At 72.9% G+C, this 56428-nt stretch carries 52 protein-coding genes (1 of these 52 cut by a window edge); 21 read left to right on the forward strand and 31 right to left on the reverse strand.

The window, feature by feature from the left end:
• Positions 1-98: 98 nt before the first annotated feature.
• A complete protein-coding gene (locus tag CHR28_RS07650) occupies positions 99-470 on the reverse strand; it encodes an NTP pyrophosphohydrolase (RefSeq protein ID WP_094052733.1) in 372 nt (123 codons plus the stop codon).
• Between the two features lie 81 nt (positions 471-551).
• Between CHR28_RS07650 and CHR28_RS07655 the strand changes: the two genes are divergently transcribed.
• The 3 genes from CHR28_RS07655 to CHR28_RS07665 all read left to right on the forward strand — a co-directional run bounded on the left by CHR28_RS07655 (position 552) and on the right by CHR28_RS07665 (position 4863).
• The gene (locus CHR28_RS07655) at positions 552-1571 is read left to right on the forward strand and encodes a hypothetical protein (protein ID WP_094052734.1); all 1020 of its coding nucleotides are present in this window, start codon (positions 552-554) and stop codon (positions 1569-1571) included.
• Positions 1572-1813: 242 nt separating this feature from the next.
• Positions 1814-3085: a nucleotide sugar dehydrogenase gene (locus CHR28_RS07660; protein ID WP_094052735.1), complete on the forward strand. Its 1272-nt coding sequence runs from the start codon at positions 1814-1816 to the stop codon at positions 3083-3085.
• Entirely contained in the window at positions 3082-4863 is a 1782-nt protein-coding gene (locus CHR28_RS07665; protein WP_094052736.1) for a glycosyltransferase, read from the forward strand. The genes CHR28_RS07660 and CHR28_RS07665 overlap by 4 nt, the downstream gene beginning before the upstream one ends.
• 77 nt (positions 4864-4940) lie before the next feature.
• On the opposite strand, the gene CHR28_RS07670 is transcribed toward CHR28_RS07665, so the two are convergent.
• The 7 genes from CHR28_RS07670 to CHR28_RS07700 form a co-directional block, all read right to left on the reverse strand.
• Entirely contained in the window at positions 4941-6365 is a 1425-nt protein-coding gene (locus tag CHR28_RS07670; protein WP_256984156.1) for a polysaccharide deacetylase family protein, read from the reverse strand.
• A gap of 59 nt (positions 6366-6424) precedes the next feature.
• A complete protein-coding gene (locus tag CHR28_RS07675; RefSeq protein ID WP_094052738.1) occupies positions 6425-7864 on the reverse strand; it encodes a cellulose binding domain-containing protein in 1440 nt (479 codons plus the stop codon).
• Between the two features lie 161 nt (positions 7865-8025).
• A complete protein-coding gene (locus CHR28_RS07680) occupies positions 8026-10155 on the reverse strand; it encodes a 3-hydroxyacyl-CoA dehydrogenase NAD-binding domain-containing protein (RefSeq protein WP_094052739.1) in 2130 nt (709 codons plus the stop codon).
• Positions 10152-11369, reverse strand: coding sequence for a thiolase family protein (locus CHR28_RS07685; protein WP_094052740.1), 1218 nt, complete (start codon positions 11367-11369; stop codon positions 10152-10154). The genes CHR28_RS07680 and CHR28_RS07685 overlap by 4 nt, the downstream gene beginning before the upstream one ends.
• Before the next feature lie 280 nt (positions 11370-11649).
• The gene (locus tag CHR28_RS07690) at positions 11650-12939 is read right to left on the reverse strand and encodes a ribonuclease D (RefSeq protein ID WP_094052741.1); all 1290 of its coding nucleotides are present in this window, start codon (positions 12937-12939) and stop codon (positions 11650-11652) included.
• Between the two features lie 219 nt (positions 12940-13158).
• Positions 13159-13821: a response regulator transcription factor gene (locus CHR28_RS07695; protein WP_003993737.1), complete on the reverse strand. Its 663-nt coding sequence runs from the start codon at positions 13819-13821 to the stop codon at positions 13159-13161.
• A gap of 348 nt (positions 13822-14169) precedes the next feature.
• Positions 14170-14844 carry a DUF3000 domain-containing protein gene (locus CHR28_RS07700; RefSeq protein ID WP_094052742.1) on the reverse strand — a complete coding sequence of 225 codons (675 nt, stop codon included), beginning with the start codon at positions 14842-14844 and terminating at the stop codon, positions 14170-14172.
• Positions 14845-14945: 101 nt separating this feature from the next.
• Here CHR28_RS07700 and hemE point away from each other — a divergent pair, with 101 nt between their 5' ends.
• Positions 14946-16013: a uroporphyrinogen decarboxylase gene (gene hemE / locus CHR28_RS07705; protein WP_094052743.1), complete on the forward strand. Its 1068-nt coding sequence runs from the start codon at positions 14946-14948 to the stop codon at positions 16011-16013.
• A gap of 18 nt (positions 16014-16031) precedes the next feature.
• On the opposite strand, the gene CHR28_RS07710 is transcribed toward hemE, so the two are convergent.
• On the reverse strand, positions 16032-16850 hold the full coding sequence (locus CHR28_RS07710; RefSeq protein WP_094052744.1) for a rhomboid family intramembrane serine protease: 819 nt from the start codon (positions 16848-16850) through the stop codon (positions 16032-16034).
• Between the two features lie 134 nt (positions 16851-16984).
• Here CHR28_RS07710 and CHR28_RS07715 point away from each other — a divergent pair, with 134 nt between their 5' ends.
• Entirely contained in the window at positions 16985-17317 is a 333-nt protein-coding gene (locus CHR28_RS07715; protein WP_094052745.1) for a hypothetical protein, read from the forward strand.
• A gap of 12 nt (positions 17318-17329) precedes the next feature.
• Here the strand turns inward: CHR28_RS07715 and CHR28_RS07720 are convergent, their stop codons facing one another.
• Positions 17330-18727 (reverse strand): FAD-dependent oxidoreductase, encoded by a 1398-nt coding sequence (locus CHR28_RS07720; RefSeq protein ID WP_094052746.1) that lies wholly within the window; start codon positions 18725-18727, stop codon positions 17330-17332.
• A 27-nt stretch (positions 18728-18754) separates the two neighbouring features.
• On the reverse strand, positions 18755-19741 hold the full coding sequence (locus CHR28_RS07725; RefSeq protein WP_094052747.1) for a DUF4349 domain-containing protein: 987 nt from the start codon (positions 19739-19741) through the stop codon (positions 18755-18757).
• Positions 19742-19899: 158 nt separating this feature from the next.
• Here CHR28_RS07725 and hemG point away from each other — a divergent pair, with 158 nt between their 5' ends.
• Together hemG and hemQ are read left to right on the forward strand one after the other, a co-directional pair.
• Positions 19900-21423 (forward strand): protoporphyrinogen oxidase, encoded by a 1524-nt coding sequence (gene hemG, locus CHR28_RS07730; RefSeq protein WP_094052748.1) that lies wholly within the window; start codon positions 19900-19902, stop codon positions 21421-21423.
• Between the two features lie 5 nt (positions 21424-21428).
• Entirely contained in the window at positions 21429-22172 is a 744-nt protein-coding gene (hemQ, locus tag CHR28_RS07735; RefSeq protein WP_094052749.1) for a hydrogen peroxide-dependent heme synthase, read from the forward strand.
• Here the strand turns inward: hemQ and CHR28_RS07740 are convergent, their stop codons facing one another.
• The 3 genes from CHR28_RS07740 to CHR28_RS07750 form a co-directional block, all read right to left on the reverse strand.
• Complete coding sequence (locus CHR28_RS07740; protein ID WP_094052750.1) at positions 22173-23762, reverse strand: alpha/beta hydrolase; 1590 nt, start codon at positions 23760-23762, stop codon at positions 22173-22175. It lies immediately after the preceding gene.
• Between the two features lie 114 nt (positions 23763-23876).
• Positions 23877-24647: a TIGR04222 domain-containing membrane protein gene (locus CHR28_RS07745; protein WP_094052751.1), complete on the reverse strand. Its 771-nt coding sequence runs from the start codon at positions 24645-24647 to the stop codon at positions 23877-23879.
• Between the two features lie 115 nt (positions 24648-24762).
• Positions 24763-26157, reverse strand: coding sequence for a DUF692 domain-containing protein (locus tag CHR28_RS07750; protein WP_094052752.1), 1395 nt, complete (start codon positions 26155-26157; stop codon positions 24763-24765).
• 178 nt (positions 26158-26335) lie between these two features.
• On the opposite strand from CHR28_RS07750, the gene CHR28_RS07755 reads away from it, so the two are divergent.
• The gene (locus CHR28_RS07755) at positions 26336-26908 is read left to right on the forward strand and encodes a potassium channel family protein (RefSeq protein WP_094052753.1); all 573 of its coding nucleotides are present in this window, start codon (positions 26336-26338) and stop codon (positions 26906-26908) included.
• Between the two features lie 12 nt (positions 26909-26920).
• Here the strand turns inward: CHR28_RS07755 and CHR28_RS07760 are convergent, their stop codons facing one another.
• The 4 genes from CHR28_RS07760 to CHR28_RS07775 form a co-directional block, all read right to left on the reverse strand.
• Positions 26921-27382 carry a DUF7144 family membrane protein gene (locus CHR28_RS07760; RefSeq protein WP_094052754.1) on the reverse strand — a complete coding sequence of 154 codons (462 nt, stop codon included), beginning with the start codon at positions 27380-27382 and terminating at the stop codon, positions 26921-26923.
• 70 nt (positions 27383-27452) lie between these two features.
• Complete coding sequence (locus CHR28_RS07765; protein WP_179272347.1) at positions 27453-28214, reverse strand: aminoacyl-tRNA hydrolase; 762 nt, start codon at positions 28212-28214, stop codon at positions 27453-27455.
• Between the two features lie 82 nt (positions 28215-28296).
• Positions 28297-28476, reverse strand: a complete 180-nt coding sequence (locus CHR28_RS07770) for a hypothetical protein (RefSeq protein ID WP_094052755.1) — start codon at positions 28474-28476, stop codon at positions 28297-28299.
• A 43-nt stretch (positions 28477-28519) separates the two neighbouring features.
• On the reverse strand, positions 28520-30037 hold the full coding sequence (locus CHR28_RS07775; RefSeq protein WP_094052756.1) for an FAD-dependent oxidoreductase: 1518 nt from the start codon (positions 30035-30037) through the stop codon (positions 28520-28522).
• Positions 30038-30122: 85 nt separating this feature from the next.
• On the opposite strand from CHR28_RS07775, the gene CHR28_RS07780 reads away from it, so the two are divergent.
• Complete coding sequence (locus CHR28_RS07780) at positions 30123-30566, forward strand: ArsR/SmtB family transcription factor (protein WP_256984157.1); 444 nt, start codon at positions 30123-30125, stop codon at positions 30564-30566.
• Positions 30563-31048, forward strand: coding sequence for an SRPBCC family protein (locus CHR28_RS07785; RefSeq protein ID WP_094052757.1), 486 nt, complete (start codon positions 30563-30565; stop codon positions 31046-31048). The genes CHR28_RS07780 and CHR28_RS07785 overlap by 4 nt, the downstream gene beginning before the upstream one ends.
• Before the next feature lie 44 nt (positions 31049-31092).
• On the opposite strand, the gene CHR28_RS07790 is transcribed toward CHR28_RS07785, so the two are convergent.
• From CHR28_RS07790 to zapE, 6 genes are all read right to left on the reverse strand, one after another.
• Positions 31093-32475 carry a PhoX family protein gene (locus CHR28_RS07790; protein ID WP_094052758.1) on the reverse strand — a complete coding sequence of 461 codons (1383 nt, stop codon included), beginning with the start codon at positions 32473-32475 and terminating at the stop codon, positions 31093-31095.
• 90 nt (positions 32476-32565) lie between these two features.
• Positions 32566-33531 (reverse strand): slipin family protein, encoded by a 966-nt coding sequence (locus tag CHR28_RS07795; RefSeq protein WP_094052759.1) that lies wholly within the window; start codon positions 33529-33531, stop codon positions 32566-32568.
• A 190-nt stretch (positions 33532-33721) separates the two neighbouring features.
• Complete coding sequence (locus tag CHR28_RS07800) at positions 33722-35215, reverse strand: SulP family inorganic anion transporter (protein ID WP_094052954.1); 1494 nt, start codon at positions 35213-35215, stop codon at positions 33722-33724.
• A gap of 14 nt (positions 35216-35229) precedes the next feature.
• Positions 35230-35811 carry a carbonic anhydrase gene (locus CHR28_RS07805; RefSeq protein WP_094052760.1) on the reverse strand — a complete coding sequence of 194 codons (582 nt, stop codon included), beginning with the start codon at positions 35809-35811 and terminating at the stop codon, positions 35230-35232.
• Between the two features lie 78 nt (positions 35812-35889).
• Positions 35890-36318 (reverse strand): hypothetical protein, encoded by a 429-nt coding sequence (locus CHR28_RS07810; protein WP_094052761.1) that lies wholly within the window; start codon positions 36316-36318, stop codon positions 35890-35892.
• Positions 36319-36516: 198 nt separating this feature from the next.
• Positions 36517-37614 carry a cell division protein ZapE gene (zapE, locus tag CHR28_RS07815; RefSeq protein ID WP_094052762.1) on the reverse strand — a complete coding sequence of 366 codons (1098 nt, stop codon included), beginning with the start codon at positions 37612-37614 and terminating at the stop codon, positions 36517-36519.
• Between the two features lie 37 nt (positions 37615-37651).
• On the opposite strand from zapE, the gene CHR28_RS07820 reads away from it, so the two are divergent.
• The 4 genes from CHR28_RS07820 (at position 37652) to msrB (ending at position 41099) form a co-directional block, all read left to right on the forward strand.
• Positions 37652-38455, forward strand: coding sequence for a pyrimidine reductase family protein (locus tag CHR28_RS07820; RefSeq protein WP_094052763.1), 804 nt, complete (start codon positions 37652-37654; stop codon positions 38453-38455).
• A 275-nt stretch (positions 38456-38730) separates the two neighbouring features.
• Positions 38731-39204 (forward strand): indole-3-glycerol phosphate synthase, encoded by a 474-nt coding sequence (locus CHR28_RS07825; RefSeq protein ID WP_179272348.1) that lies wholly within the window; start codon positions 38731-38733, stop codon positions 39202-39204.
• Between the two features lie 81 nt (positions 39205-39285).
• On the forward strand, positions 39286-40677 hold the full coding sequence (murC, locus tag CHR28_RS07830; protein ID WP_094052765.1) for a UDP-N-acetylmuramate--L-alanine ligase: 1392 nt from the start codon (positions 39286-39288) through the stop codon (positions 40675-40677).
• Positions 40678-40691: 14 nt separating this feature from the next.
• Positions 40692-41099, forward strand: coding sequence for a peptide-methionine (R)-S-oxide reductase MsrB (msrB, locus tag CHR28_RS07835; protein ID WP_094052766.1), 408 nt, complete (start codon positions 40692-40694; stop codon positions 41097-41099).
• Between the two features lie 8 nt (positions 41100-41107).
• On the opposite strand, the gene CHR28_RS07840 is transcribed toward msrB, so the two are convergent.
• The gene (locus CHR28_RS07840) at positions 41108-43966 is read right to left on the reverse strand and encodes an ABC transporter substrate-binding protein (RefSeq protein ID WP_256984160.1); all 2859 of its coding nucleotides are present in this window, start codon (positions 43964-43966) and stop codon (positions 41108-41110) included.
• Between the two features lie 600 nt (positions 43967-44566).
• On the opposite strand from CHR28_RS07840, the gene CHR28_RS07845 reads away from it, so the two are divergent.
• Positions 44567-45505: a Dyp-type peroxidase gene (locus CHR28_RS07845; protein WP_094052768.1), complete on the forward strand. Its 939-nt coding sequence runs from the start codon at positions 44567-44569 to the stop codon at positions 45503-45505.
• A gap of 7 nt (positions 45506-45512) precedes the next feature.
• On the opposite strand, the gene CHR28_RS07850 is transcribed toward CHR28_RS07845, so the two are convergent.
• From CHR28_RS07850 to CHR28_RS07865, 4 genes are all read right to left on the reverse strand, one after another.
• Positions 45513-46526: a lysylphosphatidylglycerol synthase transmembrane domain-containing protein gene (locus CHR28_RS07850; RefSeq protein ID WP_094052769.1), complete on the reverse strand. Its 1014-nt coding sequence runs from the start codon at positions 46524-46526 to the stop codon at positions 45513-45515.
• A gap of 521 nt (positions 46527-47047) precedes the next feature.
• Positions 47048-47764: an FAD:protein FMN transferase gene (locus CHR28_RS07855; RefSeq protein ID WP_094052770.1), complete on the reverse strand. Its 717-nt coding sequence runs from the start codon at positions 47762-47764 to the stop codon at positions 47048-47050.
• A gap of 3 nt (positions 47765-47767) precedes the next feature.
• On the reverse strand, positions 47768-48175 hold the full coding sequence (locus tag CHR28_RS07860; RefSeq protein ID WP_094052771.1) for an FMN-binding protein: 408 nt from the start codon (positions 48173-48175) through the stop codon (positions 47768-47770).
• 13 nt (positions 48176-48188) lie between these two features.
• On the reverse strand, positions 48189-49475 hold the full coding sequence (locus CHR28_RS07865; protein ID WP_094052955.1) for a ferredoxin reductase family protein: 1287 nt from the start codon (positions 49473-49475) through the stop codon (positions 48189-48191).
• Positions 49476-49680: 205 nt separating this feature from the next.
• Between CHR28_RS07865 and CHR28_RS07870 the strand changes: the two genes are divergently transcribed.
• From CHR28_RS07870 to CHR28_RS07895, 6 genes are all read left to right on the forward strand, one after another.
• Positions 49681-50379: a response regulator transcription factor gene (locus CHR28_RS07870; protein WP_094052772.1), complete on the forward strand. Its 699-nt coding sequence runs from the start codon at positions 49681-49683 to the stop codon at positions 50377-50379.
• A complete protein-coding gene (locus tag CHR28_RS07875) occupies positions 50376-51833 on the forward strand; it encodes a sensor histidine kinase (protein ID WP_094052773.1) in 1458 nt (485 codons plus the stop codon). Before CHR28_RS07870 ends, CHR28_RS07875 begins: the two co-directional genes overlap by 4 nt.
• An 82-nt stretch (positions 51834-51915) precedes the next feature.
• Entirely contained in the window at positions 51916-53040 is a 1125-nt protein-coding gene (locus CHR28_RS07880; protein WP_179272350.1) for an ABC transporter ATP-binding protein, read from the forward strand.
• Complete coding sequence (locus CHR28_RS07885; RefSeq protein WP_094052775.1) at positions 53037-53738, forward strand: ABC transporter permease; 702 nt, start codon at positions 53037-53039, stop codon at positions 53736-53738. The genes CHR28_RS07880 and CHR28_RS07885 overlap by 4 nt, the downstream gene beginning before the upstream one ends.
• On the forward strand, positions 53735-54400 hold the full coding sequence (locus CHR28_RS07890; protein WP_094052776.1) for an ABC transporter permease: 666 nt from the start codon (positions 53735-53737) through the stop codon (positions 54398-54400). The genes CHR28_RS07885 and CHR28_RS07890 overlap by 4 nt, the downstream gene beginning before the upstream one ends.
• A gap of 88 nt (positions 54401-54488) precedes the next feature.
• Positions 54489-55445: an ABC transporter substrate-binding protein gene (locus CHR28_RS07895; protein ID WP_094052777.1), complete on the forward strand. Its 957-nt coding sequence runs from the start codon at positions 54489-54491 to the stop codon at positions 55443-55445.
• Positions 55446-55574: 129 nt separating this feature from the next.
• Here the strand turns inward: CHR28_RS07895 and CHR28_RS07900 are convergent, their stop codons facing one another.
• Together CHR28_RS07900 and CHR28_RS07905 are read right to left on the reverse strand one after the other, a co-directional pair.
• A complete protein-coding gene (locus tag CHR28_RS07900) occupies positions 55575-56159 on the reverse strand; it encodes a GTP-binding protein (protein WP_094052778.1) in 585 nt (194 codons plus the stop codon).
• Positions 56146-56428, reverse strand: partial view of a DUF742 domain-containing protein gene (locus CHR28_RS07905; protein WP_094052779.1) — the 3' portion only. Its footprint extends 77 nt past the window's final position; the window shows 283 of its 360 coding nt (coding positions 78-360); its start codon lies beyond the right edge, outside the window — the gene reads right to left on this strand; its stop codon occupies positions 56146-56148. Before CHR28_RS07905 ends, CHR28_RS07900 begins: the two co-directional genes overlap by 14 nt.

Below are 56428 nucleotides of genomic sequence, written 5' to 3' on the forward strand. Positions count from 1 at the left end.
GATCAACGTGCTCTTCGCGATGCTCCGCGACGGCACCTTCTACGAACCCAGAACCCCACACCTCGCTTGACGAAACACATAGAGGCACCCCCCGGGCGCTACGGGCGTACCGTGCGTGGGCCGGCCACCTTTGCGCCCAGGGCCGTGACCCGGTCGCGTAGTTCGCGGTCCGCCGTGATCACCAGGACGGGGCGGTCGCCGGCGGACGCCACCGTTTCGACGATGTGGTCGTCCCCGCTGCCCGGCGCCGACGACACCCGGACCCCGGGTACCGACTCCACTCCCCGGGCCGCTCCTTCCACGACGAGGACGATCTCCACGGGCCCGGACACCCCCGGCACCCCGTGCGTCGCCAGCCGGTCCCGCAGCCGCTCCGCGGCCCCGCGCCGGTCCCGCCACCACCCGTCCGGGACCGATCCGACGACGTTCGCGGCGTCGACCACGACCAGCAGGGGCTCAGGGGCGTTCATACGGCCAGGGTCGCACGACAGGTGCCCCGCCGTGCCAGGGGCGGGCCACGCCGGGCCACCGGGCCCGCATAAAGTGAACTGGTGAACGGCGACTGGCTCCTGCGCGGCCGTGACGGCCGCCTCACCGTCTACCTGCCCTCCGGCGAAGCCGTCCTGTGCCGCGCGGAACGCGGCCCCGGCGGCCCCTGGGAGGACGCCCCGCGCACCGTCGGCGGCACCCAGAAGCTGCACCCGGGCGCGGCGGTCGGACAGGGCGCCGACTCCTATGCCCACCTCGCGGCCTGGCGGCCCACCGTGCCGGGGGAGTCGGGGCTCGTGCACACCACGCACTTCCGGCCCCTGCTGGCGGCCCTGGACTGGGTGCCGATCGGGCACCCCGACAAGAACGGCGACCGGACCGGCCCACCGGCCGTGGCCGTCGACGGGCCGGGCCGCGGCTACGTCTTCGTCCGCAACGCGGGCGGCGGGGTGAGCCTGCGCAACCAGAAGGTGAAGGGCGGCTGGGGCGGCTGGCTGGACCTCGGTGGCCAGGACGTCGCGGAGCAGCTGGCTCCGGTGGCGGCGGAGTCGGGGCGGGTCGAGCTGTACGCCTGCGCGCCCGGCACGCTCCTGCACTGGCACCAGGAGGGCGACGGCAAGAAGCCGGTGCGGGCCGGCGAGGTGGAGGCCGCCGTCCGCCCCGGGACCCTGTGCGCGCTCGCCACGTCCGCGGAGCACACCACCGTCTTCTTCACGGACGACTCGGGGGACGTGTGCGCCTGGCGGCCCGGCGAGAAGCCGGTGCCCCTGCTCGCGGCCGCCGGGCCGGGGCCGGTCTCCGCGGTGCGCTGCGTCATCGAGGGGCACGACTGCACCGTGCTCGCGCAGCGCTCGGCGAGCGGCCGGGTCGCCTTCGCCGCGTATCCCACCGAGCAGGAGTCGGCCGGGGCCTGGTGGACGGAGTCCGGTCCGCAGCTGCCGTCCGACGCCCTGGTCTCGGTGGCGCTGGACGAGCACGAAGAGCTCGTCGCCGCCTCGCTGTCGCCCTCGACCGGGGCCCTGCTCCTCACCCGCCGCAAGGACGAGCCGGGGCTCGCGCTGGAGGCCTGGCGGGAGATCTGACCCTCCCGTCCGGCCCCTCGCGAAACGGAGGGGAGCCGTTCGTTCCGTGACTCTTGTCGCACCAGACACACGAGGTGTGTCAAGGGTTGTATGGATGTGTGCGTGACAAGACCCACCTCGGGTGAACATGGTCAAAAAGTGAAGGTCTTGTTAACCTCCTCAGACTTGTTCGATTTTGCTCGGGGGGCCGGTTGCTGCTGCGTCTGGCCGACGCCGTGGCAACGGGGTTGGGGAATGATGTCGTGAGCAGATCCTCCACGGTGGATCTTGTCGTTGTCGGACTCGGTTACGTGGGGCTGCCGTTGGCCAGATCCGCGGCCGCAGCGGGTCTGAAGGTGGTCGGTCTCGACCGCAGCCGGCGCGTGGTCGACGGACTGAACGCCGGCCGTTCGCACGTCGACGACATCACCGACGCCGAAGTGCGCGCCATGCTGGAGCAGGGCTTCCGGGCCGTCGACGAGGCCCAGGTCATCGCCGACGCCGCCGCGGTGGTCGTCTGCGTCCCGACCCCGCTCACCGACCACGGCGCCCCCGACCTCGGCGCGGTGCACGCCGCCGTGGACGACATCGCCGCCCACCTGAGCGCCGGCACCCTGGTCGTGCTGGAGTCGACGACGTACCCGGGCACGACCGACGAGGTCGTCCGCCCGCGCCTGGAGGCCGGCGGCCTGCGGGTCGGCGTCGACTTCCACCTCGCCTTCTCCCCGGAGCGCATCGACCCGGGCAACCCCACCTTCGGCCTGGAGAACACCCCCAAGGTCGTCGGCGGCATCACGGCCGACTGCACGAAGGCCGCCCGCGCCCTGTACGAGCGGTTCGTCAACCGCGTCGTCGAGGCCAAGGGCACCCGCGAGGCCGAGATGGCCAAGCTGCTGGAGAACACCTACCGGCACGTCAACATCGCCCTCGTCAACGAGATGTCGATGTTCTGCCGCGAGATCGGCGTCGACCTCTGGGACGCCATCCGGTGTGCTTCCACGAAGCCGTTCGGGTTCGCGCCGTTCTACCCCGGCCCCGGCGTCGGCGGGCACTGCATCCCGATCGACCCGAACTACCTGTCGTACAAGGTGCGTTCGCTGGGCATCCCGTTCCGGTTCGTGGAGCTGGCGCAGGAGATCAACCAGCGGATGCCCGTGCACGTCGTCAACCGCGCGGCCGACCTGCTCAACGACCAGGGCAAGGCCGTGCGCGGCTCCCGGGTGCTGCTCCTCGGTGTGACGTACAAGCCGGACATATCCGACCAGCGGGAGAGCCCGGCGCTGGCCGTCGCCGAGAACCTCCTCGCGCGCGGCGCCGAGCTCGTCTACTTCGACCCGCGCGTCGAGGACTGGCAGGTCGGGGGCGCGTCCGTCGAGCGGGCCGGGGACTACCTCGCCGCCGCCGAGGACGCCGACCTCACCATCCTGCTCCAGCCGCACCGCGAGATCGACCTGGACGCGCTCGCGGACCGGGCCCGGGCGCTGTTCGACACCCGGGGCAAGTCCGCCGACCACCCGCGGGTGGTCAAGCTGTGACTGCCGAAGACACGTACATACCGGGAGCCGTCGACTCCGGTGGCCGTCGGGCCCACCGCAAGCGGCGGCACCTGAAAGTCTCGTACTTCGTCTTCCTGGGCCTGGCCGCGCTGATCGCCACCCGGCTCGACGCCGGCTCCCTCCACCTGTACTCCATGGGCGCCATGGGCCTGCTGGCCCTGAAGATGATCGGCGCCCTGTTCTACCGTCCGGCCAAGGCCGGGCGGGAGGAACTGGAGTACCTGGAGAACGCCTGGGTCACCGCGGTCATCCCGATCTACAACGAGGACCCGGTGATGTTCGAGCAGGGCATGCGCAGCCTCCTCGCGCAGAGCCGCCTGCCGAACGAGATCCACATCATCGACGACGCCAGCGCCAACGACTCCGGCATCCGCGCGGCGAAGAAGCTGCGCCGCGAGTTCGAGGCCAAGGGCGTCAAGTACACCGTCAGCGTCCAGCCCGAGAACAAGGGCAAGCGCGAGGCGCTGGCGCTGGGCTTCGAGGCCGCGCCGTACTCCGACATCTTCCTGTGCGTCGACTCGGACACCGTGCTGTCCCGGGACACCGTGCGTGAGCTGCTGCTGCCGCTGGCCGACGAGAAGATCATGGCCTCCACGGGCATGGTGCTGGCGCTCAACCACGACAGCAACATCTTCACGCGCCTGCAGGACCTGCGCTACGGCAACTCGTTCCTCTTCGAGCGGGCCGCCTACTCCCGGCTGAAGTCGGTGCTTTGCTGCTGCGGCGCGCTCTCCGCCTACCGCGGCACGCTGGTGCGCAAGTACCTGCCGGACTTCCTCAACCAGCAGTTCCTGGGCAAGCCGGCCGTCTTCGGCGACGACCGCCGCATGACCAACTACTGCCTGATGGAGGGCCAGGTCGTCTTCCAGGAGACGGCCGTCGGCTACACCGCCGTCCCCGAGAAGCTGCCGCACTTCCTGCGCCAGCAGGTCCGCTGGAACAAGTCCTTCTTCCGCGAGTCCCTCTGGGCGTTCCGCCACCAGAAGAAGTACCGCCCGGCCTTCTGGCTGACCTGCATGGAGCTCGCGCTCTGGCTGGTCTTCGGCTCGGCGATGTTCTACTCGATGGTCGTCCTGCCCATCATCAAGCCGCAGCAGTTCCTGAACCACATCGGGGACTACCTGATCTTCATGGTGCTCATGGGGTACCTGCGCAACGTCCGCTACCTGGACTTCCCGCGCCGCGGCATGGGCTTCATCAAGCGCTTCGGCATGTTCCTGCTCGCGCCGATCTACGGCGTGATCCAGCTGACGCTGCTCACCCCGCTGCGCTTCTACGCCCTGTTCACCCTGCACAAGGGCAGTTGGGGCACCCGCCAGGGCGGCGTCGAGGTGTCCGTGGCCGGTGACCACGAGCACGACGTGACGGAGATCTTCGAGGAAGAGGACCCGTACTCCGACAAGAAGGTCACCGAGACGCTGCAGCTGATGCGTCTGGAGGGCGTCGCCCTGCGCACCCGGCCCCGCCCGGCGGGCAGCATCCCCTCCCAGCCGCAGCCGATCCCCGGCTACGACGAGCAGCACCACGCGGCGGTCCCGCAGCAGCGCGTGTCCTGGGGCGCCCCGGCCCCGGCCGGCCAGCAGCAGTGGCAGGGCGGCGGCCACCCCGGTCACCCCGACCCGTACCAGCAGCAGTACCCGGGCCAGGGCCACGACCCCCAGCAGGGCGGCTACCCGTACCAGGACCCCGCCTGGCAGCAGGGGCAGGGGCAAGGCCAGGGACAGGGCCCGGGCTACGGGCAGGGCGGCGGCTGGTAGCGCCGCGGCGGTACGAAGAGACGAAGAGAGGGGCGGCCGGGGGCCGCCCCTCTCTTGTGTGTCCGTGGGCTCGGGCCTCAGGTGTAGGAGGCCATCGCTTCCTCGACCGTCAGCACCGGGATGTCCCGGTCGTCGATCGCCTTCATCAGGGTCTCCAGGCCGGCCTTGCCGATCTCGGTGCTGGTCGCCGGCGGGCCCTCGGTGACCTTGTGCAGGCAGAGGATCAGCCAGTCACCGCTGTTGACGCACCGGTCGAGCTTGCCGCCCGCGCCCGTGAGCTTCGACAGCGCCGTACCGCCGATGCCCGTGCCGTCGTTGATGCCCGTCAGCGCCTTGAGGCGGTAGGGCATCGCCGGGGCGAACGACTCGATGGTCTCGGAGATGATCGACCGGGCGGTGGTGAAGTGCCGGCTCGCGATCTGGTCCACCGGGACGCCGTCGGAGGTCTTCTGGAACGCGCCGTGCGGATAGGCGAAGTGCTCGCTGGTGAAGCCGTTGGACACCAGCCACTCGCGCAGTTTGCGGAAGTCGTCGTCGGCCTGCTCTGCGGTGAGCTTGGGGTAGCTGGCCGTGTGGACGGCGTTGGCGTACGAGTGGCCCGCCATCTCCCAGCCGGAGAAGTCCTGCATGGACCGCATCTGGCCCAGCGTCAGGAAGCTGCCGGTGCCGATGGCGTCGGCGATGTTGTACACCGTGCCGGGGAAGCCGAAGCGGTCCATGACCGGCCGGGCCAGGTCGTGGATCGACTTGTGGGAGTCGTCGAAGGTGATGGAGACGACGCCCTTGGGGAAGACCGAGACCGTGTCCGGGATCAGCTCCACGGCCTGCAGCCGGTAGGTCACCGGGCCGCCCGCGTTGTCGTACACGGCGAACGACATGTCGGTGAAGCCGGTCTTCGTCGACGGCTTGCCGTCGGCGCCGATGGAGTACGTCCCGGCCGCCGCGTTGACGTCCGCCCACTGCAGGTGGACCGTGACCCACTCGCCGGACTGGACGTAGTTGGCCGAGGTCTTGGAGTGGACGTGGAAGGTCCAGGCGAAGTGGTTCGCGAGCGAGCCGCTGCCCAGGTAGAAGACCATCTTGGCCAGGTTGGTCACGTCGTCGACGCGGAAGACCAGCCGGATCATCTTGCCGCTCAGGCTCATCGCGGTCATGCCGGTCTTGCGGACGTAGGACTGCTTGCCGGTGCCGTTGGTGGTCACCCGGACCGCCTGGGTGCCGCGGACGAACTGGGTCGTGTCGTTCGCCTCGGCCGAGGCCGTGCCCGCGCCGCCGGGCGTCCAGCCGTGCCCCGACTGGAACTGCTGGGTCCAACTGGCCCGGCGATACTTGGGGCGGCGCCCGGAGGGGGCGTAGAGAGGAGGCGTGGTGAGGCCTCCGATGGCACCCTCGGCGGCGGGGGCCGCGGCCGGCTGTGCCATCACCTTGCCCATCCACGCGCCCGCTCCGGCCATCGCGACGCCCCCCGCGCCGCCCATCAGCAGCGCGGAACGCCTGCTCACCACCGGTTTGTTCTCCGTTGCCTCGGCAGTGTGCCTGTGGGCGCCGGACCGCCTGTTCCTCACCGGGTCTCCCGAACCGTGTCGAAGTAGTTCATGCCCTCGTCGGTGAAGCCGGCCACCTGGGACTGGACTTCCTCCGCCGACAGCGTGTCGTTCGCGTTGTAGTAGAGCCAGTCGACCTTCATGTCCCAGGCGCGTTCGCCCTTGAACGGCAGGTCGATGAACCAGTGGTTGAAGTTCACGGACATGTCCGCGCGCGGCGCGTACTTGCCGTTGCTCAGGAACAGCTTCTTGCCGTCGAGCCAGTAGGCGACCACGCCGCCCTTCACCCGGATCAGCACGGTGTGCCAGGCGTCGAGGCTCTTGTTCGTGGTCTCGTAGACCCGGTCGTTGGTCTTGTGGTCGTACCAGGTGACCGTGTCGAGCTTCGGGCCCGGCCGTCCCCAGCCGCCGTTGGGCATGTACTCGTTGTCCAGCTCGCTGTACTTCGAGCCCTTGCCGCCGATGGTGTAGAAGGTCTGGTTGACGTGGTCGCCGGCCTCGCCGGCCGCGGGTCCGTCACTGAAGTGGATACGGGCCGCGTAGGTGCCGTCGCGGAACTTGCTCGCGGCCGTGCCGAGGCTCGCCTGCTTCGTCCCGGCCTTCGTGCCGTCCGTGCTCGCGCGCAGGTTGAGCACCTGGCCGTCCGCGTGGGAGCCCTCGGCGGTGGGGAAGCTGACGCCCTGTGCCGACCAGGTGTTCTCGATGCCCGGGCCGCCCTTGCTGGTGCGCACCAGCCAGCCGTGCTTGAACAGGGCGGGGTCCTTGGGACCCAGGTAGCTGAAGTCGTCGAACAGCACCCCGGCCGGCGGGGCGGGCAGCGCCTCGGGCGCGGTCTTCGCCGCGGCCTTCTTCTCGTCGCTCGCCTTCGTGCCGTCCGGCTCCTCGCCCCAGGCGAGGACGCCCCGCTTGTACGCGGTGACCTCCTCGGCCTCCTTGTAGGACGTCTTCTCGGCGTCGAAGGAGCGGTCGTCGGACTGCTTCAGCTTCTTGTGGTCGGTGCGGAACAACTGGACGTCGATGCCCTTGCTGTTGGCACCGGGCTTCAGGTCGCCGGCGCCCTCGGTGAACCGCAGCTCCAGGTAGTGGTCGGCGGTGTCGGTGGGCTTGTCCATCGCGACGATCCGCCCGGCCACGTTCGAGCAGCCGAAGACGGCGTTCACACAGTTGAAGGCGTAGGAGGCGGAGTCCTCGGCGGTGAACCAGTACCGGAGCGTGACATCGCTCAACGGCAGTGCCGTGCCGGTGTCGTTGAAGACCTCCAGCGACGGCTTGGCCGCCGCGGCCGTGGCGGGGGTGTCGGTGCGGTAGCGGACCTTCAGCTCGGGCGGGTCCGGGTTGGCCGCCTTCCACACCGGGTACAGCGCGGTACCTCCGGCCGCCACCACGGCCACGAGGAGCAGGAGCCTGATCTTGGGCCACACCCGGCGTCCGGGCGGTCGGCGGCGGGAGGACGCCACGAAAGACTCCTTCGAGGACCCCGGCGGCCTTGGGTGGAGACCGTCAGAGCCGGGTAAACAATGGTCGGATTGTGTGAGGATCCTATCCGTGCGGACAAACGCAGAGGGGGGCGGGTGCACGGATTGTTACCGTACGCCCCACCCCCCTCAGGGGTAACGCGTTACGCCGGGACGCTCGCGACGCCCGGAGCCAGGAACTTCTTGCCGTTGACGCGCTCGGAGACGCCCTCGCGGTCGAGGTACGGCGTGATGCCGCCCAGGTGGAACGGCCAGCCGGCGCCCGTGATGAGGCAGAGGTCGATGTCCTGCGCCTCGGCGACGACGCCCTCGTCGAGCATGATGCCGATCTCCTGCGCCACCGCGTCCAGGACGCGGTCGCGGACCTGCTCCTCCGTCAGGACGGTGTCGCCCTGCTTCAGCAGCGCGGCGACCTCGGGGTCCAGCTCCGGCTTGCCGGAGTCGTAGACGTAGAAGCCGCGCTTGCCCGCCTCGACGACCGCCTTGAGGTTCGGGGAGACCGTGAAGCGGTCCGGGAACGCCCGGTTGAGTGTCTCGGAGACGTGCAGACCGATCGCCGGGCCGACCAGCTCCAGCAGGACCAGCGGCGACATCGGCAGACCGAGCGGCTCGACGGCCTTCTCGGCGACCTCGACGGGCGTGCCCTCGTCGATGACGTTCTGGATCTCGCCCATGAAGCGGGTCAGGATGCGGTTCACGACGAACGCCGGGGCGTCCTTGGTGAGGACCGCGGTCTTCTTCAGCTTCTTGGCGACGCCGAACGCCGTGGCCAGGGAGGCGTCGTCGGTCTGCTCGCCGCGGACGATCTCCAGCAGCGGCAGGACGGCGACCGGGTTGAAGAAGTGGAAGCCCACGACCCGCTCGGGGTGCTTCAGCTTCGAGGCCATCTCCGACACCGACAGCGAGGAGGTGTTGGTGGCGAGGATCGCGTGCGCCGGGGCGACCGCCTCGACCTCCGCGAACACCTGCTGCTTGACGCCCATCTCCTCGAAGACCGCTTCGATGATGAAGTCGGCGTCCGAGAAGCCCTCGGCCTTGTCCAGCACACCGGACACCAGCGCCTTGAGGCGGTTGGCCTTGTCCTGGTTGATACGGCCCTTGCCGAGCAGCTTGTCGATCTCGCCGTGGACGTAGCCCACGCCCTTGTCGACGCGCTCCTGGTCGATGTCGGTCAGCACGACCGGCACCTCCAGGCGGCGCAGGAACAGCAGCGCGAGCTGGGAGGCCATCAGACCGGCGCCGACGACACCGACCTTGGTGACCGGGCGGGCCAGGGACTTGTCCGGGGCGCCGGCGGGGCGCTTGCCGCGCTTCTGCACCAGGTTGAAGGCGTAGATGCCGGCGCGCAGTTCACCGCCCATGATGAGGTCGGCGAGGGCCTTGTCCTCGGCGTCGTAGCCCTGCTGCAGGTCGCCGTTCTTGGCGGCGGCGATGATGTCCAGGGCGCGGTAGGCGGCCGGGGCGGCGCCGTGCACCTTGGAGTCCGCGATGAAACGGCCCTTGGCGACGGCCTGGTCCCAGGCCTCGCCGCGGTCGATCACCGGGCGCTCGATCTCCAGCTCGCCCTTGAGGACGGCGGAGGTCCAGATCAGCGACTGCTCCAGGAAGTCCGCGCCCTCGAAGATGGCGTCGGCGATCCCGAGCTCGTAGACCTGCTTGCCCTTGAGCTGCTTGTTCTGGTTGAGGCTGTTCTCGATGATCACCGAGACGGCCTTCTCGGGGCCGATCAGGTTCGGCAGGATCGTGCAGCCGCCCCAGCCCGGGACCAGACCGAGGAAGACCTCGGGCAGGGAGAACGCCGGCACGGCCGCGGAGACGGTGCGGTAGGTGCAGTGCAGACCGACCTCGACACCGCCGCCCATCGCGGCGCCGTTGTAGTACGCGAAGGTCGGCACGGCCAGCTGCGACAGCCGCTTGAAGACCTCGTGGCCGCCCTTGCCGATGGCGAGGGCGTGCTCGTGCTCCTTGAGGATCTCCACGCCCTTGAGGTCGGCGCCGACCGCGAAGATGAACGGCTTGCCGGTGATGCCGACGCCGACGATCTCGCCGTCCGCCGCCTCCTTCTCGACCTGGTCGATGGCGGTGTTCAGGTTCGCCAGCGAGGCCGGGCCGAAGGTGGTCGGCTTGGTGTGGTCGTGCCCGTTGTCCAGGGTGATCAGCGCGAAGCGCCCGGCACCCAGGGGGAGGTCGAAGTGGCGTACGTGCGCACTGGTGACGACCTCGTCCGGGAACAGTTCGGAAGCCTGCTTCAGAAGCTCGGCGGTGGTGCTCACTTGTCCCCCTCGAAGTGCGGGTTCTCCCAGATGACCGTCGCGCCCATGCCGAAGCCGACGCACATGGTCGTCAGGCCGTAGCGGACGTGCGGCTGCTCCTCGAACTGGCGGGCCAGCTGCGTCATCAGACGGACGCCGGAGGAGGCGAGCGGGTGACCGAAGGCGATGGCGCCGCCGTACTGGTTGACGCGCTCGTCGTCGTCGGCGATGCCGTAGTGGTCGAGGAAGGCCAGGACCTGGACGGCGAAGGCCTCGTTGATCTCGAACAGGCCGATGTCGGAGATCGACAGACCGGCCTGGGCCAGCGCCTTCTCCGTCGCCGGGATCGGGCCGTAGCCCATGACCTCCGGCTCCACACCCGCGAAGGAGTAGGAGACCAGGCGCATCTTCACGGGGAGGTCGTTCTCCCGCGCGAACTCCTCGGAAGCGATGAGGGAGGCGGTGGCGCCGTCGTTCAGACCGGCCGCGTTGCCCGCGGTGACCCGGCCGTGGACGCGGAACGGGGTCTTCAGGCCCTGGAGGTTCTCCAGGGTCGTGCCCGGGCGCATCGGCTCGTCGGCGGTGACCAGGCCCCAGCCGGTCTCGCCGGCCTCGGCGTTGGTGCGGCGGACCGAGATCGGCACCAGGTCGGCCTGGATCTTGCCGTTGGCGTACGCCTTGGCGGCCTTCTCCTGGGAGCGCACCGCGTACTCGTCGGCGCGCAGCTTGGTGATCTGCGGGTAGCGGTCGTGCAGGTTCTCCGCGGTCATGCCCATGAAGAGGGCCGACTCGTCGACGAGCTTCTCGGAGACGAACCGCGGGTTGGGGTCGACGCCCTCGCCCATGGGGTGGCGGCCCATGTGCTCGACGCCGCCGGCGATGGCGATGTCGTAGGCGCCGAAGGCGACGGAGCCGGCGACCGTGGTGACGGCGGTCAGGGCGCCGGCGCACATGCGGTCGATGCTGTAGCCCGGGACGGACTGCGGCAGGCCGGCGAGGATGCCCGCGGTGCGGCCGATGGTCAGGCCCTGGTCACCGATCTGCGTGGTCGCGGCGATGGCGACCTCGTCGATCTTCTTGGGGTCCAGGCCGGGGTTGCGGCGCAGCAGCTCCCGGATCGCCTTCACGACGAGGTCGTCGGCACGGGTCTCGTGGTAGATGCCCTTCGGGCCCGCCTTGCCGAACGGGGTGCGGACGCCGTCGACGAAGACGACGTCCCTGACGGTACGAGGCACGATGGCTCTCCTCCAGGGTCAGGATTGCAGTGCTGCTGCGATGCGCTGAGCGCGCGCTCAGTCCCCATGCTACTTATGAGTAACGTAGCTGCACACCCCTGACAGGCGGAGCGGCGAAGGTCACACCTCCGGAGGATCTTGGCGTGATCTCGACGTCCCTGGTCTGCCGCAAAGGCCTCCGGCGCCCCCGAAGGGGCGCGGGGAACTGCGCGAACGGCCACGGACGACCCGCACTCGCCGCCCGAGAAGGCCCCCTACGGCGCCTTGGCGGACGAACCCCTTACGGCGCCTTGGCGGACAAAGCGGTCACCAGTACCGGCGTGACCTGCTCCACCTGCCACGGCCGGGCCCCGTGCCCGGCCAGCGCCGCCGCGACGGACTCCGCGTCCACCACCGCCGGCGGCTCCCAGCACACCCGCCGCACCGTGTCCGGCGTGATCAGGTTCTCCTGCGGCATGTTCAGTTCCTCGGCGAGCGCCGACACCCCGGCCCGCGCGGCGGACAGCCGCGCCGCCGCGGCGGGATCCTTGTCGGCCCAGGCGCGCGGCGGCGGCGGCCCGGCCACCGGCTGCCCCGGCTGCGGCAGCTGCGCCTCGCTCAGCGCCTTCGCCCGGTCCACCGCCGCCTGCCACTGCTCCAGCTGCCGCTTGCCCATCCGGTGCCCGAAGCCGTTCAGCGCGGCCAGCGCGTGCACGTTGGCCGGGAGGGCGAGCGCGGCCTCCACGATGGCCGCGTCCCCGAGCACCTTGCCCGGCGAGACGTCCCGCCGCTGCGCGATGCGGTCCCGGGTCTGCCACAGCTCGCGCACGACGGCCAGCTGCCGCCGCCGGCGCACCTTGTGCATCCCCGATGTGCGCCGCCAGGGGTCCTTGCGGGGCTCGGCCGGCGGGGCCGAGGCGATCGCGTCGAACTCCTGACGGGCCCATTCGAGCTTGCCCTGCCGGTCCAGCTCCTTCTCCAGCGCGTCCCGCAGGTCGACCAGGAGCTCGACGTCCAGCGCCGCGTAGCGCAGCCAGGGCTCGGGCAGCGGCCGGGTGGACCAGTCGACGGCGGAGTGGCCCTTCTCCAGCACGAAGCCCAGCACGCTCTCGACCATCGCGCCGAGGCCGACCCGGGGGAACCCGGCGAGCCGCCCGGCCAGCTCCGTGTCGAACAGCCGCGTCGGCACCATGCCTATCTCGCGCAGGCAGGGCAGGTCCTGGGTGGCCGCGTGCAGCACCCACTCGACGCCGGACAGGGCGTCGCCCAGCGCGGACAGGTCGGGGCAGGCCACGGGGTCGATCAGTGCGGTGCCCGCGCCTTCGCGGCGCAGCTGTACGAGGTAGGCGCGCTGGCCGTAGCGGTAGCCGGAGGCCCGCTCGGCGTCGACGGCGACCGGGCCGGAGCCGGCCTCGAAGGCGGCGATGACCCGGGCCAGGGCGGCTTCGTCCGCCACGACGGGCGGAATGCCCTCACGCGGCTCCAGCAAGGGGATCGGCGCCTCCACAGCAGAAGATCCGCCGTCGTCCGGAGGGGCGCCTCCGGTGGTTCGCAGTGGGCTGTCTGCTGCGGTGTCGTGGGCGTCGGTCACCTGTCAAGAGTATCCATGTATGGACAGCGCCCGCCGACGGAACGTTCCGTCGACGGGCGCCCGAGGGTCGCAAACCAGTCATGTCGGGGAAGTGGCGGGTTCACGAGCCGCGCGTGAGGGGAAGGGGACCGAGCGGCCGGTCCCGTTCACGTGAGTGAATGATCACGAAGGGTCGGGTCGGAGCGGATGCGGTGAGGTGCGGACGGCCGGGGCTCGGGGTCAGTGGATGATGCCGGTCCGCAGCGCCACCGCCACCATCCCGGCACGGTCGCCCGTGCCGAGCTTGCGGGCGATGCGCGCGAGGTGGCTCTTGACGGTCAGTGCGGACAGGCCCATCGAGACGCCGATCGCCTTGTTCGACTGGCCTTCGGCGACCAGCCGCAGCACCTCGACCTCGCGGCCGGACAGTTCGCGGTAGCCGCCCGGGTGGCTCGGGGCACCCGGGGGGCGGCGGTGCAGGCGCGCGGCGGCGGCGCCGATGGGGGCGGCGCCCGGCCGGGTGGGGAGCCCGACGTTGGTGCGCGTGCCGGTGACGACGTAGCCCTTCACTCCGCCGGCGAGGGCGTTGCGCACGGCGCCGATGTCGTCGGCCGCGGAGAGGGCGAGGCCGTTGGGCCAGCCCGCGGCGCGGGTCTCGGACAGCAGAGTGAGGCCGGAGCCATCCGGCAGGTGGACGTCGGCGACGCAGATGTCGCGGGGGTTGCCGATGCGGGGACGAGCCTCCGCGATGGACGAGGCCTCGATGACATCGCGCACACCGAGCGCCCACAGGTGGCGGGTGACGGTGGAGCGGACGCGCGGGTCGGCCACGACCACCATGGCGGTCGGCTTGTTCGGGCGGTAGGCGACCAGGCTTGCGGGCTGCTCGAGGAGAACGGACACCAGGCCTCCTGGGGTGCGGGACGGGGCCGGCTCGTGGGGGTGAAGCCGGGACGAACCGTGCTTTCAAGGTCACAGTCGTCTTCGGCACCAGGCCCGTCCGCCTTTAGAGAATGATCACGATTCGGTGATAACAATCCGCGCAATTCGGACACGCGGTCGATCATTCGAAGGTCGGACGGTTTCGGTCTGCGTCGGTACGCGGTCGAAAGTGGCCGTATCGACAAAGTGATTCGGCCAAGAGGGGGACGCAGGTGTGATCGTCGACAGGGCAGCGTTGACCACCCCGTACAAGTTCGATCAGCACGGGGTGGATCAAGGAGTGGAATACGGGGGTGGAGCGGGGTTCGGTCAGCGGGACTGGGGCCCGCGCCGCTGCGGCAGCGTCACCACGGAGGCGTCGCCCGGCACGGCCGGGGGCAGCCCCGCGACCTGGGCGAGCAGATCGCACCAGGACGCCAGGTGGGCGGCCGTGTCCGGTACGCCGCCCAGGCCCTCGCGCGGCGTCCACGACGCACGGATCTCGATCTGCGAGGCGGCGGGACGGGCGGACAGCCCGCCGAAGTAGTGGGAGCTCGCCCGCGTGACCGTGCCGCTCGGCTCCCCGTAGGTCAGCCCGCGGGCCTGCAGCGCGCCGGTCAGCCAGGACCAGCACACCTCCGGCAGCAGCGGGTCCGCGGCCATCTCCGGCTCCAGCTCCGCGCGCACCAGCGTCACCAGCCGGAACGTACCCCGCCAGGCGTCGTGCCCGGCCGGGTCGTGCAGCAGCACCAGACGGCCGTCGGCCAGGTCCTGGTCGCCGTCGACGACCGCGGCCTCCAGCGCGTAGGAGTACGGGGCGAGCCGCTTGGGCGCCGGTGTCGGCTCGACCTCGATCTGAGGTCGCAGCCGCGCCGCCCTGAGCGCGTCGACTGCGGCCCGGAAGGGCAGCGGGGCGGAGTCCGCCTCCCGCCGGTCGTTCTCGGTGTCCTTCGCTTCGTCCATTCCGCCAGCGCCGTCCGACAGTCGTCCCTGAGCCGCAGCCATGCGGGAAGATTACGGGGACCGGAGCCCGGGTGCGGGGCTAGACACCCCGCGCCTGTCCAGGGGCTGGATCGCGCTGTCCGGCGGCGTGCGAAACTTGGCCCGTGAGTGCCAACGACGCCCCCCGGGCCCCGCAGCCGTCCGCCCCGTACGACTCCGCCTTCCTCAAGGCGTGCCGGCGGGAGCCCGTGCCGCACACGCCGGTGTGGTTCATGCGGCAGGCCGGGCGTTCGCTGCCGGAGTACCGCAAGGTGCGCGAGGGCGTTCCGATGCTGGAGTCCTGCATGCGGCCCGAGCTGGTCACCGAGATCACGCTCCAGCCGGTCCGCCGGCACGGCGTGGACGCGGCGATCTACTTCAGCGACATCGTCGTCCCGCTCAAGGCCATCGGCATCGACCTGGACATCAAGCCCGGCGTCGGCCCGGTCGTGGAGCGCCCGATCCGCACCCGCGAGGACCTCGCGCAACTGCGCGACCTCACGCCCGAGGACGTCTCCTACGTCACCGAGGCCATCGGCCTGCTCACCGGCGAGCTCGGCGCCACGCCCCTGATCGGCTTCGCCGGCGCCCCCTTCACCCTGGCCAGCTACCTCGTCGAGGGCGGCCCCTCGCGCACGTACGAGAACGCCAAGGCGATGATGTACGGCGACCCGGAGCTGTGGGCCGACCTGCTGGACCGCCTCGCGGACATCACGGCCGCGTTCCTGAAGGTGCAGATCGAGGCGGGTGCCTCGGCCGTCCAGCTGTTCGACTCCTGGGCCGGTGCCCTGGCCCCGGTCGACTACCGGCGCTCGGTGCTGCCGGCGTCGGCGAAGGTCTTCGAGGCCGTCGCCGGGTACGGCGTCCCGCGCATCCACTTCGGCGTCGGCACCGGCGAGCTGCTGGGCCTCATGGGCGAGGCCGGCGCGGACGTCGTCGGCGTCGACTGGCGCGTGCCGATGGACGAGGCCGCCCGCCGCGTCGGCCCCGGCAAGGTGCTCCAGGGCAACCTCGACCCCACCGTGCTGTTCGCCCCGGCCGAGGCCGTCGAGGCCAAGACCCGGGAGGTCCTGGAGTCGGCGGCGGGCCTGGAGGGCCACGTCTTCAACCTGGGCCACGGCGTCATGCCGGCCACGGACCCCGACGCGCTGACCCGGCTCGTGGAGTACGTCCACACGCAGACCGCCCGCTGACCCCTTCCGGCCCGGGGCTCACCACCCGGGCCGGGCCCGCCTGCCGAACAGGATGCCGCGCGGCTCCGGAGGGGGCGGTGTCCCGGGACGCAGCGGCAGGGCGATCAGCAGGCCGACGACGAACCCGGCCACGTGCGCCGCGTACGCCACCGTCCCGGCGTCGGAGACCCCCGCGCCGGAGGAGTACACCGCCTGCAGCACGAACCACAGGCCGAGCACGATCCAGGCCGGCAGCCGCAGCGGCAGGAACACCAGGAACGGGACCAGCACCCACACCCGGGCCTTCGGATACAGCACCAGATAGGCGCCGAGCACCCCGGCGATCGCCCCCGAGGCGCCGATCAGCGGGGCGCCGGAACCCGCGTTGAGGAGCGCGAAGGCGTAGGCGGCCGCGATGCCGCAGACGGCGTAGAAGAGCAGGAAGCGCAGGTGGCCCATGCGGTCCTCGATGTTGTTGCCGAAGATCCACAGGAACAGCATGTTGCCCAGCAGGTGCAGCCAGCCGCCGTGCAGGAACATCGCCGTCAGCACGCTGAGTTCGGGCGACTTGTCGTAGGACGGCGGGCCGACCACGCAGCCCGCGCCCTGTGGGCCCGCGCCCACCTCCCCGGTGGGCACCAGACGCGGCATCTGGTGGTGGATCAGCTCCCGCGGCACGGCCGCGTAGTGGTCCAGGAACGCCTGGAGGTGGCACAGCTGCGCCAGGCTGCTCTCGCCCGTGAGGGAGCCGGCCATGCCCGGGATGAGCAGGAACACGACGACGTTGGCGGCCAGCAGGGCGTACGTGACCCAGGGGGTGCGCCGCACCGGGTTCACGTCATGGACGGGGATCACCACACCCCACGTGTGCCCGGAGCGGCGCCGGTGAATCGGTGACGCGCGTGAACGCGGCCGTCCGGGCGTGCGTATGTGTCGGCAACCGCCCGCGGCGCGGGGAAGGCGGGTCGCGGGGCCGACGTGAGGAACAGGCGATGAACGACCGAGTGACTCCTGCGATGCACGCCCTGCCCGACGGCGAGGCCGAGCTGACGCTGGTGGTGAAGCTGCCCTGGGAGGACGTGGCCCGCCTCGGCCAGGACGCGGGGCGGCTGGCCGCGCAGTGGCGCAGGCCGGTGACGCTGGAGGAGGCGGTGAGCCACCGGCTGCGCTCCTCGCGGGCGGCCGCGCACGCCAAGCCGGCCGGGGAGCAGCCGCCGGCGGTGACCGCCGCGTCGGCGTCGGTGTCGTCCCTGCCGGCCCGGCCGCCGGCGGAGCAGGCGCGGCAGGCCATCGACCGGATCAACGGGACGGCCGGGACGGCGTAGCGTTCCGCCCCGTCAGGGCGTGAGCGAACCGCGCACCTTCGCCGCCGCCTTGCGGGCCGCCACCAGGACCGGGTCCCAGACCGGGGAGAACGGCGGGGCGTAGCCCAGGTCCAGCGTTGTCATCTGTTCCGCCGTCATGCCCGCCGTGAGGGCGACCGCCGCGATGTCGACGCGTTTGCCCGCGCCCTCCCTGCCGACGATCTGCACGCCCAGCAGGCGGCCGGTGCGCAGTTCGGCGAGCATCTTGACGGTCATGGGGGAGGCGTTCGGGTAGTAGCCCGCGCGGCTGGTCGACTCGATGGTGACCGCCACGAACCGCAGCCCGACGCGACGGGCGTCCTTCTCACGCAGGCCGGTGCGGGCGATCTCCAGGTCGCAGACCTTGCTGACCGCCGTGCCGACCACGCCCGGGAAGGTGGCGTAACCGCCGCCGACGTTGGTGCCGATGACCTGGCCGTGCTTGTTGGCGTGGGTGCCGAGGGCGATGTGCCGCTCCTGTCCGGAGACCAGGTCGAGGACCTCGACGCAGTCGCCGCCCGCCCACACGTCCTCGCGGCCGCGCACCCGCATCGAACGGTCGGTGAGGAGCCCGCCGTGCGTGCCGAGAGGAAGGCCGGCCGCCCGCGCGAGGGCCGTCTCGGGGCGCACGCCGATGCCGAGCACCACCACGTCCGCCGGGAACTCGCGGTCCTGCGTGGCCACGGCCCGGACCCGGCCGTCGTCCCCGGTCAGGATCTTCGTCACCTCGGCGTCGTTCACCATCGTGATGCCCAGGCCCGTCATGGCCTCGTGCACCAGGCACCCCATGTCGGGGTCGAGGGTCGACATGGGCTCGCTGCCCCGGTTGACGACCGTCACCTCGTAGCCGCGGTTGAGCAGTGCCTCGGCCATCTCCACGCCGATGTAACCCGCCCCGACGACCACCGCCCGCCGGCCGCGCGTGCCCGCCAGCGTGTCCAGCAGGGCCTGGCCGTCGTCCAGCGTCTGCACCCCGTGCACCCCGGGCGCGTCGGCCCCGGGCAGATCGGGCCTGATCGGCCGGGCGCCGGTCGCGATCACGAGCTTGTCGTACGGCGTCCAGGACTCGGCGCCCGAGTCGAGGTCCCGCGCGCGGACCCGCCGCCCGTCCAGGTCCAGCTCCGTGACCTCGGTGCGCAGCCGCACGTCGATGTCCCGGGCGCGGTGCTCCTCGGGCGTGCGGGCGATGAGCCGGTCCCGGTCGGTGACGTCGCCGCCCACCCAGTAGGGGATGCCGCACGCCGAGTACGACGTGAAGTGGCCCCGTTCGAACGCCACGATCTGTAGCTCGTCCGGGCCCCTCAGACGGCGGGCCTGCGACGCCGCGGACATGCCCGCGGCGTCACCGCCGACGACGACCAGTCGCTCCCTGCGCGTACGGCTCATGTTCATGCGAACACGCTACGGGAGCTGGGGATTTCAGTCCCGCTCACCCGGGGCCCGCGGCTGTGTGGCCTCCGGCGCCGGGCGGGCCGTCGGCAGCGGGCCGAGCGCGGTCGCCGCGGGGGCGGGCCGGGAGCGGCGCGGCAGCCGGGGGCGGACGACGCGCAGCCACAGCAGCGCGAGCAGGGCCGCCACCGCCGCGAACGGCAGGACCGCGCCGCACACGACCGCGAGCCAGCGCAGCATCGTCACGAAGGCGTTCCAGCCGCCCGCGAGCGCGTCCACGAACCCCGGGTCGTCGTCCTTCGCCTCCTTCTCCACCGGCGTCTCGGTCAGCGTCAGGGTGATGGTGGCCAGGCTCGTGCGGTCCCGCAGGGACTTCTGCCGGGCGAGCAGCGCCTCCAGGTCGGCCTGCCGGGTGCTCAGTTCGCCCTCCAGGGTCACCACGTCACCGAGCTTGGTGGCCCGGTCCATCAGCTCGCGGATCCGGGCCACGCTGGCCCGCTGCGAGGTGATCCGGCTCTCCACGTCCACGACCTGGTCGGTGACGTCCTCGGCCTTCGCGCTGCGGTCGAGGAGCTTGCCGGCGCCCTCCAGACCGGAAAGGACCGCGTCGTACTTCTCGGCGGGCACGCGCAGCACGACCCGGGTGCGCTCGCGGTCCTCGGCGTCCCGCGTGGTGGTCTCGTCGCCGATGTAGCCGCCCGCGTTCTCGGTGCTCGTCCGCGCCTCGTCCAGGGCCTTCGGAACGTCCTCGACCCGCACGGTCAGCGAGGCGGTACGGATGATGTGCTGCGCGGGGAGCTTCACCGGCGCGGTCGACCGGGACCCGCTGCCGGTGCCGCCGGGCGCGGCCTCCTTCGCACCGGCCGCGCCCTGGTCCTGCGCGAGGCCGCGGTCGGCGGCCTTGCTGCCGGCGGCGTCGTCGCCGGCGCCGCTGCACCCGGTGAGCGCGAGGGCGGCGGCCAGCAGGAGGGCCGCCAGGGCCGGGACGGGGCGGCGGACAGATCGTCGTGTACGCATGCGGGCATCCCCCGAGGGTCGATTCTGCTGACGCTTCTTCGACGCCCGAGCCGCGCCGGACGTTTGGCCCGGGACGGTTCCGATGCGGTCACGGTCGGGACTCGCGACGGACACCGGGGCGCGGCGGCACCGCCCGCGGTGTCTGAGAGGCTGGGGGCATGCGCGAAGTTCAAGGCCGTGGGGGCACGGGGCAGGTCGTCGTCGTCGGAGCGGGCATCGCGGGGCTGGCCGCCGCGCACCGGCTGCTGCAGTGGGGGGCGCGGGTGACCGTCCTGGAGGCCTCCGCCCGGATCGGCGGCAAACTGCTGCCCGGGGAGATCGCCGGCGCCCGGGTGGACCTCGGCGCCGAGTCGATGCTCGCCCGCCGGCCCGAGGCGGTGGCGCTCGCGCGCGAGGTGGGCCTCGCCGACCGCCTGCAGCCGCCCGCGACCGCGACGGCCTCGATCTGGACGCGCGGCGCCCTGCGCCCCATGCCCAAGGGCCATGTGATGGGCGTGCCCGGCACCGCGGCCGCCCTGTCCGGTGTGCTGTCCGAGGAGGGCCTCGCCCGGATCGAACGCGACGCCGGCCTGCCGCGCACGGAGGTCGGGGACGACGTGGCCGTCGGGGAGTACGTGGCCGCGCGCCTCGGCCGCGAGGTCGTCGACCGGCTGGTGGAGCCCCTGCTGGGCGGGGTGTACGCGGGCGACGCCTACCGCATCTCGATGCGCTCGGCCGTGCCGCAGCTGTTCGAGGCCGCCCGCACCCACGCCTCCCTGACCGAGGGCGTCCGCGCGATCCAGGCCAGGGCCGCCGCCGCGCAGCAGACCGGCCCGGTGTTCATGGGCATCCGGGGCGGGGTCGGCAGCCTGCCCCTCGCGGTGGCGGAGTCGGTCCGGGCCCGCGGCGGCGAGATCGTCACCGGCGCCCCGGTGACCGAGCTGCGCCGGGTGGCCCGTCAGGATCCGTCCGGCGGGGCCGGGCCGCGCGAGGCGGGCCCCGGCGACGGCGCGGGCGCGCCCGGGGCCTGGCGGGTGGTCGCCGGCGACCGGGTGCTGGAGGCCGACGCGGTGGTGCTCGCCGTCCCCGCCCCCGCCGCCGCCCGGCTGCTGCGCGCCGAGAGCCCCGGGGCCGCCGCCGGGCTGGACACCGTCGAGTACGCCTCCATGGCCCTGGTCACCCTCGCCTACCGCCGGGCCGGGACCGGCCTGCCCGACGGCAGCGGCTTCCTCGTGCCGCCGGTCGACGGGCGCACCATCAAGGCGTCCACGTTCGCCTCGCACAAGTGGGGCTGGATCGCCGAGGAGAACCCCGACCTGGTCGTCCTGCGCACCTCCGTCGGCCGCTACGGCGAGACGGAGATCCTCCGGCGCGACGACAGCGAGCTGGTCGAGGTCTCCCGGCACGACCTGAAGGCGGCGACCGGCCTGGACGCCACGCCCGTCGCCACCCGCGTCACCCGCTGGGACGACGGACTGCCGCAGTACCCGGTCGGCCACCACGCACGCGTGGCCCGCATCCGCGAGCAGATCGCCCTGCTCCCCGGGCTCGCCGTCTGCGGCGCCCCGTACGACGGCGTCGGCATTCCCGCCTGCATCGCGAGCGCCTACGCCGCCGTCGACCGGATCCACGGTGACCTGCGGGGTGTGCAGGAGCTCACCGCCCACCCGGTGCAGAGTCTGCACGGCGGAGCGGGAGAATGAGGAGCATGAGTGACGACGCCTCCACCACCCCCTCCGGCACCGCGCCCGACCGCATCCCGAACAAGGGCAAGCTGGCCAAGGACCTCAACGAGGTCATCCGCTACACGCTCTGGTCCGTCTTCAAGCTCAAGGACGTGCTCCCCGAGGACCGCGCCGGGTACGCCGACGAGGTCCAGGAGCTGTTCGACCAGCTCGCCGCCAAGGACGTGACCGTCCGCGGCACCTACGACGTCTCCGGTCTGCGCGCCGACGCCGACGTCATGATCTGGTGGCACGCGGAGACCAGCGACGCGCTGCAGGAGGCGTACAACCTCTTCCGCCGCACGAGGCTGGGCCGCGCCCTGGAGCCGGTCTGGTCGAACATGGCGCTGCACCGCCCCGCCGAGTTCAACCGCTCGCACATCCCGGCGTTCCTCGCCGACGAGACGCCCCGCGACTACGTCAGCGTCTACCCGTTCGTGCGCTCTTACGACTGGTACCTGCTGCCCGACGAGGACCGCCGCCGCATGCTCGCCGACCACGGCAAGATGGCCCGCGGCTACCCGGACGTGCGCGCCAACACCGTCGCCTCGTTCTCCCTGGGCGACTACGAGTGGATCCTCGCCTTCGAGGCCGACGAGCTGTACCGCATCGTCGACCTCATGCGTCACCTGCGCGGCTCGGAGGCCCGGATGCACGTGCGCGAGGAGGTCCCGTTCTACACGGGCCGCCGCAAGGACGTCGCCGAGCTGGTCGCCGGTCTGGCCTGATCAGCGGGCGCGCCCGCCGGCCCCGTCGGGGGCCGGCGGCTTCGGCTCGGCGTGCGGCGCGCACTCCGCGCGCAGTCCGGGCAGCCGCCCGTCCAGCAGATACGCCTCCAGGTGCCCGTTGACGCAGGCGTTCGGCCCGCCCGCGAGGCCGTGGGCGCCGGCGTCCCGCTCGGTCACCAGCACCGAGCCCGCCAGACGCCGGTGGAGCCGGAGGGCACCGGGGTAGGGCGTGACCGCGTCCCGCTCGGCGGCCAGGATCAGCGTCGGCGGCAGCTCGCCCGGCCCGGCGCCGACGGCCGGCGGCTGCTGCCGGGGCGCCGGCCAGAAGGCGCACGGCAGGTTCGTCCAGACGTTGTCCCACGTCTCGAAGGGCGCCACCCGCGCGAGCCTGGTGTTGTCCCGGTCCCAGACCTCCCAGTCCGTCGGCCAGGGTGCGTCGTTGCACTCGACGGCCACGTACACCGCCCGGGAGTTCTCCGCCTCCACGGCGGCCTCGGGATGCTGTTCCGCCTGCTCGACCAGGGGCCGCGGGTCGCCCTTGAGGTACGCGGACAGGGCCTGCGCCCGGTGCGGCCACTGGTCGTCGTAGTAGCCGGCCTGCAGGAACGCCCCCTGCAGCTGTCCCGGCCCGACCTTCCCGCCCGCGGGCTCGGCGGCCAGCCGGGCACTGGCCCGTTCGTAGCTGCGCAGCACCTGCCGTGCGGTCCGGCCCAGTCCGTACACACCGTGGTGCCGGGCGATCCACTCCCGGAAGTCACGCCAGCGGTGCTCGAACGCGGCCGACTGGGCGAGGTTGTTGCGGTACCAGACCCCCTCCGGGTCGACCACCGAGTCGAACACCATCCGCCGCACGTGCCCGGGGAACAGCGTCGCGTACAGGGCCCCGAAGTACGTGCCGTACGAGGAGCCGAGGAACGTCAGCCGTTCCTCGCCGAGCGCGGCGCGCAACACGTCGAGGTCGCGGGCGTTGTTCAGCGAGTGGTAGTGCCGCAGCGCGTCACCGGCGCGTTCGGCGCAGCCGCGGGCGTACGCCTCGGCCCGCGCGCGGCGTTCCTTCTTGTACGCCTCGGAGGGGTGCGTCGGCGCCTGCGTGGGCCCCTGGAAGAACTGCTTGGGGTCCTTGCACGACAGGGGAGCCGAGGGGGCGACCCCGCGCGGGGCGTAGCCGACGAGGTCGTAGGCGGCGGCGATCCGCTTCCACTCGGGGAGCAGGCCGATGAGCGGGAAGTACAGGCCGGAGGCGCCGGGCCCGCCGGGGTTGTAGACCAGGCTGCCCTGCCGGAGCACCTCCCGTGCCCCGTGCGGGTCCTTGCGGGTGGCCAGGGCGCGGCTGACGGTGAGTTCGATCTGCCGGCCGTCCGGCCGGGCGTAGTCCAGGGGGACCTTCACGGTGCCGCACCGCATGCTGCCGGGCAGGTCCTCCGCGTCGGCGCACGGGCCGAAGTCGACCCCGGCCGCCCTGGCCCGGGCCGCGGCCACCGCCGTGCCCCGCATCTCGGCGGCCCCGGTGCGGGCCTCGGCGTCCGGGACGGCCGTGAGGGCGCTCAGCAGCAGGGACCCCGCGGCCGAGTAGAGGAGGGCGGCTCGCATCGGGTGTCCCTTCGCTGCACGGTGGCGACGCAAGGGATGTTTCGTGCGCGCGGGAGCGAAGGCAAGCACCGTCCGCCGGTGTCGGCGCCGATGCCCCCGTGCGCCCCCGGCCTCTCAGCCGCGTGCCCCGCGGTGGGTGAACGCGGCGCGCAGGTCCGGCTCGCCGATCGCGCTGACACCGCGCACCGCCACCGAGGTGAGGTACGTCCGGTCGTCGGCGTCGCCGTCGGCGGTGCGGGCCAGGGAGCCGAGCAGCCGCTGGCCGGCCGGGGAGGCCCAGCGCGAGTACGGGTGGACCTCGATGCGCGCCAGGGCGAGGCAGCTCAGGGTCAGGGCGAGCGGCAGCGCGAACCACAGGGCGACCAGGTGGCGCGGCATGTCCGCCGGGAGCGGGGTCAGCAGCGCGGCGACGCCGAGGGCGAGCACGGCGAGGGCCGCTCCGCGCACCTGCCGGACCGCCGCCGCCACCGTCGTGCGGGCGCTGTCGGGGACGGCGAGTCCCGCGCGCACGAGCCCGTCGGCGATCCCGCGCACCGCCTCCGCCGCGGCGGCCGTCGACCGCACCGGCGCGATACGGGACTGCCCCTCGGGCCCGATGGCCCCTATCACCGAACGCTCCATCTCGTCGCGCCCGCGCGGATCGACGACGGTCGCCCAGCCGGTGTGGGCCAGCAGCAGACGCCGCTGGCGTGCCATGGCGACCAGGGTCACGTCGGCGACCCGCCGGGGGCCGCCCGAGAGGAACGCGGCCTCGTACAGCGTGAGTTCACGGGCCCGGCCGGTGTCCGTGGCACCGGCCGCGGCCCGTACGGCGGCCAGGCACAGGCGGGTGCACGCCGTGCCGGCCACGGCCCAGGCCGCCAGCAGGAAAAGAACCCAGAGCATATGTTGTTTGTATGTGACACGGTTGCGAGAGCACCATGCCCTGTTCACGATCCGGACGGAGTGTTGTCGGTATGTGACGTTCCGTTTCCCCGGCCGGGGCAGGAGCGCGAGGGCGTCAGCGCCGGAGCAGCACCCTGCGCGTCGCGCGGGCCAGCCGGTGGACGGGCCGTCCGGAGCGCGGGGCGGGACCCGAGCGCTCCAGCCACCACTCCCTCAGCTCCCACCGGACCTGCCCGTCCCCGGGCCGGCCGGCGGCGAGCAGGTGTTCGGCGAAGGTGAGGGCGTCGCGCCGGTAGCCGCCGGTCATGGGGTGGGTCTGGGCGTAGCCGAGGAAGGCCGGACGGTACTCCGGGCCCAGGATCACCGGCAGTTCGGGCGCGACCTTCGCCACGACGTCCGCCCGCTTTGCCGCGAGCGCCCGGGCCTGCACGCCGATCCGCACCCGGTCGAACCCCTCGGGCACCGGCGTCCCCGCGACCAGCGCCGACAGCAGGGCGGCCTGCGCCAGCCCGGTCCGCTGCCGGGCCGCGCCGGTGTTCCGGGGGTGGGGCGGGCCGAAGGCGCCCCGTGTCGCCTCGGCCGCCCCGGTCTCGTGGCCCCGCGCTCGCAGGGCCGCTCCCGTCCCGGGCGTGTGCGTCCCGGGCGTCTCCGCCTCGGTCGTCTGCGTCCCGGTGCGGAGCAGCTCCGCTCCCGCCTCCAGCGCCCGCCGGATCGAGGCCAGCTCGGACCGGAGTTCCGCCGGTTCCGGGAAGTTCTCGTCCCGTTCCAGCAGCACACCCGGGGGGCGGACCCGGGACGCCAGGTCGGTCAGGATGTCGAGGACCGGCTGCGGCACGGGGTGGGCGTGACTGTCGTGCCAGACGCCATCGCGTGCGAAACCGCCCGCCACATGGACGTAGGCGATGGCCTCCAGGGGGAGTTCCGCCAGGGCTTTGGCGGGGTCCTCGCCGCGGTTGACGTGGTTGGTGTGCAGATTCGCCACGTCGATGAGCAGACGCACCCCCGTGCGGTCGGCCAGCTCGTACAGGAACTGGCCCTCCGTCATCTCCTCGGCCGGCCAGGAGATCAGCGCCGCGATGTTCTCCACGGCCAGCGGCACCGGCAGCGCGTCCTGCGCGATCCGCACGTTCTCGCACAGCACGTCCAGGGCGTCCCGAGTCCGCGGCACGGGCAGCAGATGGCCCGCCTCCAGCCGCGGGGACGCCGTCAGGGCGCCGCCCGCCCGGACGAACGCGATGTGCTCGGTGACCAGCGGCGAACCCAGCGCCGTCACCCGCTCGGCCAGCGCGGCCAGCCGGCCCTCGTCGGGCCGCTCCGCGCCGCCGAGGCCCAGCGAGACGCCGTGCGGCACCACGGTGACGCCGCGCTCGCGCAGCCGCCGCAGCGAGTCGGGCAGATGGCCGGGGCAGATGTTCTCGGCCACGGCCTCGACCCAGTCGATCCCCGGCATGTGCTCCACGGCGTCCGCGATCTCCGGCCGCCACCCGATGCCCGTCCCCAGTCGCTCCATCGTCCCCTCCTCCACCCGGCCCGGTCCTCGAACGTGAGAGGGGTATGGCCCTGCCGCCGGGCCGTGAACCCCCCACGGGCCGCCTTCAGAGCAACATTTGAGGTTCGCGGGTGCCGCCCCTGCCACCGACGGAGTCCGCGGACTGGCGCCGCGTCCCGACGCGTCGTAGACCGGACCCATGCCCGAAGGCAGTGAGCAGGCGCACCGCCCCGCGCGGGGACAGGGGCGGGGAGCGGCCCCGGCCTCCGCCCACCGGCTGCGGATCGCGGCCGGGGCGCTGCTGGTGGCCGTCGGGGCCGCCTACTTCCTGCTGCCCCTGGAAGGGCTCGGCGCCGACCGCCCCTGGCTGGGCTGGCCGCTGTTCGTCCTGTGCCTGGCCGTCGTGGCCACGCTGCTGCTGCGTCAGGTGCGCGACGTGGTGCTGGAGAAGCCGCACACCCGGTCGGGCCTCATGATCACGCTGCTGATGTGCCTCGCCGTGCTGGTCTTCTCCTCCGGCTACTACGCCCTCGCGCAGCAGCCGGGCCAGTTCACCGGCCTGCGCACCCGCGTCGACGCGCTGTACTTCACCGTCGTCACCCTGGCGACCGTCGGCTACGGGGACATCACACCGAAGGGGCAGGAGGCCCGTCTGGTGACGGCCGTGCAGATCCTCTACACGTTCGTCTTCCTGACGGCGGCGGCCACCGCGCTGACCCGGCGGCTGCACACGGTGGTCGCCGAGCGGGACCGCCGCCCGCCGCCCTCCTGAGCCCGGCGGGCCCTAGACGGCGCGCGTGGAGCGGTAGTTGAACACCGACCACAGGACGAACAGACCGGTCACGATCATGATGATCGACCAGAACGGCTGGTACGGCAGCCACATGAAGTTCGCGATCAGTGCCAGGCCGACGACGACCGCGCCCACGATCCGGGCCCAGGCGGCGCCGGTGAACAGGCCGAACCCGGCCGCCACCACGAGCACGCCGACGATCAGGTGGATCCAGCCCCACGCGGTCAGGTCGAACTCGAAGACGTAGTCGCCGAAGCTCGTGTACACCTCGTCGTCGGCGATCGCCGCGATGCCCTGCAGCACCGCGAAGAGGCCGTAGACGACCATCAGGGTGCCGCCGAGAGCGAGGCCCCCGGAGGCCCACGCGTCAGCGGAACCGCCCGGGCCGCCCCCGCCGGTCATCCGGTCGTCGGGGGCGGGCGGGGCGGGGGGAGGGGGCGCGGCGCTCGACATGGCTGCCTCCTGGGTCGGGGTTGTCTGGTAACCCCACTGGAGCATTCGTCCGCGCCCGCCGCGCCCGCGGTTACTCCGAACGGGTGGAGGCCGGGCCGCCGGTCCCGTGCGGCTCCCGGCGCAGCGCCGGGTGGTCCGCGACCACCGTGCACGAGCCGGGCGCGATCTCCGTGAAGCCGGCGTCCCGGACCAACGGCAGTCCGCTGCCGGTCAGTTCGGGCCAGCGGGCCGGGTCGGCCGTCCGTACGGCGAGGGCGAAGCCGGAGTCCCGCCAGGCGGCCCGCTCCGCGTCGGACAGCTCCCACCAGGCCAGCTGGGCGGCGTGCCCGGCCTGGGCCATCGCCTTGCCCGCCGACATGGAGAGCCCGGGGTTGAGCCACAGCACGGGCGCGGCCGGGTCGGCGTCCACCGGCGGCTGCGGATCGTCCAGGTCGGTGCCGGAGACCTGCAGCCGGGCCAGGTCCTTGGGCCAGCCGTCCAGCGGGACGGGCGGGAAGACCCGCACCTCGGCCGACTTGCCGGTGACCGTGATGCCGGGCAGCGCCCCGGCCCGCCGCCACTCGGCGCCGCGCGCCCGGCGCACCACCTTGCGGATCCGCGCGTCCTGCCAGTCCCGCATCGCCGGTGCCCACGCGCCCTCACCGGCCGACCGCTCGTCGGCCAGGATCGTCAGAACGGCCCGCGCGGCCGTCTCCAGCGCGTCGGTGCGCGCCGGCGGGTCCGCCCGCTCGATCCGCACGACCAGCGGCAGCACGTACTGCGGTGCCGCGTCGCGGGGGGAGGTCTCGGACCGGAAGGGGCTGTCGTCCACGGGCGTCGGGTCTTCGCTCACGCACCCCAGTGTGCCAGCCGGAAGATCGCGCCGACCGGCCCGGGCGACCGCCGGACACGGCCGCCGCAGGTCTTGGCGCGCCTCAGCCCGAGCAGGCCGTGCGCTGGGCCTCCTGCCATTCGCAGACCGGGCAGAGCGTGATGCCCTTGTACGACTCCGGGTACTCCGTGGGCTCCCGGCACAGCACACACTCCGCGTACGGCGGCCCGTCGGCCCGCGGCGGCCTGGCCGCGTCGATCAGGCAGTAGTCGTCCTCGCTCATGTCTCCAGCGTAGGCCGGTCGGGACCGTCCGCCCACGGCCCGCTCAGATGTCCCGCCGTTCCAGCGGCTTGGTCGCCGGGCCCTGGATCACCTTGCCGTCGGTGTCGAAGCGCGAGCCGTGGCAGGGGCACTCCCAGGCGCGCTCGGCGGCGTTGAAGTCGACCAGGCAGCCCAGGTGGGTGCAGCGGGCCGAGACGGCGTGCAGGGCTCCGTCGTCGTCCCGGTAGACGGCCACGCGGTGGCCGTCGGCGCGGACCACGGCACCCTCGCCCGGCGGCAGGGACTCCAGCGGCGGCGAGGGCCGCAGCCGGTCGCCCACGAAGTGCCCGGCCACTTTGGCCTGGGTCTTGAGGAACGACGGCGCTTCCCGCACCGCGGGCTTCAGGCGGCGCGGGTCGTACAGCGCGCTCCATGCGCACTCCTCGCCCGTGATCTGCGCGGCGAGCAGCCGGCCCGCCATCATGCCGCCGCTCATGCCCCAGCCGCCGAAGCCGGTGGCCACGTAGGTGTGCCGGGCGCCCGGGTGCAGCGGGCCCACCATCGGGACGGTGTCCGTGGGGCTGTTGTCCTGCGTGGCCCAGCGGTGGGTGACGTCCAGGCCGGGGAAGTACCGCGTGGCCCAGGCCGTGAGGCGCTCCAGCCGCTCCCGGGTGTCGCCGGTGCCCGGCGTGAAGTGCTCGCCGGTGACGATGAGCAGGCGCCGGTCCCCGTCGTAGGGGGCCGTGCGCACCGAGCGGGTGTTCTCGTCGGGCGTGATGAACATGCCGCCGGGGTCCTGGTCCGCGGGCACGGTCCCGGCGACGACCAGTTCGCGCTTCGGCGTCAGCCGGGTGAACAGCAGGGCCCGGTCGAAGACCGGGTAGTGCGTGGCAACGACGACGTCCCGGGCCCGGACCGTCGCCCCGGTCGCGGTCGACAGCCGGCACGGCTCGCCCTCGTCCAGGCCGAGCACGGTGGTCTCCTCGAAGATCCGGCCGCCGCCCTCGACCAGGTCGGCGGCGAGGGCCAGCAGGTACTTGCGCGGATGGAACTGGGCCTGCCCGGTGACCCGGACCGCGCCCGCCACCTCGAAGGGCAGCCCCGTCTCCGTCACGAACTCGGCGGGCAGCCCCGCCTCGGCGGCCGCCCGGGCCTCGGCCCGCAGCTCCTCGACCTTGCCGGGGTCGCGGGCGTACGTGTAGGCGTCCCGGGCCTCCCAGTCGCAGTCGACGCCGAGCTCCGCGGCGATCCCGGCCGCGCGCTCGATCGCCTCGGACTGGGAACGGGCGTACAGCCGCGCGCCCTCGGGGCCGCGGGTGCGGCGCAGTTTGTCGTAGACGAGGGAGTGCAGGGCGGTGACCTTCGCGGTGGTGTGCCCGGTCACGCCGGCGGCGACCCGGCCCGCCTCCAGGACCGCCACGCTGCGCCCCGCCCGTGTCAGCTCCCACGCCGTGCACAGTCCGGCGATCCCGGCGCCGATCACCGCCACGTCGACGTCCAGGTCCTCCGCCAGCGCCGGATGGCGGCCGTCCGGTGCCGTGTCGAGCCAGTACGAGCTGCTGACCTGCTGCTTCTCGCTCATGCGGCACCGAGTACCCCGGCGGGCCCGCGTCAGTACGGGGCGGTCGCTTTACAGAGGGGGCCCCACGGGGCTAACGTACAACCAAATGGTTGTAGATGAGTTGGGCGACGAGACGGTGGACCGGCTGTTCCACGCCCTGGCCGACACCACGCGCCGGGACATCCTGCGCCGCTGCGTGCGCGGGGAACTGTCGGTGTCCCGGCTGGCCGAGGCCTATCCGATGAGCTTCGCGGCCGTGCAGAAGCACGTCGCGGTGCTGGAGCGGGCAGGGCTGGTCACCAAGCAGCGCAGCGGACGGGAGCAGCTCGTGCGCACCGACCCCGACGCGGTGGACCGAGCGCGCCGGGCGCTCGACGAGCTGGAGTCGGCCTGGCGCGGGAGGGTGGACCGGATGGCCCGGCTGCTCGCCGAGGACCCGGGCACCGGCACCTCCGGGCCCGGGGGCGCCGAGGACTCCGGCACCGGCACCTCCCGGACCGGGCCGTCCGCGACCGGAGAGAACGACGAGAAGGAAGGGCCCGAGAGATGAGCGTCACCCGTGTCGACAAGGACCTCGACCGCCTGACCCTGACCCTGGTCGCCGACTTCGCCGCTCCCGTGGAGCGGGTGTGGCGGCTGTGGGCCGACCCCCGGCAGCTGGAGCGCTGGTGGGGCCCGCCGAGCTACCCGGCGACCGTGGAGGAGCACGACCTGAGTCCCGGCGGCGAGGTCACCTACTTCATGACCGGACCGGAGGGCGACCGGCACCGCGGCTGGTGGCGGATCACCTCGGTCACCGAGCCGACGGCCCTGGAGTTCACCGACGGCTTCGCCGACGACGACGGCAAGCCCAAGGACGACATGCCGACCATGTCCGTGTCGGTCCGGCTCAGCGAGCGCGAGGGCGGCACACGCATGGAGATGCGCTCCCTCTTCGACTCCCGCGAGCAGATGGAGCAGCTGATCACCATGGGCATGGAGGAGGGCCTGAAGGAGGCCGTCGGCCAGATCGACGCCCTGCTGGCCGCCTGACCGGCCGGGTCCCGGGAGGCCCGGCCGGACGAGCGGGACGGCGGCTACCGGCGCCAGGGGCCGGTCACCGCGAACGTGGTGCCGGGGGTGTAGCAGTTGACGTACATGGTGTCGCCGTCGGGCGAGAAGGTCACCCCGGCGAACTCGCCCCACTCGGGCTCCTCGGGGCTGCCGATGTCCTGCCGGTTGCGGGCCATCGCGTAGACCTCGCCGCGCCGGGTCACGCCGTACACGTGCTGGGCGCCCTCGCCGTCCTCGCAGACCATGAGACCGCCGCCGGCCGCGAGGCAGATGTTGTCCGGCGACTCGCCCGGCAGCTGCACGTCGGTGTCCGGGCCGAACACCACGACGAGGGTCAGCCGGCGGCGCTCGGGGTCGTAGCGCCAGACCTGCCCGTAGTGGTCGGCCGCCGAACCCTCGCCGGTGCGCGCGAAGGACGACACGAAATAGACCGAACGGCCGCCCCAGTAACAGCCCTCCAGCTTCTGCGCGTGGGTGATGCCCCGGCGCCCGAAGTCCTGCAGCCGGATCGGCGTCCGCGCCGCCTGCGGATCGGGGACGTCGACCCACTCGATGCCGTCGAACGCGGCACCGATGTCCTGGATCGTGGACAGGTCGGGCACACCCGGCACGCGCATGGCCTGCAGCCGGCCGCCCGCGCGCAGCGAACCCCGGCCGCCCAGCGGCCGGTCCGGCAGGAAGCGGTAGAACAGGCCGAAGGGCTTGTCGAAGGCGTCCTCGGTCTCGTAGACCACACCGCGCCGGGGGTCGACGGCGATCGCCTCGTGCTGGAAGCGGCCCATCGCGGTCAGCGGCACGGCCCCGGTGCGGCGCGGATCGACCGGGTCGACCTCGAAGATGAAGCCGTGGTCCTTGGTGTACCCGTTGGTGCCCGCCTTGTCCTCGTTCTCCTCGCAGGTCAGCCAGGTGCCCCACGGAGTCGGCCCGCCCGCGCAGTTGACGGCCGTGCCCGCGATCGCGACACGCTCCGACAGCACGTGGTTGCGGGAGTCCAGGGTCAGGGCCGTACAGCCGCCCTTGGCGGCCGGGTCGTAGGTGAGGCCCTCGACGGCCGGAACCGGGATCCTGCCGTTGTGGCGGTTCTCGTGGTTGCGGACCAGGTGGACCCGGCCGCCTCTGCCCTCGAAGGCCGACATGCCGTCGTGGTTGGAGGGGACCGCGCCCTCCCCGGAGCGGAGCGGGTCGCCCTCGCGGGAGAGGATCCGGTAGCGGAAACCTTCCGGCAGATCGAGGACGCCCTTCGGGTCGGGGACGAGGGGGCCGTAGCCGGCGTGGCCCGTGGTCTGGGCGGCGGCGGTGCCGGCGAAGAGTTCGGCCAGGGCGCCGGAGAACGCGATCCCGAGGCCCAGGGCGCCCGTTCCGGCGAGCATCTGACGGCGTGTGGCGGGACGACCGGTAGCGGTCATGGGGAAACCTTCCTGCTGGCGGACAGGAACTGTGATCCCGCTGTGTCTACCACCTGGTGCCGGTGGCGGGAACCACGCGCGTAGCGCGCGTCACTGCTCGACCGCGTGCCGCAGCTCCTCCACGGCCTGCTGCGCCTGCTCCGTACGGTCGACGGCCTGCCCCCGGCTGTCGAGGGCCTGCTCAGGACGGTCGAGGGCCTCCTCCTGGCCGTCGAGGGCCTGTTCCGCGCGGCCGAGGGCTTGCTCCGGGCTGTCGAGGGCCTGTTCCTCCGGTGGCTGTGCGCCCTGTGCGCCCGGCGCGCCGCCCCGTTCCAGGAAGCGGAGCAGCTCCACCGGGATGGGCAGCACCAGGGTGGAGTTCTTCTCCGCCGCCACGGCCATCACCGTCTGCAGCAGCCGCAGCTGCAGCGCCGAGGGAGTGTCGGCCATCTGGTGGGCCGCCTGGGCCAGTTTCTTGGACGCCTGGTACTCGGCGTCGGCGTTGATCAGCCGGGCCCGCCGCTCCCGGTCGGCCTCGGCCTGGCGGGCCATGGAGCGCTTCATGGTGTCCGGCAGGGACACGTCCTTGATCTCGACGCGGTCGATGGTCACGCCCCACTCCACGGCCGGGCTGTCGATCATCAGCTCCAGGCCCTGGTTGAGCTTCTCCCGGTTGGACAGCAGGTCGTCCAGCTCGCTCTTGCCGATGATCGAGCGCAGCGAGGTCTGGGCCATCTGCGAGACCGCGAAGCGGTAGTCCTCGACGTTGACGACCGCCGCCGCCGGGTCCACGACCTTGAAGTAGACCACCGCGTCCACCCGCACGGTCACGTTGTCGCGGGTGATGCCCTCCTGCGCGGGGATCGGCATGGTGACGATCTGCAGATTGACCTTGCGCATCCGGTCCACAGCGGGGATCACGGTGGTGAATCCGGGCCGCCGCACGTCCCCGTGCAGCCGGCCGAGGCGGAAGACCACCCCTCGTTCGTACTGCTTGACGACCCGTGCCGCCGCGGCCAGATACACCAGGCCGCCCGCGCAGACCGCCGCCGCCGCCCCGATCAGCTCCTCGACCATGCCGACCTCCCGGCTCGCAGGCCCCGTTCCGGGTACTTCTGTAACGATATGCCGGGAGCGGGGGTCGGGGCCATGCCTGGTGCGGCCGGGGCCGGACGCACCAGGTCCGGGGCGGGCGTGGGCCGGACGCACGAGGTCCGGGGCGCGCGTGGGTCGCGCGCCCCGGACCGTGGATCTTCGGCGCGCCCCGCTAGGCGGCCGTGACCTTCTCGCCGTCCGGTGAGGTCTCGGTCTGCGTGACCTTCACCGGCTCCGTGCCCGTCGCGCTGTGGCGCGCGGCCCAGTTCTCCAGGGCCGTGCGGCAGGCGTGGTCGAGGTGGTGCAGACCCGACAGGTCCAGCTCCACCGGGCGGTCCTGGGGCAGCGCCTCCAGGCTGTCCATGATCTTCGGCAGCCGCAGGAAGGTCGCGTTGCCCGCCAGGTACACCTGGATCGGGCCGGCGCCCTTGTCGATGACCTCCAGCTTGACGTGCGAGGCCTCCCAGGCGGTCTTGACGACCGACAGGGCCAGACCGATGAGCACTCCCTCGAACATGTTCACCGCGACGATCGACACGGCCGTGACGACGAGAATCAGCGCCTCACCCTTGTGGGCCCGCCACAGCGCCGTGATCTGGCGGAACGGGATCAGCTTCCAGCCGGCGTGCACGAGGATGCCGGCCAGGGCGGGAATGGGGATCAGGGCCAGCGCCCACGGCATGGCGGCGGCGAACAGCAGCAGCCACACGCCGTGCAGCACCCGGGACGCCTTGGTCCTGGCGCCCGCGCTCACATTGGCGGAGCTGCGCACGATGACCGCGGTCATCGGCAGCGCGCCGAGCAGACCGCACAGGGTGTTGCCCGCGCCCTGGGCGACCATCTCCTTGTTGTACTCGGTGCGCGGACCGTTGTGCAGCCGGTCCACGGCCGCCGCGCTGAACAGGCTCTCGGCGGAGGCGATCAGCGCGAAGGCGATGATCGTGCCCCAGATGGCCGGGCTCGCCAGCTCGCCGAAGGCCTCGGCCCCGGGCGGCTGGACCACCCCGAGCAGACCCTCCACCTGGACGGTGGCGACGGGCAGCTGGAAAGCGAGTGTGACGACCGTGGCCAGGACGACCGCGGCGAGGGCGCCGGGCACGGTCCGGACGGCCTTCGGCATCCTCGTCCACAGCACGATGACGGCGATGGTGCCCGCGCCGATCGCGAGGGAGGTCAGGGCCTTGGTGCTGCCGAACGCGTCCATGAACGCCCCGGGCAGACCCGCGATCTTGCCGAGCCCGGAGTCCGGGGCCTTCAGGCCGGCCGCCGCGTAGATCTGGCCGGCGATGATCACCAGTCCGATGCCGCAGAGCATGCCCTCGACGACCGAGACGGATATCGCCCGGAACCAGCGGCCTATGCCGAGGAAGCCCATGGCGAGCTGGAGCAGGCCGGCGATCAGCACGATCACGCCGAGCGTGGCGACGCCGAACTCGGTGACGGCCTCGAAGACCAGCACGGTGAGACCGGCGGCGGGCCCGGACACCTGGAGGCTGCTGCCGGGCAGCAGTCCGGTGACGATCCCGCCCACGATGCCGGTGATCAGGCCCAGCTCCGCGGGGACGCCGGAGGCGACCGCCACCCCGACGCAGAGCGGTACCGCGACCAGGAAGACGACGATGGAGGCGAGGAAGTCCTGCCTCAGATGAGGGAACTTGGACACCATGGTCACCGGCCCCCTCAGAGCGTCTCGAACGTGTCGGACTGCGCGCGGTGTTCGCGCACCACGCCGGTGTGAACCTCGTAGTACCAGCCGTGCAGCTGGAGTTCGCCCGCTTGCAGGCGCTGGTCGACGCACGGGTAGGAACGCAGCCGCATCAACTGCGTGAGCACGTGGTGCTGTACGGCCTCGGCGACCGTCGGGTCGGCGGGGTCGGAGCACTCGGGCTCGTCGGCCGCGTGGGCGAGCCAGTCGCGCACGGCCGGTACGGCGGTGAGGTCGTCGTGGCGCACCACGGCGCCGACGGCGCCGCAGTGGGAGTGGCCGCAGACCACGATGTGCCGGACGCCGAGGACCTGGACGGCGTATTCGATGGTGGCCGCCTCGCCGGTGGGGGTGGCGGAGGCGTAGGGGGGAACGACGTTGCCCGCGGTGCGCAGCTCGAAGAGCTCGCCGGGGCGGGCGCCGGTGATCAGGGCCGGTACGACCCTGGAGTCGGAGCAGGTGATGAACAGGACGTCGGGGGACTGGCCCTCGGCGAGGCGGGCGAACTCCTCAGGGCGCTGTCCGAACTTGCGGGCGTTGTCGATGAGGGGCTGCATGATGTGGTGACTCCTCCTGGCGCGCAGTGGGGGCGCGTCGGACGGGCATGACAGAGGTGGGGGGAACTGCTCCGCGGCTCAGCAGCGGAAGACCTGCAGTGCCGCCGGTGTGCGCGACGCCGAGGATCTCGACGTGCGCTGGTGCGCGGTGCCGGGTCCGGCCGGTTCGTCCGCCGCCGGCCGGGTGTGCCGGGCCAGCGGCCGATCGGGCGCCGAGGGCGCGGAGTCGGCGGTGTGGGACCGGGCGCGGGTCCGCAGGGGACCGGTCGGGTCCCCGTGGTGCCCGGCGCGGCAGGTGACGATCTCGTCGCGCAGCGCCTTGCCGGCGAACGGAATCCCGGGGCGTGAGGCCGTGCCGGAGGGCTCGGTGCCGGGGTGAGCCTTGGCCTCGGCATGACTCGATGTGTGCGCGGTTGCGAAGGATGCCGTCGGTGCGAAGAACTGGAGGGCGAGCAGGACGGCGGCGAGGAGCGAAACCACGGTCCGGGCCGTCGTACCTCGATGCATGCGCCCCCCTTCAGCCGTCACAGACGTCTAGTACTGACCAACACTTGGTCAACGGCTGGTCAAGAAACACGTTAACCCTGCAAAGTCATTTGCAGGGTTAACTTAACGTTTCGAGCTGAAGAGAGCCTGAAAACCGTACGTGGGCTGGCCTGAACACACCCTTGTCGCAGGGTGGTTGGGGCGATATTGGATACGGGGTTACCGACCGGTCGGCAACGAGGCCGCGTCGCGGGCCAGCGCGGTGAGCCGGGAGATGGCCCGGAAGTACTTCTTGCGGTAGCCGCCGTTGAGCATCTCGTCACTGAACAGCTGGTCGAACGGCACGCCCGAGGCCATCACGGGCACCTCGCGGTCGTAGAGCCGGTCCGCGAGAATGACCAGCCTGAGGGCGGTCGACTGGTCGGGAACGGGCCGCACGCCGGTGAGGCACACCGCCTTGATCCCGTCCGTCAGAGCCCCGTACCGGCTGGGGTGGACGCGGGCCAGGTGCTCCAGGAGGGGCGAGAACGAGTCGAGGGAGGCGCCCTCGGTGGCGTGCGCCGTCGCGGTCACCCGTGCGTCGGAGTACGGCGGCGGCGCCTCGGGCAGGCCGCGGTGGCGGTAGTCCTCGCCGTCGATGCGCAGCGCGCGGAAGTGGGCCGACAGGCCCTGGATCTCCCGCAGGAAGTCGGCCGCCGCGAACCGGCCCTCGCCGAGCTTGCCGGGCAGTGTGTTGGAGGTGGCGGCGAGGGCGACGCCCGCGTCGACGAGCTTGCCGAGCAGCGTGGAGACCAGGACCGTGTCGCCCGGGTCGTCGAGCTCGAACTCGTCGATGCAGAGCAGGCGGTGGCCGGAGAGCGTCTGGACGGTCTGCTGGAATCCGAGGGCGCCGACCAGGTTGGTCAGCTCCACGAACGTGCCGAACGCCTTGCGGGCGGGCTCGGCCGGGGTGGCGTGCCACAGGGAGGCCAGCAGGTGCGTCTTGCCGACGCCGTAGCCGCCGTCCAGGTAGACGCCACGCGGACCGGCGGGGGCCTTCTTCGCCGCCCTGCCGAACCCGAACAGCCGCCGCCTGCCCGAGTCGCCGTCCCCGCCCAGGCCGGCCGCGAAGCCCTCCAGGGCCCGGACGGCCTCGGTCTGGCTGGGCTGGTTCGGGTCCGGTATGTACGTGCTGAACCGGACCGAGTCGAACCGCGGCGGCGGCACCATCTCGGCGACCAGGCGGTCCGCGGGCACGTGCGGCTCACGGGCGCACAGCGACAGCGGGGCCGGGTCGGTCACGGGGCCGGTTCCGGAAGGGGCGGGGGAAGAGGACACGGTTCACCATGCTACGGCGCGTGGAACACTGCACGGCATGCGACGCCTGTTCCCTGTGACCGACGAAACAGCAGCTCCGGCCCCCGACGGCACGCCCGGCGAGGGCACCGGGCGGGAGTGGACCCTGGCCGAGCTGGCCGCCGCGTACGCCTATCCCGAGCCCGGCGCCGCGGGGCCGGTGCCGTACCTGCGGGCGAACATGGTGTCCACGCTGGACGGCGCCGCCCAGCACGACGGGCGCTCGCAGCCCATCTCCAGCGCGGCCGACATGCGGATCTTCGGCACGCTGCGGGCACTGGCCGACGTCGTGGTCGTCGGGGCCGAGACCGTGCGGCAGGAGGGCTACCGCCCGGCCCGCGCGCGGGCCGAGTTCGCGGCGTCGCGGGAGGCGGCCGGGCAGGCGCCCGCGCCCGCGATCGCGGTGGTCACCGCCGGCCTGGACCTGGACTTCTCGCTGCCCCTGTTCACGTCGCCCCTGGTGCCCACCCTGATCCTCACGGGAGCCGCGGCCGCCCCCGACCGCGTGGCCGCCGCCGAGCAGGCCGGAGCCCGCGTGGTGACCGCCGGGGACGGCATCGGCGTGGACCCCGCCCGCGCCGTGGCGGCCCTGGCCGGGCTCGGCCACACCCGGCTGCTGACCGAGGGCGGGCCCCGGCTGCTGGGACAGATGGTGGCGGCGGGCGTCCTGGACGAGCTGTGCCTCACCGTCTCCCCGATGCTCACCGCCGGCGACGCGCAGCGCATCGCCGGGGGACCCGCCGTCACCGTCCCGCACCGCTTCACCCTGCTGTCGATGCTGGAGGAGGACGGCTTCCTGTTCACGCGGTACCGGCGGTCCTGACAGACCGGGTCCCGGGGCGCTGAACAGCCGGACCGGGGGTACAAGGTGCCGACGGCCGGCGGCCGGTGCATCCGCCGGGCCGGTGCGGACGGAAGAGGCGGACGGTGGCCCTCCCCGGCCGCCCGGGGGCGGCATATGCCGTTCCGCCCGGGTTCGGGAGGGCACACTGGATCCGGCAGTATCCGTGCGCGCACGGGCAGGATGGTTTCGGCAGGGCCCGGCACGGCCCACGGAGGAGCGGGGCCCCCGGGCCCCCGGAACAGAAGGGGCGCCTGGTGTTCACAAGCGTTTTGATGATCGAGAAGGCCCTGACGTCCGCCGACGTGGAGTTCGTCACGACCTTGCACGGGGAGGAGGAGGTCTCCTTCCAGGTGCTGCTCCAGCCGCGCGGCGAGCAGGCGGACCGGCTGCTGCGGGCCATCGACGACGTGGCGCTGGGTGAACTCGACGAAGCCGTGCGGGAGGGCGAGACCCCGGAGGGGGAGGAGGCCCTGAGCGTGGGGCAGCGGGCCCTGGAGGTCTCCCTGACGGCGCTGCGGGCCTCGGGCAGCCCGGCGGAGGGACGGCTGATCGAGAACCACCCGCTGGATGCGCTGAAGTCCCTGGTGGAGGAGGTCGGGGCCGACGAGGTCATCGTGCTGACCGACCCGCACTACGTGGAGGAGTTCTTCCACCGGGACTGGGCCTCGCGCGCCCGGCACAAGGTCGGGGTGCCGGTGCTGAAGCTGTTCTCGCACAGCAAGGCGTAGCCGCCGGCGGTGGCGGCGTCGGGGAACCGTTCGGCATAGGCTGTGCCGCTGAACGTTCCGCACACGTACAGGGAGACACGCATGGCACCCGGCCTTCCCACCGCCATGGACCGACCGCACTTCATCGGGATCGGTGGGGCCGGGATGTCGGGGATCGCGAAGATCCTCGCCCAGCGCGGGGCCGCCGTCGCGGGCAGCGACGCCAAGGAGTCCGCCACGGCCGAGGCGCTGCGGGCGCTGGGCGTGACCGTGCACATCGGGCACGCCGCCGGGCACCTGGCCGACGACGCGAGCTGCGTGGTCGTGTCGTCGGCGATCCGGCAGGACAACCCCGAGCTGGCCCGCGCGGCCGAGCTGGGCGTCCCCGTGGTGCACCGCTCCGACGCGCTGGCCGCCCTGATGGACGGGCTGCGCCCGATCGCCGTCGCCGGTACGCACGGCAAGACGACCACCACCTCGATGCTGGCCGTGTCCCTGAGCGAGCTCGGCCTGAACCCCTCCTACGCCATCGGCGGCGACCTGGACGCGCCCGGCTCCAACGCGCTGCACGGCGAGGGCGAGATCTTCGTCGCCGAGGCCGACGAGTCGGACCGCAGCTTCCACAAGTACGCGCCCGAGGTGGCGATCGTCCTCAACGTCGAGCTCGACCACCACGCCAACTACGCGTCGATGGACGAGATCTACGCGTCGTTCGAGACGTTCGTGGACCGGATCACCGAGGGCGGCACGCTGGTGATCTCCGCCGACCACGAGGGCGCGCGCGAGCTGACCCGGCGGGTCGCCGGACGCGGCGTGCGGGTGGTGACCTACGGCGAGTCCGAGGACGCCTCCGTGCGCGTGACGTCGGTCGTGCCGCAGGGACTGACCAGCCGGGTCACCGTGGTGCTGGACGGCGAGGAGCTGACCTTCGCGGTCTCCGTGCCCGGCCGCCACTACGCGCACAACGCGGTCGCCGCGCTGGCGGCCGGGGCGGCGCTCGGCGTCCCCGCGGCCGAGCTGGCCCCGGCGCTCGCGGCGTACACCGGCGTGAAGCGGCGGCTGCAGCTCAAGGGCGAGGCGGCCGGCGTCCAGGTCATCGACTCCTACGCCCACCACCCCACCGAGATGACCGCCGACCTGGAGGCCATGCGCGGGGCCGCGGGCGACGCGCGGATCCTGGTCGTCTTCCAGCCGCACCTGTTCTCGCGCACGCAGGAGCTCGGCAAGGAGATGGGCCAGTCGCTGGCCCTCGCGGACGCCTCGGTCGTGCTGGACATCTACCCGGCCCGCGAGGACCCGATCCCCGGCGTGACCAGCGAGCTGATCATCGAGGCGGCCCGGGCCGCGGGCGCGGACGTGACGCCCGTGCACGACACGGCGGACGTCCCCTCGGTCGTCGCGGGAATGGCGAAGCCCGGTGATCTCGTTCTCACCATGGGAGCGGGCGACGTCACCGACCTCGGCCCGCGCATCCTGGACCGTCTGTCGAACTGAGGGGCTGGAGGCTCATGCCGTACGACGTCGAGAAGCCGGACGAGCAGTGGCGCGCGGAGCTCAGCCCGGGCGAGTACGCCGTGCTGCGCCAGGCGGCCACCGAGCCGGCCTTCACCGGTGAGTACACCGACACCAAGACACAGGGCGTCTACTCCTGCCGTGCCTGCGGAGCGGAGCTGTTCACCTCGGACACGAAGTTCGAGTCGCACTGCGGCTGGCCGTCCTTCTTCGACCCGAAGGACACCGACGCCGTGGAGCTGATCGAGGACCGTTCGCACGGCATGGTGCGGACCGAGGTGCGGTGCGCGCGCTGCGGCTCGCACCTCGGGCACGTCTTCGAGGGCGAGGGCTACCCCACGCCCACCGACCAGCGGTACTGCATCAACAGCATCGCGCTGCGGCTGACGCCCGACGCGGGCTGAGGCGGCGCTCAGCGGATCCGGCACTCCTCCCGGGTGAGGGGTGCCCTGTCCCCCGCCGTGCGGTGGCACACCACACGCGGCCGGGAGGTGCCGTCGCCGAGGCGGCGCACCTCCTTCAGGACGATGCTGTGCCCGGTGCGGTCGCCGTAGAGGGGCGCGCGGGTGAAGTCGATCGTGCCGGTGGCCATGCCCTCGATCTTCACGTTGCGCAGGTTCACCCAGGTCGAGGCGCGGCTCTGCGGCCGGTCGTCGCGGCTGGCCGCCCAGAACAGGGCGCGGGTCGCGTCATGGGCCAGGGCGGTCTGTCCGCTGGCCAGGGCCGGGCTGTCGTGGCGCAGCCGCCGGCCCGCCAGGCCCGGCAGGTGCTGGGCGGCGTCCAGATAGAAGGCCGTCCTGGTGGCGGCCTGCTCCAGCTCCGCGAGGGCCGCGTGGTACAGCGTGACCTTCGGCGCCACGGACTGCCCGCCGGCCGTGAAGTCCGCCTTGGACAGGTCGTCGCCGGTGAGGATGGCCAGGGGCCGTCCGGCACAGCCCGGCTCGGTGCCCAGCTGGGCCATGAGCGGATCGACGTCCTCCACCCGCCCGGCGAAGTAGATCACCGACGGCACCCGCTCGTCCCGGCAGATCTCCTGCGCGTGCGAGCGCAGCTCCGGCTTGCCGCCGCTGAGCTGGTAGCGGCGCTGTTCGAGCAGGGTGAAGCCCTGCCGCCGCAGCATCTGCCCGCCGTAACGGGCCTGTTCGTCGGTGTACAGGTCGTCGGTGCGCGCCGTGTCGCGGGCCAGGACCAGGGCGTACTGCCGCCGCTGCGAGGTGCGCAACTGGGCCGCTATCAGGCCCAGTTGGCGGGTCTGCCACTCGTCCGTGGCGGCCAGGCTGAACCAGTTGGCGAACTCGCGGGGCAGATATGTGGCGGAGTTCGTGCCGGAGACGACCGGCAGGCCCGCCTCCATCAGGGTGCGGGTCGTGGCCCGGCTCGACTTCAGGTCGCGGCCGGTGCCGACGACCCCCACCACAGTCGGGTCGTGCGCGGCGTACGCGGCGATCGCCTCGGCCATCTGCTCCTGGTGGCCCAGGTCCACACCGCCGTTGGCGATCAGCACGCGCAGCTTCACGCTGGAGTTCTCGTTGATGACCGCCTGCGCCAGGTACACGCCCGCCAGCTCCTCGGCGCCCTTCACCAGCGAGGAGCCGTCGGACCGGTCGGCGCTGAGCGGTCCGGCGTAGACGACGGTGACGTACGTGCCGGAGTGCCGGGCGAGAACGTCCGCGTTCTGCCGCCCGATACGGTCCTCCAGTTCCGCCACCGTCCAGGGTCTCGGCTCGCCGGCCGTCAGGGCCGAGACCTCCTCGCCGGGCCGGGGCTGTGGCAGCCAGTCGGCGAAGCGGACGCCGTCCGTCGCTATGCCGATGCACTCCGCCCCGCCGCCGGGCCCCGGCGCACGCCGGGTGTCGCGGTTGGCGGTCAGCAGGGACGCCGAGCAGTAGCGGTCGTGCAGGGCGTCGGCCCGCATGATCGTTCCGGCGGCCAGCACGGCGATCACCAGGACCAGGGTGTGCAGGGCCCACACCAGCCGGGCGAGCGTGGGCCGGGTGGAGGCCCGCAGGTGCCGGCGGCGCTCCTCGACGGGCCCGAGCTGGTCGTGCGGCAGCGGGATCTTCATCACCCAGGGCAGGACGGACCGCTCCCGGCTGGGGGACTGCGCGGCGCGCAGGTTGTGCGCCCACTCCCGGTACCAGGTGCGCAGCCGCTCGCCGAACTTGGGCGGTACCGGATCCGGGTCGGGCGCCGTCGGGACCACGCTGCGCTCCAGGCGTGCCACGTCGTGCGCGCGCACCGCGGCCACCACGAGCAGCGGGTCGAGTTCGCTGCGCCTGCTGCGGACGTCGCTGACGGCGCGGATCAGCTCGATGCCGCCGTTGCGGGCGTCCGCGTGCGGCAGGAACAGCATCGGCGGGCGCGGCCGTTTGAAGCCGCGCAGGTCCCAGCTCCAGCGGCGGTGGTTGTCGCGCAGGTCCTCCCGCAGCGCCAGCACGCACAGCTGGAGGTGGAAGTCGCCGCCCGCCTTGAGGGCCTCGGCCACGTCGTACGCCCGGGCGGCGATCGCCTTCCAGGACCGCACGGGCCGCAGCAGCGAGACCTCGGTGGGCTCGTCCTGGTCCGCCGCCCGCAGGAAGGTCGTCGTCATGAACCAGCGGCTCTCGCGGCGCAGCCACAGGAAGATCGGGGCCCGGCCGGGCAGCACGTAGTTGAGGACGGTCAGCAGCAGCAGGAAGACCAGGCCCGCGCCCACCGCCACGTACCACTCGCTGCGGGCCAGCAGCGCGGCCAGCACGGTGACGAGGCTGGCCGGGAGGATGTGCGCCATGTCGAACAACGGCAGGCCCGAGCGCCAGCGCGCGGTGTTCCTCGGCCGCCAGCGCTGCTGCGCCAGCTGGTTCAGCAGCAGCTGCCGCTGGTCCTGCCCGGCCTCCGGGCTGCCCGGGGCGGGCGCGGGCCAGCTGTCGCCGAGCGCCGCCACCGCGTCGTCGATGGCGTGCACCAGCCGCAGCCGCGGGAACGCGTAGCGCCGGTAGACCGCCTTGGGGCCGCCCCACTTCTTCGGATCGCTCAGCGCCCGCACCAGGGCGGCGGCCCTGCGCACCTCCGTCGGCCCCTCGTAGCCGTCCTGCACCACCGCGCAGCGCGTGCCGTGCGCCTCCTGGCCCGCGTACAGCTGCCGGACCAGCCCGGTCACCGCGTCGTCGTCGGCGCTCTCCTGCGCGTGCACGACGAACACCGGCATGGGCGGCTCGGTGCTCGTGCGGAAGTCCTGGATGAGCATCTCGAGCTGGTCCTGGAGATGCGCCCCGGCGCCGCTCTCCGGCATGCCGTCATGTCCCCCAGGGCAGTCCGGCGGCGTGCGATCGGCGTTCACCATGGCAACCCCCGTTCACCTTCGGTGACTTACGAGGCTAACCGCTGCGGCTGAGGTGGGAGTGGGTGACGCAGGAACTTCGGCCGGCGGTTCGGCCTGGCGAACGCGGTCCTGCGGACCGGCCGCGCGCCCCAAGCGCACCGAGCGCCGGCCGAGGCGGCCGGGGGTGGCGTACGACGAGTTCAGCACTCTGCGTGACCCGCTGCCCGTCACCGGCACGGACGCGCTCCCCCAGCCGCCGGACGCGTACGCCCTGCACCGGGCGGACGGGCCGCATCCGCAAGGCGCCGGGACACCCCGGCGGCCCGCCGGCACCCGCCCTTCGGCCGCCGGCCCGCAGCCACCACGCACCGCCACGGAGCCGGGCCGAGGCGATGCCGCTCGGACTCCGGGACGTCAAGGTGTTGTGGGAGCAGGCCGGCCGGCAACCGACCGCCGGGCAGGGCGAGTTCCGCCCGCCCGTTCGCTGGGCATCGTGTCAGGGGCGTGGGCCGCGCCGCCCCGGAGGGGGAGCGGGCGGGCCGTACCGGCCGGCGAAGGGATGGGGAAACCATGACGTCACCGCTGCCCTCGGGAGAGACGCTGCCGCAGCCGCTGCTGAACCCGCCGGCCTCGGTCGCGGTGTTCCTGGTCGCCACGATCGAACCCGGCGGGGAAACCGCCGTACGGGACGTACTGGGCTCGCTCGCGGGCCTGGTGCGCTCCGTCGGCTTCCCCAGCCCCGACGGCGGGCTCGGCTGCGTCGCCGGGGCCGGATCCCGGGCCTGGGGCCGGGTGTTCGGCGGCCCGCGGCCCGCGGCACTGCACCCGTTCCGCGAACTGGCCGGGCCCCGGCACCACGCGCCGGCCACCCCGGGCGACCTGTTCTTCCACCTCAAGGCCGCCCGCACCGACCTGTGCTTCGCCCTCGCCGCCGAGCTCGTGCGGCGGCTGCGCGGCGCGGTCACCGTGCGCGACGAGACGCAGGCGTTCTCCTACTTCGACTCGCGCAACCTGCTCGGTTTCGTCGACGGCACCGAGAACCCCGTCGGCCAGGCCGCGGCGGACGCGGCCCTCGTCGGGGACGAGGACCCCGGCTTCCGGGGCGGTGCGTACGCGCTCGTGCAGAAGTACCTGCACGACGTGGACGCCTGGGAGGCCCTCGCCGTCGAGGCACAGGAGAAGATCATCGGCCGCACCAAGCTCACCAACCTCGAACTCGACGCGCCCGGCTCCCACAAGGACGTCAACACCGTCCTCGGGCCGGACGGAGCGGAGCAGAGGATACTGCGCTCGGCGATGCCCTTCGGCCGGCCCGGGCACGGGGAGTTCGGCACGTACTTCGTGGCCTACGCGCGCACGCCGGAGATACCCGAGACGATGCTGCGCAAGATGTTCCTGGGCGGGCCGGGCGCGGGGCCCGACCCGCTGCTGGACTACTCCCGGGCGGTCACCGGCAGCCTGTTCTTCGTCCCGCCGGCCGCCTTCCTGGAGGCCCTGCCGGGCAGTTGAGCTCGGCTCACAGCGCCTTGCGGTGCAGCAGGGCCGACAGGACGAGCGCGCCCGGCAGCATCGGCAGCCACACCGTCAGCACGCGGTAGCCGATGACGGTGGCGGTGGCCGTGCCGACGGGCGCGCCGAACGCGGCCATCGTGAACACGAGCGCCGCGTCCACCGGGCCGATCCCGCCCGGCGCGGGCACCGCCCCGGCCACGGCGCCGGCCACCAGCAGCGCGAGCACCACCTGCGCCCAGGACAGCGGCAGTCCGAGCGAGAAACCGACCGTGGCGATCACACTGCCCTGCAGCAGCGGGGTCGCCGCCGCCCCGCCCCACAGGGCCAGCACCCGGCTCGGGCGGGTGTGCAGCGCGCGGGCGTCGGTCAGGGCGGTGCGCAGGAAACCCAGGACGGGCCGGCGCAGGGCCCGTACGGTCACCAGCGCCACGACGGCCGCGGCGAGGGCGACCGCCGCCGCCCCGGCCGCCGTGAGCAGCGCGCGGTCGCCGGGCAGCGGCGCGCCGAGCCGCGGCACCTCCGGGAACGCCGCCAGGAACGCGAGCAGCACCAGCGTCTTGGCGACCGGCTTGACCAGGGCGTAGAGGGCGAGCGAGGCGGTGGCGCGGGGGAGCGGGACGCCCTGGCGCTGCAGGAAGCGCAGGGTGACCGCGTGCGCGCCGATCCCCGCGGGCAGCACCTGGTTCGCGGCGCCGGCGGCGAACTGGGACGCCACCAGCAGGCCGGGCGGCAGCCGCTCGGGCAGCGCGCCCTGCCGGACACAGGCGGCGGCCACCCAGGTCAGGCAGGTGCACCCGAACGCGGCGGACAGCCACCAGGGGTCGGCGGACGCCAGCCGCGCGACCCCCTCGGCGGCGGCCCGCCGGTCGGTCAGCGCCCACCCGCCGATCAGCAGCAGCGGCAGCAGGACGAGGGCGGGACGGACGAACCGGGCGGCGGCGGGGGAGCGCCGGGGCGGGCCGGCCGGGCAGATGGCGGCAGGGAGCGGTGCGGGCGGCGTTTCGAGGAGCTGGGACACGGCGTACGTCGTCCTTCCGGGTGCCGCCCGGGGACGGGGCGGCCGGGCACAGGGCGGGGACGGCCGAAACGTGCCCGGCCGGCGTGACGCCGCGGTGTCCGGTACGGAAAGGACGGCGGGCGAGCGGGCGACACGGCAGGACGGAGAAGCCCGGCCGGCTTACGGCGGGTTCCCGCGCCGCCCGGCCTACGGCGGGTTCCCGCGCCGCCCGGTCGTCGGCGGGTTCCCGCGCCGCCCGGTCGTCGGCGGGTTCCCGCGCCGCCCGGTCGTCGGCGGGTTGCCGTGGGGCTCGGTTGTCGGCGGGTTCCGGTGCCGCCTGGCCGTCGGCGGGTTCCCGTGCCGCCTGGCCGTCGGTGGATTGCCGTGGCGTCCGGTCACCGGCGGGTTCCCGTGGCGCCTGGCCGTCGGTGAGCTGCCGTGGCGCCAGGTCACCGGCGGATTCCCGTGCCACCCGGTCGCCGGCGGATTCCCATGCCGCCCGGCCGCCCGCGGATGCCCGTGCCGTCCGGTATGTCCTACGCCTACGCCGTCACCGGAAAGCCCTCGCTGCGCAGTACCTTTCCGTCCGCGTTCACCGCGAACACCTCGCAGCCGGGGCGGGACGCCGCCCAGGTGATGCCCTGGGGGCCCAGGGCGAAGGCCGCCGTGGACACCGCGTCCGCCTCGGTCAGCGTCGGGGCCACCACCGTCATGCTCAGCAGGCCGGTCGCCGGGCGGCCCGTGCGGGCGTCGACGATGTGGTCGCCGCGTTCGTAGCGGGCGGACGTGGCGACGGCGCGGTCCGTCAGGTCCAGCACCGCGCAGAGCCGCCCGGCGTCCTCGGGGTGTCGGACCCCCACGCGCCAGGGGCCGCCGGACACGACCACGTCGCCGCCCGCGTTGAGGCAGAAGCGCCGCGCCCCGGCCGCCGACAGCAGCTCCGCTCCCCGCTGCACCGACCAGCCCTTCACCACCGCGCAGGGGTCCAGCCGCCGGCCGGGCGGACGCACGTCGAAGGCGCCCCCGGTCGCGAGCCGGTACTCCTCGCGCAGGTCCAGGACCTCGCGGAGCTCCGGGCCGGGCTCCGCCTGCTGGCCCCGGTCCAGCCGGGACACCTCGCTGTCCGGGCGGAACGGACTGAACCGCGCGTCGACCTCCCGCAGCCACGCGAACAGTTCGTCCACCGGTGCCTCAGGGAAGCCCGCGTCGTCGATCCGTACCGAGACCGGGAACCCCATGACGTGCTCCACGCGCCGCATCCGTCAGCCCTTCGCGTCGAGCGCGGCCTGGAGCGACTGGCGGTAGCCGTCGCTGGTGACCGTGGCGCCGGACACCGTGTCGATGTCGGCGCTCTGCGCGCGCAGCGTCTCCTCGATCAGCTTCGGCACGGCGGCCGTGGTCTGGGGGTGGTCCGGCTGCCGCAGCATCCGCACCGAGGCGATCCTGTCGCCCTGGAAGGTGACCTCGACCTGTACCGGTCCCTTCTCGGTGTCGACCGTGGACCCCGGCACGACCGTCGACGTGCTGCCGCCGGGCCCCGTGGACGACGAGAGGGAGGGCGCCGGTGCCGGGGCCGCGGCCCCGGCACCGGTGTCCTGGGAGGGGGCGTAGCGCCAGACGGGGATCAGGCCCGCGACGCTGAGGACGAGGACGGGCAGTGCTCGCTTCACGACGGTCTCCTCCTCAGCCGGCCAGGCTGAAACGCTCGAAGTGGATCTGCGGCTTGGGCACGCCCAGCTCGCGCAGGCTGCCGAGCACGGCGTTCATCATCGGCGGCGGGCCGCACAGGTAGACGTCCCGCTCGGTGATGTCCGGCACCAGCCGCGCCAGCTCCCCGGGCGCCAGCCGGTCGGGCACCGGCGGGCCCGTGACCAGGTGCAGCTCGGCGCCCCGGGCGAGCGCGAGGTCGCGCAGTTCGTCGTGGAGCACGGCGTCCCGGGCGGTGGCGACCCGGTGGATGACGACCGCGTGGCCGTGCAGTTCCTCCAGCAGGGCCCGGATCGGCGTGACACCGACGCCGCCCGCGATGAGCACGGCGTCGGGCCGGGTGCGGTGCAGGGCGGTGAAGGCGCCGTAGGGGCCCTCGGCGAAGACGCGGGTGCCGGCCTTCAGATGCCGCAGGGCCGCGCTGCCGTCGCCCGCCCGCTTGACGGTCAGCCGCAGCGTACGGCCGTCGGGCGCGGCGGACAGCGAGAACGGGTTCGCCTGCCACCAGCGGTCCTTCGTCAGGAACCGCCACAGGAAGAACTGACCGGCCCGCGCCGGCAGCCGGTCCAGGTCGCGGCCGGTGAGGTAGACCGAGACCACGTCGTCGTTCTCGGGGACGACGGCCGTCACCCGGAGCCGGTGGCGCAGGTTCCGCCACAGCGGCAGCGCCAGCCGGCCGGCGAACACCGAGGCGAGGGCCGCGCCCCACAGCGTGTACCAGTACGCCGTCGCCACCGGCGAGGAGGCGAACGTCGTCCCGGCCGCGACCTGGTGGGTGAAGGCCAGCACCACCGCCACGTAGGTGTACAGGTGAATGAAGTGCCAGGTCTCGTAGGCCAGCCGCCGCCGGGCCGAGCGGGCCGAGACGGCCCCGGCCACGACGAGGATCGCCAGCGCGACGATCGCCCGCAGCACGCCCTCGACCGTCTCGGCGAGGTCCACCAGCTGGTTCACCGGGTCCAGGGAGGACGACCCGGCGTAGCCGAGGACGATGAACACGGCGTGCGCCAGCAGCAGCCACAGCACCGAGAAGCCCGTCCAGCGGTGCCAGGACGTCAGCCGGTCCATGCCGATCCGCCGGTCGAACCACGGCAGCCGGGCCACCAGCAGCAGCTGGAACGCCATGAGCAGCGCCGCGTACAGCCCGGTCAGCCGGCCCAGCACGATCAGCGCGTTCGAGGCGAAACCGGCCTGGACGAAGAAGACGGCCACCACGGCCGCGTTGGCGAGCAGCACCGCGTACAGGCCGGCCCGGCCCACCACCTTGGGCCGCACACCGGGGCGGGTCGCCACGGGAGGTTCTCGGAGGGTCGTCACGGTCGGCAGCTCCTTGATCGGATCCTGGGATTCGAGCTTGGCGCCGGGGAGCTGTCGGGAAGCTGTCGCTCAACTTTCAAGTTTTTATCGATCGAGCCACGGGACGGCGGGCGGCTAGGGCGGCCCGGGCCGCGTGCAGCACTATGAGGGCGTGGAGAAAGTACGACTTCTCGTCGTCGACGACGACCCGCCGATCGCCGACCTCGTCGCGACCGTCGCCCGCTACGAGGGCTGGGAGGCGGTCACCGCGTACACCGGCGAGGACGCGCTGCGGCGGGCCGCCGAGTTCCACCCGGACATCGTGGTGCTGGACCTGATGCTGCCCGGCGTGGACGGCTTCGGCGTCCTGGACCGGCTGCGTGCCTCCGGCACGATGGTGCCGGTGGTGTTCCTGACCGCGCGCGACGGCGTCGCCGACCGGGTCGCCGGCCTCACCCGGGGCGGCGACGACTACCTGGTCAAGCCGTTCGCCGTGGAGGAGCTCATGGCCCGGCTGCGCACCGTGCTGCGGCGCAGCGCAGGCCCGTCCTTCCAGCGGTCCGTCCTGCGGGTCGGCGACCTCACCATGGACGAGGACACCCGCGAGGTGCGGCGCGGCGAGCGGCTGCTGTCGCTGACCCCGACCGAGTACGAGGTGCTGCGCTACCTCATGCGCAAGTCGCCCACCGTGCTCACCAAGGCGCAGATCCTCGACCACGTGTGGGAGTACGGCTTCGGCGGCCGCTCCAACGTCGTCGAGCTGGTCGTCAGCCGGCTGCGCCGCAAGCTCGACGAGACCGACGAGGGCGCCGCCGGACTGATCCACACCGTGCGCGGTTTCGGGTACGTGCTGCGGCAGGCCGCCGAGTGATCGCCCGGCTGCGGGGCGCCTACCGCAGGATGCGCCTGGGCACCCGGCTCGCCCTGGGCCTGGGCGCCCTGTCGCTGGTGGTGTTCGCCGTGGTCGGCACGGCCCTGACCACCTACATGCGCGACTACCTGTCGGCCCAGCTCGACACCCAGCTCGCCCAGGCCCAGATCGCCCAGTCCAAGAGCATCGCCGACTACGGCACGCTGTCGGGCAAGAAGTACTACAGCTGGTTCTACGCCGTGTACGACGTCCGGGACGGCGGGCCCGAGCTGCGCCGGCCCGAGGACCCGGCGGACCTGCCGAAGGACGTCGACGACTTCACCGCGCTGGCCTCGGCGCAGTCCGCCGCCCACACGGAACTGCTGCGCACCGAGCACCTGAAGGGCGCGGGCACCTACCGGCTGCGCGCCTGCGAGGTCGAGCCCGGCGTGGTCCTGGTCAGCGCCGCGCCCATGGACGAGATCCAGGACACGGTCGGGCAGCTGATCACCATTCAGGTCGTCACCTTCGCGCTCGCGCTGCTCGCCCTGGTCGTCTTCGGCCGCCGGATGCTGCGCCGCGGCCTGAAACCGCTCAGCGACATGGCCACCACCGCCCACGGCATCGCCTCGCACGACCTGACCGAGTCGGCGGCCCGGCTGCCGCTGCGCGCCGACGGCCGGGACGGCGGGCCGGAGGTGGACGAGCTGCGGACCGCCTTCAACACCATGCTGGAGCACATCGACGACTCCCTCGCCGTGCGCGCCGAGGCCGAGCAGCGGCTGCGCCGGTTCGTCGCCGACGCCTCCCACGAACTGCGCACCCCGCTGATGTCGGTGCGCGGCTATGCCGACCTCTTCCAGTACGCGGCCGCCAACGCCCCCGGTGAACGCGACCGGCACCTGGCCCGGCTGCGCGCCGAGGCCGCCCGCATGGGCGTGCTCCTGGACGACCTGCTGCTGCTCGCCCGGCTCGACGCGGCCGAGGTGGAGACCCCGCTGCGGCTGCGGGACGCCGATCTGACGGACCTGGTGGGCCAGGCCGCCGACGCCTTCCGCGCGGGCCACCCGGACCACCCGCTGACCGTGCTCGCGGGCCCCGGCCCGGTGCGGCTGCGCATGGACCCGCTGCGCATCCGCCAGGTCGTCGACAACCTCCTCACCAACGCCGCCGTGCACACCCCCGCCGGGACGAAGGTCTCCGTCGAGGTGCGGGTCACGCCCGGCACCGCCGAGGTGCGCGTCGCCGACACCGGTCCCGGCATCCCGCCCGACGACCGGGCCCGGGTCTTCGACCGGTTCTACCGCGTCGACAAGGCCCGCAGCCGGGACCGCGGCGGCAGCGGGCTCGGCCTTGCGGTGGCCCGTTCGCTGATCCGGGCGCACGGTGGCCGGATCGAGCTGGACAGCGCACCCGGGGCGACGGTGTTCACGGTCCGGCTGCCCCTCGACGCAACGGGCCCCGCGGGCCGTTGACCCGGGCCCTCTAGACTCGACCGGCAACAGCCCGTACGACCACGGCCAGAAACGCTCCGCCAACCCGAAGGGCCCCGGCGTCTTGATACGGATGGAATCAGTCACCAAGCGGTACGCGGACGGCACGGTGGCGGTCGACCGGCTCTCGCTGGAGATACGCGACCGCTCGATCACCGTCCTGGTCGGACCGTCCGGTTGCGGCAAGACGACCACCCTGCGGATGATCAACCGGATGGTCGAGCCCAGTGAGGGAACGATCCTGCTCGACGGCGAGGACATCCAGCGCCGGCCCGTCACCACCCTGCGCCGGTCGATGGGATACGTCATCCAGAACGCCGGCCTCTTCCAGCACCGCACGATCGTCGACAACATCGCGACCGTCCCCCGCATGCTCGGCTGGAGCAAGCAGAAGGCCCGCGCCCGGGCGGCCGAGCTCATGGAGCGGGTGGGCCTGGACGCCGCCCTCGCCAAGCGGTACCCGTACCAGCTCTCCGGTGGCCAGCAGCAGCGCGTCGGCGTGGCCCGGGCGCTCGCCGCCGACCCGCCGGTGCTGCTCATGGACGAGCCGTTCTCCGCGGTCGACCCGGTGGTCCGCAAGGGACTCCAGGACGAACTGCTGCGCATCCAGGACGAGCTGGGCAAGACCATCGTCTTCGTCACCCACGACATCGACGAGGCCATCAAGCTCGGCACCATGGTCGCCGTGATGCGCGAGGGCGGCCGGCTCGCCCAGTACGCGCCGCCCGCCGAGCTGCTGGCCGGCCCCGCCGACGCCTTCGTCGAGGACTTCCTGGGCGCCGACCGCGGCATCCGCCGGCTGTCGTTCTTCCCCTCCGCCTCACTCGACCTGACGACCGGCCCGGTGCTCCCGCTCGACGCCACCGCCGAGCAGATCGCCGCCGCCGGCGCCCCCTGGCTGCTGGTGACCGACGCCGAGGGCCGCCCGCTCGGCTGGGGCGAGCCGCGCACCCTGACCGCCGGTGCCATCCGGCCCGGCGAACTCCTCCCGTACGGACGGCCGTTCGTGCCCGGCACCGACTCGCTGCGGGCCGCCCTCGACAGCGCCGTGCTCTCCCCGGCCGGTCACGCCGTCGCCGTCGACGACGCCGGGCGGGTGACCGGGGTGGTCTCGCAGGCGGCCATCGGCGAGGCCATCCGCGGCGCCCACGCCGCCGACCGGGCCGACGAGGCCAAGGTCGCCTCGTGAACCTCGACCGCTTCTTCGACATCCCGAGCGACCTCCAGCACAGCTGGGCCGGCCTGATCGGACTGCATCTGCGCGAGGCCCTGCTGCCGGTCCTGGCCGGGCTGCTGCTCGCGCTCCCGCTCGCCCAGCTGTGCGTCCGCTTCCGCTGGCTCTACCCGCCGGTGCTCGGCGTCACCACCGTCCTGTACGCCGTGCCGTCGCTGGCCTTCTTCGTCGTCCTCATCGACTACACCGGCCAGACCGAGCTGACCGTGATGATCCCGCTGGCCGTGTACAGCCTCGTGGTGCTCGTCCCGGCCATCGTCGACGGGGTGCGCTCCGTGCCGCAGGAGACCCTGGCCGCCGCCACCGCGATGGGCATCGGACCCGTACGCCGTTATCTCCAGGTGCAGTTGCCGATCGCCGTGCCCGCCATCATGGCCGGGCTGCGGGTCGCCACCGTCTCCAGCATCTCCCTGGTCAGCGTCGGCGCCCTGATCGGCAACCAGGGCGCGCTCGGCAACCTGCTCGCCGCCGCGCAGAAGTACGACCGCCCCGAACTGGCCCTGAACTCCGTGCTCACCACGGCCGCCCTGGCCATCGTGTGCGACGCCCTGCTGGTCCTGCTGCGCGTCGCGCTGACCCCCTGGATGCCGAGCGGCCGGCGCCCGAAGACGGCCCCGCGGCAGCGGCCCGTGCCGCAGGGGGTGACCCGGTGAACGTGCTGAACTTCGTCCAGGCCTTCTTCAGCGACGGCGCCCACTGGCACGGCTACGACGGCATCCCGCAACGCCTGCTGGAACACGTCCAGTACTCGCTGCTGGCCCTGGCCCTGGCCGCCGCGATCGGCCTGCCGGTCGGGCTGCTGACCGGGCACACCGGGCGGGGCGGCAACGCCCTCGCCTTCATCGCCACCGCCGCCCGCGCGCTGCCCAGTTTCGGCCTGCTCGTGCTCATCGTCATCGTGCTGGGATTCGGCCTGCTGCCCGTGATGATCCCGCTGGTCATCCTCGCCGTCCCGCCGATCCTGGTGACCACCTACGAGGCGGTCCGCTCCGTCGACCCGTCCCCGGTGGACGCCGCCCGCGGCATGGGGGTGCGGGAGTCGCGGATCCTCTTCCAGGTCGAACTGCCCGTCGCCCTGCCGCTGATCCTCAGCGGTCTGCGCTCGGCGGCCATCCAGATCGTCTCCACGGCGACCATCGCCGCCTACGTGAGCCTCGGCGGGCTCGGACGGTACATCGTCGACGGCCTCTACCAGCGCGACTACGAGAAGGTCGTCGGCGGCGCCACGCTCGTGGCCGTCCTGGCGCTCGTCACGCTGGCGGTGTTCTGGGCGGCGGGCCGCCTGGCCGTGTCACCGGGCGTACGCAGACGGTGAACCGGTGACGAGCACTGGTGACGAGCCGTCAGAAACCGTAACAAGGCCGCCCTTGACTGATCACAAAGCGGCTGGATTGGATCGGTGGATGACTTCTACCGCGAAAAGCAGCTGGTCCAGGACGAGGCACACCGGCGCGGGGGCCGTCGCGCTCACCGCCGCCGCGGCGCTGCTCGCGGGCTGTTCGTCCGGCGACACCTCCGACGACCCCCTGGCCGGCGAGAAGGCGAAGGCGGGCACCGTCGTCGTCGGCTCCAACAACTTCGCCGAGAGCACCCTGCTCGCCGACATCTACGGCGAGGCGCTCAAGGCCAAGGGCCTCAAGGTCACCTACAAGCACAACATCGGCAGCCGGGAGACCACCTACGGCCTGATGAAGAACGGCTCCGTCACCGTGCTGCCGGAGTACAACGGCTCCCTGCTCGCCTACCTGGACCCCAAGGCCGAGCAGAAGTCCGCCGAGGCGGTCAACGAGGCCGTCAAGGCCAAGCTCGACAAGAAGCTGACACTGCTGCAGTCCTCGCCGGCCGAGGACAAGGACTCGGTCACCGTCAACGCCCGGACGGCGAAGAAGTACAAGCTGACCTCCTCCTCCACCCTCGCCGACCTCAAGGACGCCGCTCCCGACCTGGTGATCGGCGGCTCGCCGGAGTTCCAGACCCGGCACCAGGGCCTGGAGGGCCTGAAGTCCGTCTACGGCCTGGAGTTCAAGTCCTTCAAGGCGCTCGACGCGGGCGGCCCGCTGACCCAGGCGGCGCTGACCCGCAACACCGTCCAGGCCGCGGACATCTTCACCACGGACCCCACCATCGTGAAGGAGAAGTTCGTCGTCCTGAAGGACCCGGAGAACCTCTTCGGCTTCGCCAACGTGACCCCGCTGGTGCACAAGAGCGGTCTGCCCAAGGAGGGCGTCGAGGCGCTCGACGCCGTCTCGGCCAAGCTGGACACACAGACGCTGCTGGACCTGGACGCCCAGGTGCAGCTGGAGAAGAAGGACCCGCTGGACGTCGCCACGGCGTGGCTGAAGTCGGCGGGGCTGGCCTGAGCCGGGCGACCGTCACGATGCAGTGACGACGGCGGCGCAATTCCGGCGGCACCGAACGCGGGCCGGGGGCGGAGCGTCACAGGAACGACATCCGTCCCCGCCCGCCGCCCCCTGGAAGCGCCATCGGGCTCAGGCCTGCACCGCCGATGCGATCAGCTGGTCGATCAGGGCGATCAGTACGTCCCGGGACGACTCCCGCTCCCGGGCGTCGCACAGCAGCACCTGCACGTGCTCCGGCAGCGCGAGTGCCTCCCGGATGTCCTCGGCGGGATAGGGGTGTTCGCCGTGGAAGCCGTTGACGCCCACCACGAACGGGATGCCCCGGCGTTCGAAGAAGTCGATCGCGGCGAAGCTCGACTCGGGTCTGCGCACGTCCACCAGGACCACGGCGCCCAGCGCGCCGAGGGCCAGGTCGTTCCACATGAACCAGAACCGCTGCTGCCCCGGCGTGCCGAACAGGTACAGCACCAGGTCCCGGCTGATGGTGATGCGGCCGAAGTCCAGGGCCACGGTCGTGGCCCGCTTCTCCTCGATGCCGTCGAGGTCGTCGACGCCCAGACCGGCCATGGTCAGGGGCTCCTCGGTGCGCAGCGGGACGATCTCGCTGACCGACCCGACCATGGTGGTCTTGCCCACGCCGAAGCCGCCGGCGATGAGGATCTTGACCGTGTCGGGGGCCGAGGGCGCGTCGGTGGCAAGGTCAGAGCCGGCCAAGGCCGTCCCTCACTTTCTGCAGCAGGTCCAGGTCCGGGGTGGTACGGGAGACGGGGCGCGGCGGGCGGACGGTGATCCGGCCCGCCTCCAGCAGGTCGCACAGCAGGATGGCGACCACGCTCACCGGGAGGTCGAGCCGGGCGGCCAGCTCCGCGACGGCGACCGGCTCGGCACACAGCCGCAGGATGCGGGTGTGCTCGGGCTGCGGCCGGGCCGCGTTGGCCGGCGGCGGATCGACCGCGGTGACCGTCGCGATCAGCGTGAAGTCG

Source organism: Streptomyces sp. XY006, assembly GCF_002237655.1.
In the GTDB taxonomy this organism is placed as follows: domain Bacteria; phylum Actinomycetota; class Actinomycetes; order Streptomycetales; family Streptomycetaceae; genus Streptomyces; species Streptomyces levis.

Coding starts and splice junctions, on each gene's coding strand:
- CHR28_RS07755 (WP_094052753.1), top strand. CDS start 26,336: ATGCCCGAAGGCAGTGAGCAGGCGCACCGCCCCGCGCGGGGACAGGGG.
- CHR28_RS07895 (WP_094052777.1), top strand. CDS start 54,489: ATGACTTCTACCGCGAAAAGCAGCTGGTCCAGGACGAGGCACACCGGC.
- CHR28_RS07715 (WP_094052745.1), top strand. CDS start 16,985: ATGAACGACCGAGTGACTCCTGCGATGCACGCCCTGCCCGACGGCGAG.
- CHR28_RS07785 (WP_094052757.1), top strand. CDS start 30,563: ATGAGCGTCACCCGTGTCGACAAGGACCTCGACCGCCTGACCCTGACC.
- CHR28_RS07700 (WP_094052742.1), bottom strand. CDS start 14,844: ATGGCTGCGGCTCAGGGACGACTGTCGGACGGCGCTGGCGGAATGGAC.
- CHR28_RS07840 (WP_256984160.1), bottom strand. CDS start 43,966: ATGCCGGAGAGCGGCGCCGGGGCGCATCTCCAGGACCAGCTCGAGATG.
- msrB (WP_094052766.1), top strand. CDS start 40,692: ATGCCGTACGACGTCGAGAAGCCGGACGAGCAGTGGCGCGCGGAGCTC.
- CHR28_RS07745 (WP_094052751.1), bottom strand. CDS start 24,647: ATGCTCTGGGTTCTTTTCCTGCTGGCGGCCTGGGCCGTGGCCGGCACG.
- CHR28_RS07740 (WP_094052750.1), bottom strand. CDS start 23,762: ATGCGAGCCGCCCTCCTCTACTCGGCCGCGGGGTCCCTGCTGCTGAGC.
- CHR28_RS07795 (WP_094052759.1), bottom strand. CDS start 33,531: ATGGTCGAGGAGCTGATCGGGGCGGCGGCGGCGGTCTGCGCGGGCGGC.
- CHR28_RS07805 (WP_094052760.1), bottom strand. CDS start 35,811: ATGCAGCCCCTCATCGACAACGCCCGCAAGTTCGGACAGCGCCCTGAG.
- CHR28_RS07790 (WP_094052758.1), bottom strand. CDS start 32,475: ATGACCGCTACCGGTCGTCCCGCCACACGCCGTCAGATGCTCGCCGGA.
- CHR28_RS07760 (WP_094052754.1), bottom strand. CDS start 27,382: ATGTCGAGCGCCGCGCCCCCTCCCCCCGCCCCGCCCGCCCCCGACGAC.
- CHR28_RS07855 (WP_094052770.1), bottom strand. CDS start 47,764: ATGCGGCGCGTGGAGCACGTCATGGGGTTCCCGGTCTCGGTACGGATC.
- CHR28_RS07725 (WP_094052747.1), bottom strand. CDS start 19,741: ATGCGTACACGACGATCTGTCCGCCGCCCCGTCCCGGCCCTGGCGGCC.
- CHR28_RS07845 (WP_094052768.1), top strand. CDS start 44,567: ATGACGTCACCGCTGCCCTCGGGAGAGACGCTGCCGCAGCCGCTGCTG.
- CHR28_RS07780 (WP_256984157.1), top strand. CDS start 30,123: ATGGTTGTAGATGAGTTGGGCGACGAGACGGTGGACCGGCTGTTCCAC.
- hemQ (WP_094052749.1), top strand. CDS start 21,429: ATGAGTGACGACGCCTCCACCACCCCCTCCGGCACCGCGCCCGACCGC.
- CHR28_RS07750 (WP_094052752.1), bottom strand. CDS start 26,157: ATGGAGCGACTGGGGACGGGCATCGGGTGGCGGCCGGAGATCGCGGAC.
- CHR28_RS07650 (WP_094052733.1), bottom strand. CDS start 470: ATGAACGCCCCTGAGCCCCTGCTGGTCGTGGTCGACGCCGCGAACGTC.
- CHR28_RS07720 (WP_094052746.1), bottom strand. CDS start 18,727: ATGAACATGAGCCGTACGCGCAGGGAGCGACTGGTCGTCGTCGGCGGT.
- CHR28_RS07775 (WP_094052756.1), bottom strand. CDS start 30,037: ATGAGCGAGAAGCAGCAGGTCAGCAGCTCGTACTGGCTCGACACGGCA.
- CHR28_RS07820 (WP_094052763.1), top strand. CDS start 37,652: ATGCGACGCCTGTTCCCTGTGACCGACGAAACAGCAGCTCCGGCCCCC.
- hemG (WP_094052748.1), top strand. CDS start 19,900: ATGCGCGAAGTTCAAGGCCGTGGGGGCACGGGGCAGGTCGTCGTCGTC.
- murC (WP_094052765.1), top strand. CDS start 39,286: ATGGCACCCGGCCTTCCCACCGCCATGGACCGACCGCACTTCATCGGG.
- CHR28_RS07770 (WP_094052755.1), bottom strand. CDS start 28,476: ATGAGCGAGGACGACTACTGCCTGATCGACGCGGCCAGGCCGCCGCGG.
- CHR28_RS07810 (WP_094052761.1), bottom strand. CDS start 36,318: ATGCATCGAGGTACGACGGCCCGGACCGTGGTTTCGCTCCTCGCCGCC.
- CHR28_RS07800 (WP_094052954.1), bottom strand. CDS start 35,215: ATGGTGTCCAAGTTCCCTCATCTGAGGCAGGACTTCCTCGCCTCCATC.